General features: G+C 41.0%; 46 protein-coding genes (2 of these 46 only partly in view). 30 read left to right on the forward strand and 16 right to left on the reverse strand.

What is annotated here, in order from left to right; genetic code table 11:
* The 3 genes from ACFSJE_RS02885 to ACFSJE_RS02895 form a co-directional block, all read left to right on the forward strand.
* Nucleotides 1-669 carry the 3' portion of a LytR/AlgR family response regulator transcription factor gene (locus ACFSJE_RS02885; RefSeq protein ID WP_379829474.1) on the forward strand. 147 nt of this gene lie to the left of the window's left edge, so only the last 669 of its 816 coding nucleotides appear in the window; the start codon falls outside the window, past its left edge; it ends in the stop codon at nt 667-669.
* A 101-nt stretch (nt 670-770) separates the two neighbouring features.
* Nucleotides 771-1361 (forward strand): hypothetical protein, encoded by a 591-nt coding sequence (locus tag ACFSJE_RS02890; RefSeq protein ID WP_379829475.1) that lies wholly within the window; start codon nt 771-773, stop codon nt 1359-1361.
* Between the two features lie 18 nt (nt 1362-1379).
* Nucleotides 1380-2513 (forward strand): serine hydrolase domain-containing protein, encoded by a 1134-nt coding sequence (locus ACFSJE_RS02895; protein WP_379829476.1) that lies wholly within the window; start codon nt 1380-1382, stop codon nt 2511-2513.
* Nucleotides 2514-2562: 49 nt separating this feature from the next.
* On the opposite strand, the gene ACFSJE_RS02900 is transcribed toward ACFSJE_RS02895, so the two are convergent.
* Together ACFSJE_RS02900 and ACFSJE_RS02905 are read right to left on the reverse strand one after the other, a co-directional pair.
* Nucleotides 2563-3378: a hypothetical protein gene (locus ACFSJE_RS02900; protein ID WP_379829477.1), complete on the reverse strand. Its 816-nt coding sequence runs from the start codon at nt 3376-3378 to the stop codon at nt 2563-2565.
* 132 nt (nt 3379-3510) lie between these two features.
* Nucleotides 3511-4662, reverse strand: a complete 1152-nt coding sequence (locus ACFSJE_RS02905; protein ID WP_379829478.1) for a Gfo/Idh/MocA family protein — start codon at nt 4660-4662, stop codon at nt 3511-3513.
* Nucleotides 4663-4805: 143 nt separating this feature from the next.
* Here ACFSJE_RS02905 and ACFSJE_RS02910 point away from each other — a divergent pair, with 143 nt between their 5' ends.
* The 13 genes from ACFSJE_RS02910 (at nt 4806) to ACFSJE_RS02970 (ending at nt 17848) form a co-directional block, all read left to right on the forward strand.
* On the forward strand, nt 4806-6293 hold the full coding sequence (locus ACFSJE_RS02910) for a S10 family peptidase (protein WP_379829479.1): 1488 nt from the start codon (nt 4806-4808) through the stop codon (nt 6291-6293).
* 121 nt (nt 6294-6414) lie between these two features.
* Nucleotides 6415-6681: a hypothetical protein gene (locus ACFSJE_RS02915; RefSeq protein ID WP_379829480.1), complete on the forward strand. Its 267-nt coding sequence runs from the start codon at nt 6415-6417 to the stop codon at nt 6679-6681.
* Nucleotides 6682-6716: 35 nt separating this feature from the next.
* Nucleotides 6717-7415, forward strand: a complete 699-nt coding sequence (locus ACFSJE_RS02920) for an SGNH/GDSL hydrolase family protein (protein WP_379829481.1) — start codon at nt 6717-6719, stop codon at nt 7413-7415.
* The gene (locus ACFSJE_RS02925) at nt 7405-8346 is read left to right on the forward strand and encodes a TolB-like translocation protein (protein WP_379829482.1); all 942 of its coding nucleotides are present in this window, start codon (nt 7405-7407) and stop codon (nt 8344-8346) included. Before ACFSJE_RS02920 ends, ACFSJE_RS02925 begins: the two co-directional genes overlap by 11 nt.
* A gap of 89 nt (nt 8347-8435) precedes the next feature.
* On the forward strand, nt 8436-10244 hold the full coding sequence (locus ACFSJE_RS02930) for a tetratricopeptide repeat protein (protein ID WP_379829483.1): 1809 nt from the start codon (nt 8436-8438) through the stop codon (nt 10242-10244).
* A gap of 81 nt (nt 10245-10325) precedes the next feature.
* Complete coding sequence (locus ACFSJE_RS02935; RefSeq protein WP_379829484.1) at nt 10326-11096, forward strand: sterol desaturase family protein; 771 nt, start codon at nt 10326-10328, stop codon at nt 11094-11096.
* Between the two features lie 6 nt (nt 11097-11102).
* Nucleotides 11103-12026 carry a M43 family zinc metalloprotease gene (locus tag ACFSJE_RS02940; protein ID WP_379829485.1) on the forward strand — a complete coding sequence of 308 codons (924 nt, stop codon included), beginning with the start codon at nt 11103-11105 and terminating at the stop codon, nt 12024-12026.
* 17 nt (nt 12027-12043) lie between these two features.
* Nucleotides 12044-12496 (forward strand): hypothetical protein, encoded by a 453-nt coding sequence (locus tag ACFSJE_RS02945; protein WP_379829486.1) that lies wholly within the window; start codon nt 12044-12046, stop codon nt 12494-12496.
* Nucleotides 12497-12534: 38 nt separating this feature from the next.
* Nucleotides 12535-13542 (forward strand): glycosyltransferase family 2 protein, encoded by a 1008-nt coding sequence (locus ACFSJE_RS02950; protein WP_379829487.1) that lies wholly within the window; start codon nt 12535-12537, stop codon nt 13540-13542.
* A gap of 136 nt (nt 13543-13678) precedes the next feature.
* Nucleotides 13679-15601 carry a BatA domain-containing protein gene (locus tag ACFSJE_RS02955; RefSeq protein WP_379829488.1) on the forward strand — a complete coding sequence of 641 codons (1923 nt, stop codon included), beginning with the start codon at nt 13679-13681 and terminating at the stop codon, nt 15599-15601.
* On the forward strand, nt 15598-16851 hold the full coding sequence (locus ACFSJE_RS02960) for a dihydroorotase (protein ID WP_379829489.1): 1254 nt from the start codon (nt 15598-15600) through the stop codon (nt 16849-16851). The genes ACFSJE_RS02955 and ACFSJE_RS02960 overlap by 4 nt, the downstream gene beginning before the upstream one ends.
* A gap of 4 nt (nt 16852-16855) precedes the next feature.
* Complete coding sequence (locus ACFSJE_RS02965) at nt 16856-17179, forward strand: hypothetical protein (RefSeq protein ID WP_379829490.1); 324 nt, start codon at nt 16856-16858, stop codon at nt 17177-17179.
* A gap of 9 nt (nt 17180-17188) precedes the next feature.
* The gene (locus ACFSJE_RS02970) at nt 17189-17848 is read left to right on the forward strand and encodes an alpha/beta hydrolase (protein WP_379829491.1); all 660 of its coding nucleotides are present in this window, start codon (nt 17189-17191) and stop codon (nt 17846-17848) included.
* Between the two features lie 38 nt (nt 17849-17886).
* On the opposite strand, the gene ACFSJE_RS02975 is transcribed toward ACFSJE_RS02970, so the two are convergent.
* The 3 genes from ACFSJE_RS02975 to ACFSJE_RS02985 form a co-directional block, all read right to left on the reverse strand.
* Entirely contained in the window at nt 17887-18381 is a 495-nt protein-coding gene (locus ACFSJE_RS02975; RefSeq protein WP_379829492.1) for a hypothetical protein, read from the reverse strand.
* Nucleotides 18382-18580: 199 nt separating this feature from the next.
* A complete protein-coding gene (locus ACFSJE_RS02980) occupies nt 18581-19075 on the reverse strand; it encodes a hydrolase (protein WP_379829493.1) in 495 nt (164 codons plus the stop codon).
* Between the two features lie 5 nt (nt 19076-19080).
* Nucleotides 19081-19845, reverse strand: coding sequence for an MBL fold metallo-hydrolase (locus ACFSJE_RS02985; RefSeq protein ID WP_379830036.1), 765 nt, complete (start codon nt 19843-19845; stop codon nt 19081-19083).
* 89 nt (nt 19846-19934) lie between these two features.
* On the opposite strand from ACFSJE_RS02985, the gene ACFSJE_RS02990 reads away from it, so the two are divergent.
* The gene (locus ACFSJE_RS02990) at nt 19935-21392 is read left to right on the forward strand and encodes a TonB-dependent receptor (protein ID WP_379829494.1); all 1458 of its coding nucleotides are present in this window, start codon (nt 19935-19937) and stop codon (nt 21390-21392) included.
* A gap of 38 nt (nt 21393-21430) precedes the next feature.
* Here the strand turns inward: ACFSJE_RS02990 and bcp are convergent, their stop codons facing one another.
* Complete coding sequence (gene bcp / locus ACFSJE_RS02995; protein WP_379829495.1) at nt 21431-21883, reverse strand: thioredoxin-dependent thiol peroxidase; 453 nt, start codon at nt 21881-21883, stop codon at nt 21431-21433.
* Nucleotides 21884-21938: 55 nt separating this feature from the next.
* On the opposite strand from bcp, the gene ACFSJE_RS03000 reads away from it, so the two are divergent.
* The gene (locus ACFSJE_RS03000; protein WP_379829496.1) at nt 21939-22601 is read left to right on the forward strand and encodes an endonuclease III domain-containing protein; all 663 of its coding nucleotides are present in this window, start codon (nt 21939-21941) and stop codon (nt 22599-22601) included.
* A 249-nt stretch (nt 22602-22850) separates the two neighbouring features.
* Here the strand turns inward: ACFSJE_RS03000 and ACFSJE_RS03005 are convergent, their stop codons facing one another.
* Nucleotides 22851-23432, reverse strand: a complete 582-nt coding sequence (locus ACFSJE_RS03005) for an RNA polymerase sigma factor (RefSeq protein WP_379829497.1) — start codon at nt 23430-23432, stop codon at nt 22851-22853.
* A gap of 249 nt (nt 23433-23681) precedes the next feature.
* Here ACFSJE_RS03005 and uvrA point away from each other — a divergent pair, with 249 nt between their 5' ends.
* From uvrA to ACFSJE_RS03035, 6 genes are all read left to right on the forward strand, one after another.
* Nucleotides 23682-26459 carry an excinuclease ABC subunit UvrA gene (gene uvrA, locus ACFSJE_RS03010; RefSeq protein WP_379829498.1) on the forward strand — a complete coding sequence of 926 codons (2778 nt, stop codon included), beginning with the start codon at nt 23682-23684 and terminating at the stop codon, nt 26457-26459.
* Nucleotides 26460-26739: 280 nt separating this feature from the next.
* Nucleotides 26740-27834: a T9SS type A sorting domain-containing protein gene (locus tag ACFSJE_RS03015; protein ID WP_379829499.1), complete on the forward strand. Its 1095-nt coding sequence runs from the start codon at nt 26740-26742 to the stop codon at nt 27832-27834.
* Between the two features lie 679 nt (nt 27835-28513).
* Nucleotides 28514-33214: a DUF7507 domain-containing protein gene (locus ACFSJE_RS03020; RefSeq protein WP_379829500.1), complete on the forward strand. Its 4701-nt coding sequence runs from the start codon at nt 28514-28516 to the stop codon at nt 33212-33214.
* Nucleotides 33215-33238: 24 nt separating this feature from the next.
* Nucleotides 33239-34210, forward strand: a complete 972-nt coding sequence (locus ACFSJE_RS03025) for a PorP/SprF family type IX secretion system membrane protein (protein ID WP_379829501.1) — start codon at nt 33239-33241, stop codon at nt 34208-34210.
* Between the two features lie 11 nt (nt 34211-34221).
* Nucleotides 34222-36171: an OmpA family protein gene (locus tag ACFSJE_RS03030; RefSeq protein ID WP_379829502.1), complete on the forward strand. Its 1950-nt coding sequence runs from the start codon at nt 34222-34224 to the stop codon at nt 36169-36171.
* A 113-nt stretch (nt 36172-36284) separates the two neighbouring features.
* Nucleotides 36285-37475 carry a hypothetical protein gene (locus tag ACFSJE_RS03035; RefSeq protein ID WP_379829503.1) on the forward strand — a complete coding sequence of 397 codons (1191 nt, stop codon included), beginning with the start codon at nt 36285-36287 and terminating at the stop codon, nt 37473-37475.
* A gap of 51 nt (nt 37476-37526) precedes the next feature.
* Here ACFSJE_RS03035 and ACFSJE_RS03040 read toward each other — a convergent pair whose 3' ends face one another.
* The 4 genes from ACFSJE_RS03040 to ACFSJE_RS03055 are packed head-to-tail and all read right to left on the reverse strand — an operon-like array spanning nt 37527 to nt 42972.
* Complete coding sequence (locus ACFSJE_RS03040; RefSeq protein WP_379829504.1) at nt 37527-38987, reverse strand: lipopolysaccharide biosynthesis protein; 1461 nt, start codon at nt 38985-38987, stop codon at nt 37527-37529.
* Nucleotides 38987-40255 (reverse strand): glycosyltransferase family protein, encoded by a 1269-nt coding sequence (locus tag ACFSJE_RS03045; RefSeq protein WP_379829505.1) that lies wholly within the window; start codon nt 40253-40255, stop codon nt 38987-38989. Before ACFSJE_RS03045 ends, ACFSJE_RS03040 begins: the two co-directional genes overlap by 1 nt.
* Nucleotides 40255-42687, reverse strand: coding sequence for a YfhO family protein (locus ACFSJE_RS03050; protein WP_379829506.1), 2433 nt, complete (start codon nt 42685-42687; stop codon nt 40255-40257). The genes ACFSJE_RS03045 and ACFSJE_RS03050 overlap by 1 nt, the downstream gene beginning before the upstream one ends.
* A 24-nt stretch (nt 42688-42711) precedes the next feature.
* A complete protein-coding gene (locus ACFSJE_RS03055; protein ID WP_379829507.1) occupies nt 42712-42972 on the reverse strand; it encodes a DUF4834 family protein in 261 nt (86 codons plus the stop codon).
* An 85-nt stretch (nt 42973-43057) separates the two neighbouring features.
* On the opposite strand from ACFSJE_RS03055, the gene ACFSJE_RS03060 reads away from it, so the two are divergent.
* The 4 genes from ACFSJE_RS03060 (at nt 43058) to ACFSJE_RS03075 (ending at nt 47467) form a co-directional block, all read left to right on the forward strand.
* Entirely contained in the window at nt 43058-44041 is a 984-nt protein-coding gene (locus ACFSJE_RS03060) for a transporter (protein ID WP_379829508.1), read from the forward strand.
* 65 nt (nt 44042-44106) lie between these two features.
* The gene (locus ACFSJE_RS03065; protein WP_379829509.1) at nt 44107-45225 is read left to right on the forward strand and encodes a GTP cyclohydrolase; all 1119 of its coding nucleotides are present in this window, start codon (nt 44107-44109) and stop codon (nt 45223-45225) included.
* A gap of 65 nt (nt 45226-45290) precedes the next feature.
* Nucleotides 45291-46022, forward strand: coding sequence for a DUF2490 domain-containing protein (locus tag ACFSJE_RS03070; protein ID WP_379829510.1), 732 nt, complete (start codon nt 45291-45293; stop codon nt 46020-46022).
* A 167-nt stretch (nt 46023-46189) separates the two neighbouring features.
* Nucleotides 46190-47467: an amidohydrolase family protein gene (locus tag ACFSJE_RS03075; protein ID WP_379829511.1), complete on the forward strand. Its 1278-nt coding sequence runs from the start codon at nt 46190-46192 to the stop codon at nt 47465-47467.
* A gap of 5 nt (nt 47468-47472) precedes the next feature.
* On the opposite strand, the gene ACFSJE_RS03080 is transcribed toward ACFSJE_RS03075, so the two are convergent.
* From ACFSJE_RS03080 to ACFSJE_RS03090, 3 genes are all read right to left on the reverse strand, one after another.
* On the reverse strand, nt 47473-48732 hold the full coding sequence (locus tag ACFSJE_RS03080) for an aminotransferase class I/II-fold pyridoxal phosphate-dependent enzyme (protein ID WP_379829512.1): 1260 nt from the start codon (nt 48730-48732) through the stop codon (nt 47473-47475).
* 125 nt (nt 48733-48857) lie between these two features.
* Nucleotides 48858-49898, reverse strand: a complete 1041-nt coding sequence (locus tag ACFSJE_RS03085) for a PLP-dependent cysteine synthase family protein (protein ID WP_379829513.1) — start codon at nt 49896-49898, stop codon at nt 48858-48860.
* A 72-nt stretch (nt 49899-49970) separates the two neighbouring features.
* Nucleotides 49971-52106 carry a S9 family peptidase gene (locus ACFSJE_RS03090; RefSeq protein ID WP_379829514.1) on the reverse strand — a complete coding sequence of 712 codons (2136 nt, stop codon included), beginning with the start codon at nt 52104-52106 and terminating at the stop codon, nt 49971-49973.
* A gap of 61 nt (nt 52107-52167) precedes the next feature.
* Here ACFSJE_RS03090 and ACFSJE_RS03095 point away from each other — a divergent pair, with 61 nt between their 5' ends.
* Nucleotides 52168-52494: a YbaB/EbfC family nucleoid-associated protein gene (locus ACFSJE_RS03095; RefSeq protein WP_379829515.1), complete on the forward strand. Its 327-nt coding sequence runs from the start codon at nt 52168-52170 to the stop codon at nt 52492-52494.
* A 31-nt stretch (nt 52495-52525) separates the two neighbouring features.
* On the opposite strand, the gene ACFSJE_RS03100 is transcribed toward ACFSJE_RS03095, so the two are convergent.
* A complete protein-coding gene (locus ACFSJE_RS03100; protein WP_379829516.1) occupies nt 52526-53551 on the reverse strand; it encodes a threonine aldolase family protein in 1026 nt (341 codons plus the stop codon).
* 71 nt (nt 53552-53622) lie between these two features.
* Nucleotides 53623-56025 carry a zinc-dependent metalloprotease gene (locus ACFSJE_RS03105; protein WP_379829517.1) on the reverse strand — a complete coding sequence of 801 codons (2403 nt, stop codon included), beginning with the start codon at nt 56023-56025 and terminating at the stop codon, nt 53623-53625.
* Nucleotides 56026-56232: 207 nt separating this feature from the next.
* On the opposite strand from ACFSJE_RS03105, the gene ACFSJE_RS03110 reads away from it, so the two are divergent.
* A protein-coding gene (locus ACFSJE_RS03110; RefSeq protein ID WP_379829518.1) for a circularly permuted type 2 ATP-grasp protein crosses the window boundary here: on the forward strand, nt 56233-57671 show its 5' portion. Its footprint extends 16 nt past the window's final position; only the first 1439 of its 1455 coding nucleotides appear in the window; it begins with the start codon at nt 56233-56235; the stop codon falls past the right edge of the window.

Consider the following 57671-nt stretch of genomic DNA (forward strand, 5'->3'; position numbering starts at 1 on the left):
TTGATAGGATTTGCAGCTTGGTTGGCTGTGAGGCGAATCATTTTATGGCTCGACAGAAAAATTTCATATAACCCATTTGCCAAGCGAGTTATTGTTCAATTCCTGATAACAACCTTCGTTGGGCTTTTCATTATCAGTTTTTTGACCGAATTGTCAAGTCTTATTGTAAAAGGAACTTGGGCCCACCCCAGTTTTTACAATTATGATTTGTTCATTATTGCCATTTGGTTCTTTTTTATCAATGCCATTTATGTAATGATTCATTATTACTACCAGTGGCAAGGCACAGAACAAAAAGTGTTGCTGGAAAAACAAAAATTGCAAACCGGTTTTTTGGTGAAGGAAGGGAAAAATGAAACTCAGGTTCCTTTTGAAAACATCATGGGATTTTCTGTGGAAAGTGACTATGTGGTGCTGTACACTTTGCAAGGCAAACAATATTTTTTGGATACTCCACTGGATAAAATAAGTGAGGAACTTCCAGAGAGCTTATTTTTTCGACTTAATCGGCAATTCATCATCAACAGAAACCAAATCACTGGGTTCACCAAACTTGAAAATGGTAAAATCAGTGTTTCCGTGGTTCAGGAAAGTACACTTCCTTCCGAAATCCCCGTAAGCCGCACCAAGGCACCTACATTTAAACGCTGGTTTAGGACAATGGACTGACATTTCAGCCGAAATTTTACGACACTTTAAGGATAAAGCTTGCTTTTTAATTGAACTTTGATGGCCCTCCCTCCTACTTTTGGATCATCAAATCAATCAAAATGAGAACAGCAATCATAACTATTTTTTTATATGCGGCGGTGATGCAACCCACTTGGTCGCAGGGTGGTGATGGAAACCATCGAAATTTTCCATTGATCATCAGTATTGAGTTTCATTCCCTTTCCCTTCCCTTTAAAAACAAAAGGCCACTTTTTAAGAATGTGGGCATAGGATTGGGAACCGAAGTAAGCCACAACGGAAATCGAAATTGGGTGCAACAATTTAAAATGACTTGGTACGGCAACAAAACCGCTGGAGGGGGCATCTTGTTTCACACCCAGACCGTGTGGCGACCCACTATGGTCAACGATGCCTATTCGGAAGTGAAGCTAGGTGTAGGTTATTTATATGCCAAGCGACCCAAGGAAGGTTACAGGCCTATACAAAATGGATGGGAGAATGTAGGCAAAAAAGGAAAAGGGATGCTCGTGGTGCCCATCGGCATCGGATTGGGATATGACACTTACGATGAGGGCACCTATGTTTCACCTTTTGCCAATTATCAATTTTTATTGGCCACCAACTATAATGAAAGTATGCCTTTGGTTCCCTTCACCTTGATGGAATTCGGGAGTCGTGTCCATTTTTAACCTTCAAAAGCGAACATCATGAAACAACTAATCGTATTCTCTTATTTACTATTTGCATGTTATCTGGGTTGGTCTCAGATGGACACTAATCCAAACCATCCTAAGCGAAATGAAGTCTCCACAATCTTAAAATCGCTAGTGGAAAATGGCTGTCCCGGGGCAAGCTTTGCTTTGTTGGACAATGATGGATGGTGGATTGAGAGCGTAGGGCTTTCCAATATTGAGGAACAACGTAACATGGAAAATACCTTTCTTCATTACCTGCAAAGTGTGGCCAAAACCTACATGGCAGTGGCCATATTAAAGTTGTATGAAGATGGCAAATTACGTTTGGAAGACCCCATTACCCAGCATTTGGACCCAAAAGTGTCAAAAATGGTGGATAGAGCAGATGAGATTACCATTAAAATGTTGTTGAACCATACTTCGGGGGTACCAGAATATAACTTTAATCCCGAGTACGCAAGTACATTACTTCAACATCCGGAAACTGCTTTTAAGGCAGTGGACTACATCAAATTTATTGATGGCGAACCCCTCACCTTTGAGCCCGGCAGTCAATATTCCTACCGCAACACGAATTATGTTTTGCTTTCACTTATTGCCGACAAGATTACGGGAAATCATGGAAATTATATTGAGAAGACCATTTTTAAACCGCTAGGCTTGACGCACACCTATTATCAAATCTCCTATGAAAAACTAAAGGATGAAATATTGGTCAGCAGCTATTGGGATCGCTATAGTGATGGAATATTGGAAAACATCTCCCATATCCAAAAACAGAATGTCACCTATATGGTCGGGGATGATGGAATCGTTACCACCACCACGGAGGCCATCCTATTTTTAAAAGGATTGTTGGAAGGTAAATTACTCCAAGACTCCACTATGGAATTAATGATGACCTGGGTGAAAAATCGCGAAGGCAAACCTGCCTACGGTCTGGGATTGGGTCATGGAGAGGTGGATGGGCATCCCTATTATGGGCATTCCGGTGGAGGTATTGGCTCTGGATGTGAGCTCCGTTATTTTCCGGAAACAAACCGCTATATGTTCATTGCCATCAACATTGGCACTGTCACCTACAGCCCGTTGCACATTCCCTTGGAAGAACTTCGGAACAAGCTCTTTTTGGCCATGACCGAATGATTTTAGAATAAAAAGGCTTATCGACAAAATCATCGATAAGCCCTATTTTTTATTTGGTAAATGGGTACACCTTCCCTAAAATGGTAATGGTGGAAGTAGAAAAATTTATTTTGATGTCTTTGATATCGGCGACATCCACATCCAAAATACCAGATTGAATGCTTCTTGGTAGCAATACAAAATGTAATGGTTCATCCGTTGTCAAGGAATAGTCCAAGTCAGTAGAACTTGTTCCATTTTGAGAACCATTCCAGAGATATTCATCGTCCCAAATGTATAATGGGGTTTCACTGCCCGCAATCCAAGTTCTGGTGGAATTTTCTTTGTATTCTATTACAGTACCATTTTGTGCAGTGATTTTTCCATCTGTGATGGCAACGCTGTACTCTAAATTCCCATCGGAATCAGGACCTAGGTTTTCCACCACATGGGTCCCTTCCACTTTATATTCGTTGTGGTAGTAATCGGTAAACGTTGCGGTATGAATGCTACCAGGTTCTCTATACCAATCCGTGGAAACTATGGAAATCTTTCCTTTTCGGGTAATGCCGTCCGGACCAAGAACTCCCGTTTTAAAATCAAGCATGATGGTTTTGGGGAACGTGATTAAGTCAAATGGGGTTATCGTAATGTCGGCTTCAAGTGCGGTCGCCTCAACGGATTTGGCTTGCGAATCAGACGCCGAACTTTCGGCAGATAGAACAGCATCACCGTTATTGTTTCCAATATCCTGAAATACTTTGTTGACAATAACGTACTCCGATAAAGCATTCAAAGCTTCGTCTGAAGAAGTGCCAGTTTTGGTTTCTTCTTTGTCGCAACCAAAGCATAACACGACCAATGTAGGAATTAAAAGTTTTTTCATAATACATAAGATTTGTTGTTACAAAAAAACCTAAAATTCCAATACTAAACGACTTTAGAAGGTTATTTTTTAAAAGTGTAGGCTTTGGTTCTGAGCCTATTAGAATAAAAACCGCATCGGAAACCTACATGTTTAGGAAGTTGGAATTCCTCCAAAACCATACCCAGGTTCCAGATTGAGCATCACTTTTTGTCCTCCTTTTGCAATGGATTCATAAATGGCTGCACAGATAATCATATCACGCTTGCCCATTTCACCTGGCGCTATGTTTGGGGCATCAAAAAGCACGTGTTTTGAAAAATCATCCATTTGCAATTTTTGCTGACTTTCATGTGGAAACTCAATTACATCTCCTTTGGAGGTCTTTCCACTTAATGGACCATAATTATTGGCGGGTTGCAGTTGAAACCACCCCGTTTCAGCGGAAACATACATACTGTTGGCATTGATGTTATGTGAAGTCATGATATTGCCCACCGCTCCGTTGGGAAACTCAAACTGTGCGGTTATAGTCTCATCGGTATCTTTAAAATATTCTGGACGGGTGCTATATTCCTGAGCTGTTACAGAAATAGGGTTCTGCCCTGAGCCATAAATGGTACTTTGAATGGCATAAACGCCCATATTGAGCAACGCCCCACCTCCAGAAAGCTCTTTGTTCAACCTCCATTGGTCTGGGTTTCCTCCGGAATAATAACCTGCATCCGCGGAAACGTATCTTATTTTTCCAAAGGTATTCTCGCGCACAAAGCGTTTTACCTCATTGGTATAGGGCTCCGATTGTAATCGATATCCTATTCCCAATTTCACCCCAGCTTTATTGCAAGCATCGATAATAGCATCACATTCCTCGACACTTACGGCCATTGGTTTTTCACAAATAACATGTTTTCCAGCCTTGGCCGCCCTGATGCAGAATTCGGCATGCATGCTGTTTGGAAGTACTACATAGACCACATCAATGTCGTCGTTCTTGGCGATATCATCAAAGTTTTGATAGTTGTATATATTTTTTTTGGGGATGTTGTATTTATCTGCCCATATTTTTTCCTTTTCGGGAGTGCCGGTAACTATTCCTGCGAGATAACAGTGTTGGGTATCCTGTAAGGCAGGTGCCAGCTGATAGGTGCTGTAGCTTCCCAGTCCCACCAAGGCAATGCCAAGTTTCTTTTTGTCTTGTCCGGTTCCCATGGCACAGGCCATTGGTGTTACAGCCATAATAGCGGCACTTCCCATGCCTTTGGCCATTAATGTATTGAAATTTCTTCTTGTTAAATTTTTCATTGGTAACGTGTTTAGTCCGTGCGTCTTAAAATTAAGAATAATGCGAATATGCTCGGCTTTTTCCTTGGTTTTACCATTCTTTTAACAAAAAAAGAACCTTCAAAATACTTACTTTTAGAGCTCGACTAAATCAACTTTATACTATGAGAAAAATTTATCTTGCTCTGAGCATCGTTTTATGCTCTTCAATTTCCATTGCCCAAAGTAGAAAACTTCCGGTGGACACTACGGTGACCACACACCACTCCGTCACCATCAAAGGTGTAAACATTAATTATACGGCCACTACGGGGACCCAACCGGTTTGGGACGAATTGGGAGAACCCATTGCCGCCCTGCATTATACCTATTACACTAGGGACAATGTGAAAAATCGAGCTGAACGTCCTTTGCTGATTTCTTTCAACGGTGGTCCTGGTTCCGGTTCTGTTTGGATGCACTTGGCTTACACTGGTCCACGAATTCTTAAAATTGATGACGAGGGATATCCGGTTCAACCCTATGGTGTGGACCATAACCCCTATTCTGTATTGGATGTAACGGATATCGTTTATGTAAATCCTGCCAATACTGGATATTCACGTACCATTCCCGAAACTGGGAAAGAGGTAGACCACGAAAAATTCTTTGGCATCAATGCCGATACCAAATATTTGGCTGAATGGCTGAACACCTTTGTGACCCGAAACAATCGCTGGAGATCACCAAAATACATTGTAGGTGAAAGTTATGGAGGAACACGGGTAATGGGACTTTCGTTGGCGCTTCAGGAGCAACAATGGATGTACCTGAATGGCGTTATTATGGTTTCCCCTGCCGATTATAGAGTATTCCGTACTGAAGATCCTGTTTCCAGCGCATTGAACCTTCCCTATTTTGCGGCGGCTGCTTGGCATCATAAGATGTTGCCATCTGCTCTGCAGAGCAAGGATTTGTTGGAGGTTTTGCCCGAGGTTGAAGACTATACCATCAATACCCTATTGCCTGCCATTGCCAAGGGAGGTTTTATTTCCGATGCGGAACGAACCGCGGTTGCCCAGAAGATGGCCTATTATACTGGCTTAAAAGAAAAAGATATCATTGATCATAATTTGGATGTGCCCACCCAGTTCTTTTGGAAAGCCTTGCTCAAGGATAAAGGGGGGTATACCATCGGACGTTTGGATAGTCGTTATTTGGGATTTGACAAGCAGCTTTTCGGGGATAGCCCCGACTATTCTCCAGAATTGACCTCTTGGCTGCACAGCTTCACTCCTGCAATCAACTATTACCTTCAAGAAGAATTAGGGTTTAAGACCGACATTAAATATAATATGTTCGGACCCGTACATCCTTGGAACAATGATAATGACAATGTGCGCGACAACCTTCGTCAGGCCATGGCGGAGAACCCTTATCTGAATGTGTTGGTACAGTCAGGATATTATGATGGTGCTTGTACTTACTTCGCTGCAAAATACACCATGTCCCAAGTGGACCCAAGTGGACGTATGAAAGACCGTTTTGCTTTTAAAGGCTACCGTTCCGGTCACATGATGTACTTGCGAAGGGAAGACCTTCAAAAAGCGAATGATGATATTCGGGACTTTATCATAAGAACCCAAGCCAATGGAAAAAGTGCTAAGTACTAATCCTTGATGGTCAATATTAAAGACAGCGGCATAGAACTATTGTTCATGCCGCTTTTTTTATTTAACACATTGCGATGTAACAATTTATCTTCTTTTTAAACTAATAGACAAACACACAGTCATGGGAGGAGAAGGAAGCATGATGCATGCCATCAAAAGTTTAAAGGAAAATAGAAGTCTACTCAAAAAAAGGAGGCTACAATCCAAAGACGATGTCTATGGCAAAAAGAATGTGACCCGTCTTCAGTTCAAAAAATCCACCCCAAGGGATATTAGTCGTATTAAGAAAATGATGTTCATTCAAAAACAAAAGGAAAATAGACTTATGTTTTGGGCATTTGTGGTCACTATTCTGTTGATTGCCATTTCTTATTTACTTTTACGGTAGTAGCACAATCAATTTTTAACTAAAAACAAATCATCTTGAAAGTACAAACCGTAATTTGGACCATGGCTTCACTATTGGCATTTTTAAATCCAAACAAATCATCTGCCCAAGACTGGCCTAATTTGGAAAAATATAAAAAGGCAAATGCTGAGTTATCTGCTCCTTCAGAAAATGAACATCGGATTGTCTTTATGGGCAATTCCATTACAGAAGGATGGTCCAACGCCAACCCAAATTTCTTTGAGAACAATCCATACATAAATCGAGGTATAGGCGGACAGACCACACCCCAGATGCTGCTTCGGTTTCGGCAGGACGTTATTGATATTGATGCTGATGTTGTCCTAATTTTAGCAGGCACGAACGACATTGCCGGAAATACGGGTCCCATGACCTTGGAACAGATAAGGGATAACATACTTTCTATGGTTGAACTGGCCAAGGCCAATTCCATAACTCCAATAGTATGTTCTGTACTTCCAGCGTATGACTATCCATGGCGCCCCGGACTGGAACCAAACATAAAAATTCCCAAGCTCAACCTTTTGTTGAAGCAAATGGCAGAGGAACAAGGTGTAATGTATCTGGATTACTATTGGGCCATGGCCGATGAGCGAAGCGGACTTCCCAAGGAATTGACAACAGATGAAGTCCATTTAACGAAAGAAGGCTATGCAGTCATGGAAAAATTAGTGCAAGAAGCCATCGCAAAGGTTATTCAAAATGAAAATTAATCTTTCCTGTATTTTTTGCTGTTGTGCTTTTCTGGTTTTCGGCCAAGAGGAAATGACGGTGCTACCCGCTATGGAACTCCTAAAAGAGTTTGATAAAGTCCGGGATTTTACCATGGGTGACAGTGGTACGGAAGCATACTTCACCATTCAATCGCAAACCGAAGAAGTTTCCGTGATTTCCATGTCCACCAAAACTGGAGAAAAATGGGGAGCCCCAATAATTGCTTCTTTCTCGGGAACCTACAAGGACATGGAACCGTTTATGGCACCTGATGGGTTACGATTATACTTCGTATCGAACCGTCCCCTACACGATTCCATTTCCCAAACCAAGGATTTTGATATTTGGTATGTAGAACGGCTCTCCAAAACGGGAGCTTGGTCAGAACCCATTAATATGGGGGCCCCTATTAATTCGGAGCACAATGAGTTCTATCCAGCGGTGGCCGAAAATGGAAATTTCTATTTTACCGGTGACCGTCCAGATTCCAAGGGAGAGGATGATATTTTCTTCAGTGAATTCAAAAATGGAAACTATTTGGAGCCCATTTCTATGGATGAAAACATCAATTCTGAAGGTTTTGAATACAACGCCTATATTTCCAAAGATGACAGCTATTTGATTTTTGGCGGATATAATCGTGAAGATGGACAAGGAAGTGGCGACCTGTACATCAGTTTCAAAAATGATGCTGGAAATTGGTCAAAGGCCAAACCCCTGCCCCAGCCTATCAATTCCAAACAAATGGATTATTGTCCGTTTATGGATGAAGCGAATAGCACCCTGTATTTTACCAGCCGAAGAATCTCAAATCCAAAAGAACCCCTGCACAACATGCAATCTTTGAGGCTATTTCTTGATTCTTATGAAAACGGAAACAGTAGATTGTATATGGCAACCTTGAATATCAGTCAACTAAAAGCAAACTGAACAGCACTTTTATTAGATATCAGGAGCTAATCTTGGAAATATCTCAAAAGAGAATGGATAAACAGCACCATTACTGATCTTTTGTATATTTGAGCATACAATTTTTACTGGTGGAACTGGTTGGTAATAAGGAAACTACGATAGCGGTCTTACCCTTTCAATTTATTGGGGTTGAAAATGCCTTGAGCCCCATCATAAAAGGGTTCACGGAAGACCTTATCATTAATTTCTCAAAGTTTGTCGGTCTCTCTGTTATTTCGCAATACTCCACTTTGGCCATTTCGGATATATCAGATACACAGTCGATTGAAAAACTTGGCGCCGATTATATCATCACAGGAAGTTTTAGACCATTGGGCGATGGGTACAGAATCGGTGTACAGCTCATCCGGACCCGCGACAATAGAGTGGTCTTTGCCGGAAACCATAATGAGAACCTTGAAACCATTTTAAATGCAGAGGATACCATTACCCAACAAATGGTAAGTGTACTTCAACAACAAATAGAGCATGACCTCCTCTCCTATTCTTATAAAAAGGAATCTGTGGAACTTGCTGCCTATGAAAATTGGCTTTTGGGTATAAAAGAACTCAAAAAAGGTACGGTTGAAAGTGACCTTATCGCTCGCGAATACTTTGAGGCAGCGTTAAAAATTGACCCTTTGTTCGCAAGGGCATACACAGGAATTTCCCTTTCCTATTTCAATGAATGGAGTTGTCAATTGTGGGACCGCTGGGAAGTGAGCCATAAAGGTGCACACGACTATGCCCTTAAAGCGATTGAGTTGGATGAGACCGATTATGTTTCCTTGGCCGTTTTGGGAAGAACTTTCTTGTATTTGGGTGATTATGACAAATCCGAGCATCTTTTACGCAGGTCGCTTCGGATGAATCCCAACGATGCCGACAACCTTATTCTTATTTCCAATTGTTTTGTTTGGTTGGGATATTTGGAAGAGGCTGAAGAATTATATCTCAAGGCTCGAAACTTAAACCCTTTACACCCCGAAGCCTATCTGCCCATAGGTATGTTGGTTTATTTTGAAAAAGGAGACTTCGGAAAAGCCATCGAATTAGGGGAAAAAGTGGCCAATCTTTCCATTTGGACCGATTTCACTGCGTTCTTAGCCGCGGCATATTACCATCTTTCCAATAACGACAAGATGAATGTGTATTGGAAAAAATATCTGGAATTATTCAAAAAGAACATTAACGAGGGAAAAGAAGCGACCAACCAAGAAGCTGTGGAATGGCAAAAGGTGGTCAACCCATACAAAGTGAAGAGCAACATGGAACCTTTTTGGGACTATATTCTTGGCGATAATTCCGAAAAGTCAACTCATTCAGTTCCAAAAAATAAAGCAATCAAAACCCTAAAAGGAAATTTTATTCAGAATGGTGAACTGTGGGAGCTCAGTTATCTGAATAAATCTGCTGTGATAAAAGACTCCAAAGGTCTCCATGATATTGCCCAATTGCTGGAACAGCCCGAAGAACAGATTCATTGTGCCGTACTTATGGGCGTGGTATTGGAAACCGGTGGCACTTCCATGATTGATGACCAAGCGATGAAAGAGTACAAATCCAAACTTCGTTCTTTAAAAGTTGATATCTCAGATGCCGAGGAAATGGGCATGTATCAAAAAGCTGATGCGCTACAAGAAGAATACGAGGCGTTGGTGGAGCATTTATCCCAGGTAACAGGTTTGTCCAATAAAATTCGAAAAACGGGTTCTTCCGTCGAAAAAGCAAGGGCCGCGGTAACATGGCGTATTCGGAGTTCCATCAAAAAAATTGAGAAAGTACACCCCAAATTGGCCAAGCATTTGACCAACTCAATAAAAACAGGGACCTGCTGTAGTTATGAGCCAGAGACACCACATGAGTGGACGGTTTAAGAAAACTTACAGCACTTACCTTACAATGTAAGGCAAAAACTTTTGCCTATAGGTTGAACAACAACATAAAAAAATAGACAAATGTTTGAGATTATTAAAAGTTTGCCGAATCCTTGGGAGGTACTGATTGACCCCATCTCCTTGATTGTATTGGGCATGTACGGCGTATTGATGCTTTGGGAGGGGCTTTTTCCTGCACGGGAATTACCCAAAATTAAGAACTGGAAACTAAGAGGACTTGCATCCTTTGGCGTGTTTTTTTACCTATCTACCTATTTCCCTCTCATCTGGGATACCTATTTAGTGGATTATCAAATCTTCGACCTTACTGTGCTTGGAGCAGGATGGGGAGCGTTTGTGGCGGTAATGATCTATGAATTTGGACTTTATGTTTGGCACTATGCGATGCACAAGAATGATACACTGTGGAAAATCTTCCATCAAATGCACCACAGTGCGGAACGCATGGACAGTTACGGTGCCTTCTATTTCAGTCCTATGGATATGATTGGATTTACCTTATTAGGTAGCCTCTGTTTGGTCGTTGTTGCAGGTTTCACTCCTGAAGCTGCCACTTTGTTCATCTTGATCACAACCTTTTTATCCATATTTCAGCACGCCAACATTAAGACTCCTACATGGGTTGGATATATAATTCAACGACCCGAAGCGCACACCATTCATCATGCAAAGGGAATCCATGCTTATAATTATTCAGATATTTCCTTGTATGATATCATTTTTGGGACCTTCAATAATCCAAAAGGATATTCACACGAAACAGGGTTTTACGATGGTGCCTCGAAACGGATATGGGACATGTTGACATTTAAAGACGTTTCGGAAAAATAATCCGTTGTGATTTATAGTAAAAGCGCATTGCTTTTAATTGCTGTGCTTGCGGTCATTCTTTTTTTGACTTCTTGCAGCAAAAATGATGACGATATTGGCCCTTCCCCTATCCCAGAACCCGGGAACGAAGTGGTATATCTTCCAGTTGTGGTCCATGTGATGCACAATGGTGAAGGTATTGGGGAAGGTCCAAATCTTTCCAATGAACGCATAAACCGGCAAATTGAAATCCTCAATGAAGATTACAGACGAAAAGTGGAAACCAAAGGATTTAACGACCATCCAGATGGTGGAGATGCCCAAATTGAATTTGTATTGGCAAAAAAGACACCGACTGGAGCGCAAACCGATGGGATAAATCGAATTGATGCATCGCAGATAAATGTTCCGGAATTGGGATATAATCAAAATCATTTTGCCCAGTATGCCTATTGGAATCCGAATGCATACATTAATATATGGACTAGTGCCTTGCCTGAATCAATGATGTGTTTGGTGTTGGGAAGTGCAACCGCTCCTGAAACGGATTTGCCAGGAACCCAATATTTGCCCGTTCCAGGACCAAACGATGCAGAAGGAATTCTGATAAATTGGATGCACTTTGGGGAATCAGATATTGATTGCCATGCGCGATTCGGCAGGACGCTGACCCATGAAATGGGGCACTATCTCGGCTTATTGCACACATGGGGAAGTGGTGATTGCGAGACCAACGATTTTTGCGATGATACTCCGGCGGTGGATTCACATGTATTTGGTAAGGTTCCTTTTATTGGGTGCGCTGGAGAAGAAATCATGATTGGGAATTACATGAACTATTCCCATGACGAAGTGATGAACATTTTCACCAAAGACCAGATTCAACGGATGCATTATGTGCTCAAAAATCATCCGGGTAGAAACGCTTTATTAACGAGCCCCGCTCTTTAACTTATAACTTAATTATTATGTCCTGTGCCAATCCAAACTTGTGGTATGGTAAAAATCATACCCATCACTCCCAATTCAGTGATTCAGAATTTTTGGAAGCTTTTGAAAATGGAAGTTTAAACCCAAAATTGTTCAATCATGAAGCCCATCTAAGATTAGCGTGGATTAATATTCAAAATCATGGCGAACAAATAGCGGTTGAAAAAACGTGTTCAGGCATTAAGCATTTTGATGTCATTTATGGGAAAGGCGATAAATTTCATACTACAATTACAGTCGCGGCTGTGAAAGTGGTGTATCATTTCATGAAGAAGTCCAAATCAACAGACTTTTTTGACTTTATGGAAGAATTTCCCCGATTGAGAGTGGCGTTCAAGGAATTATTGGAACAACATTATAGCTCGGATATGTTCTGCAATAAGCAGGCAAAAACGGATTATATCCGGCCAGATGTACTCCCTTTTGACTGATTTCAGGTAATTGCCTTGGGATTTAGTTTATTTGTAACATGCTACATCCCAAGGTAAGTATTTGTATTCCCTTTAAGGATACCGCACATTTTCTCCCTGAATGTCTGGATTCCATTCTAAATCAAACCTACCAAAATTGGGAAGTTCTTGCGGTAAACGACCACTCCAGTGATTCCAGTTTTGAACTGCTTAAATCCTACGCCGAAAAGGATAACCGGATAAATGTATGCACTAACAAAGGTGCTGGAATCATCCCCGCATTACAAACGGCGTATTCTAAAAGTAGCGGAGAATTCATTACCCGTATGGATTCTGATGACATCATGAAACCCCATCGGTTGGAGGTTATGGTGAAATCACTGCTGGAATATGGGAAAGGTCATGTTGCTGTGGGGCAGGTCAATTATTTTTCAGACCTAGGTATCAGTGACGGGTACGAACGTTACGAAATCTGGTTGAATGAGTTAACCTCCCAAGGAGCAAACTACACGGAAATTTACAAGGAATGCGTTATTCCCTCCCCCTGTTGGATGGCCTACCGAGATGATTTTGAAGCCTGCAATGGCTTTCAACCCAATCGTTATCCGGAAGATTATGATTTAACGTTCAGATTTTACGAAAAGGGATTGCAAATCATTCCCTGCAAGGAGGTATTACACCTTTGGCGTGATTATGACACCCGAACCTCCCGCACCCATGAGCACTATGCCCAAAACTATTTTTTGGACATTAAACTCCACTACTTTTTAAAATTGGACTTTGACAAGAATCGACCTTTGGTCATCTGGGGAGCAGGTTTCAAGGGCAAAACAATTGCCAAAAAATTGAAGAAACAGAAAATTGACTTCACTTGGCTGTGCAATAATCCCAATAAAATTGGAAAGAAAATCTATGGCAAGAAACTCGTTCATTTTAAAAAATTGATGGAATTGCAGCATCCTCAAAGTATTATTACCGTTGCCAACGAAGCTTCACAGCAGGAAATTCGAGCGTATTTCAAAAAAAATGGACAACGACCCGCAACTGATTATTTTTTCTTCTGCTAAATTCCTTCACCCAACACCTAACACCCAATACCCAACACCCTTTACCCCATCCCAATCACCTTTACCAAATTCTTAACTGGAAAAAATAAAACCCTGCACTATTTTAATGCCTATATTTGTTCAATCAAAGTTGGGAATGCAGTTTAAACATCCGGAAATTCTTTGGGCCCTCGCACTACTTGTCATTCCTGTCCTCATTCATTTATTTCAATTACGTAGGTATAAAAAGACACCGTTCACCAATGTAGCCATGCTGCAAAAGGTGGTTTCTGAGTCCCGAAAAAGTAACTCCTTGAAAAAATGGTTGCTGTTATTGACCCGACTAGCGTTGATGGCTGCCATTATCATCGCTTTTGCCCAACCCTTTTCATCTACGGAAACTGCGCTTCGAGAGAAAGAGACTGTAGTCTATTTGGATAACTCGTTCAGTATGCAGGCAAAAACCAATGGGTTATCCCTCTTGGAAAAAGCAGTTCAGGACCTAATCCGAAATAGTAAGGGGGAAACCGTTTTTAGTTTGTTTACTAATGAAAGCACCTATGATGATGTCAACATCAATGACATTCAAAATATATTGCTGTCCCTTCCATATACCCACAAGCAGTTAAATCTGGAGGAAATCAAGCTGAAGGCTACAACGCTATTTTCAAAATCGACTAGTACTATAAAGAATCTGATTGTTATTTCAGATTTCCAACAACGCATAGCATCCAATACTCCAACTCAAGATTCGCTGATTTCGGTTCACCTAGTTCCAGTTCAACCCAGAGAAGCGCAAAATGTTTCCATAGATTCTGTTTACCTTGAGGATGAATTATCGGAGCAGCCTAAACTTACCGTATTGCTCTCTGGAGGTTCTGAGGAGGAGAATTTGCCCATTTCCTTGTTCAACAATGATACGCTCATTGCAAAATCGGCCGCTAAATTCAATTCCAACGGTACTGCCGAAGTAATTTTCTCCATTCCTGGTAATACTAAAATCAATGGTAGATTGAATATTACCGAGAATGGACTGGGCTACGACAACCGATTCTATTTCAACATTAATGAGCGGGAAAAAATAAAAGTGCTTGCCGTCAGCGCTTCAGAAAATGATTATTTGGAGCGATTGTACCCTGACACTGAATTTGAATTCCAGAAATTCCCTTTAAATAAGTTGGATTACAGTGCGTTGGATGAACAAAATGTTGTGGTCTTGGATAATTTGCAATCCATCCCCAGTAGCCTGCAAAAAATACTACGAACGTTTAAGGATAATGGGGGAACCTTGATTGTAATTCCTTCAAACCAAAGTGATTTTGCCTCCTATAACTCATTTTTGTCCGCTTTTTCTCCGTTACAACTCATCGAAAAGGTGGCCAACAGCACTAAAGTGACCTCAATTTCATTTGACCATCCGTTATATAAAAACGTATTTGAAAAGAGAGTGACCAATTTTCAGTACCCTACTTTAAAGGAGTATTATAAGGTGCAATCCAACTTGCCCAAAATTCTTTCGTTGGAAGGAACCGATGCCTTTTTGTTGGGTGATGATGGATTTTATGTGTTCACCGCATCGCTGGAAAGTAATAATTCCAACTTTAAAAACTCCCCCTTAATTGTGCCCACATTTTATAATATGGCTACATCGAGCCTACAGGTATCGGATATTTACCACACCGTAGGTGAAATCAGTACATTGGATATTTCAACAAATTTGGGAAGCGATGACATCCTGAACGTTTCTAAGGAGGATTACGATTTTATACCGCTGCAGCAGACCTTTCCCAACAGGGTTCGCCTCACTTTTGACCAAAATCCGACCTCAGACGGGATTTATACCATCAACCAAGAAGGTGAATCGCTACAAAATATAAGTTTTGACTATCCGAGGACCGAAAGCAAACTCAATTACTTGGACGTTGAAAGCATACCAAACGCCAGTACGCAAGATTCCATTGCTTCACTTTTTGAATACTTGGAAGCTGAAAGCAATATTACTGCATATTGGAAATGGTTTGTTATTTTAGCGTTGCTTTTGGCGTTGACCGAGGTAATTATCCAAAAATTCATTACATGAACATTCTGCTGAAGTCTGCAAAAATCGTGTGCCCGGAAAATAAGGATCTGCATTTGAAAAAGCGGGACATCCTAATCAAAAATGGGATTATAGAAAAGATTGCCACTTCCATTGAAACGCCTTCAAACACCAAAGAAGTTGATTTTAAAAATCTTCATGTCTCGTTGGGATGGTTTGATAGTGGCGTGAGTTTTGGTGAACCCGGACATGAAGAGCGGGAGACCATTGCTAATGGACTAACTGTGGCCATCAAAAGTGGTTTTACCGATATTGTCCTCTACCCCAACACCTACCCTGTTCCAGATACCAGTTCTGATGTAGTTTTTTTGAAGGAACGCAGCCTTGGAAAATCAACAAATCTCTATCCTTTGGGAACGTTGACCAAAAATGCGGAGGGTGTTGACCTTGCTGAGCTGTTCGACATGAAAAATGCTGGGGCGGTTGGTTTTTACGACTTCAAACAGCAGATTGTGAACCCCAATCTTTTAAAGATTGCACTGCTCTACGCACAAAATTTTGAGGGACTGGTTTTTTCACATCCCCAAGATATCCATATTAAAGGAAAAGGAATTGTACATGAAGGTGTGGTTTCTACCCGTTTGGGACTGAAAGGAATACCAGCTTTGGCGGAAGAGCTTCAAATTGCCAGAGATTTGTTTATCCTGGAATACACTGGCGGAAAATTGCACATCCCCACCATTTCAACTGCGGAATCCGTAAAACTGATTGCCAATGCGAAGAAAAAGGGATTGGATGTGAGTTGCAGTGTGGCCATCCATAACTTGGTCTTTACCGATGAAACCTTGGAGGATTTTGATACCAATTTCAAGGTGTCCCCTCCCTTGCGAACCAGGCAGGATAGCAAAGCCTTGGTAAAAGGACTAAAGGACGGTACCATCGATTTTGTTACTAGTGATCATATCCCGATTGATGTTGAAGGAAAACGGGTGGAGTTTGACAATGCCATGGATGGTTCCATCGGTCTTGAAACCGCTTTTGGAAGCTTGAACAACATCCTTGGTATGGAAGAAACCATATCCTTATTGACCAAAGGTCGTGAACGTTTTGGTCTGGAGACACCAGCTATAAAAGAAGGTGAAAAGGCATGTTTAACACTCTTTGACCCAGATGGAGAGCACATTTTTGGAGTGGAAGATATTTTGTCCACTTCCGAAAACAGTATGTTCTTGGGCGCGCAGCTCAAGGGCAACGTATACGGGGTAATCAATAACAATAAAACTTCAATTTAATATTTTGAGCAAGCCCAATCCAGGAAGAACAACGGCCATTGTGGCCTATATCACCATCGTTGGATGTTTGATTGCCATCACCATGAATATGGAACCTAAGAATGCCTTTGCCCGTTTTCATATCCGGCAAGCCTTCGGAATTCACTTATTATTTCATGCGCTGGCCATCGTCCTAACTTTTATGGGAGTTGTATATTTTGCGCTTCCCTTATATCTTTTTTATCTGGTGCTTTGGGGGTATGGATTTATTCAAGCGTTGAATGAAAAGACCCAACCTTTGCCTGTTCTGGGCCCCTATTTTCAAAAATGGTTTACCTTTATTTCTTAATAGATTATCATGTCCCAACCTTCACTTTCCTTAGAATACCTCCTACGTCCATCATCCTTGTCATCAGGAAAAAAGCCAGCGCTTTTTATGTTTCATGGCTATGGAAGTAATGAAGAGGACTTGTTTTCCTTTGCTTCTGAACTCCCAGAGGAATTGGAGGTGATTTCTGTTCGAGCACCTTATGATTTGGACCCATTTGGACACGCTTGGTATGCCATTAATTTTGATGCGGAATACGGAAAATGGAGTGATGATGAGCAAGCCAAGGAATCCCGAGATAAAATTGTGGCTTTTATGGATGAGGCCGTCGCAGCTTATGATTTGGATGAAAAGAACATCACGCTGTTGGGCTTTAGCCAAGGTACCATTCTAAGCTATGCCGTTGCCCTTTCTTTTCCTGAAAAAGTAAGAAATGTGGTGGCATTGAGCGGGTATATCAACGAACGGATTTTAAGGGAAGACTACGCTGAAAAAGACCATAGCAATCTGCACATTTATGCTTCCCACGGGCAAGTAGACCAAGTGATTCCCGTGGAATGGGCCCAAAAAACACCTGATTTTCTAGAGAAATTGAACATTGATTTTACCTATGAGGAATTTCCCATTGGGCATGGCGTCTCCCAACAAAATTTCTATTCCTTCCGAAAGTGGTTGGTGGAAAGGATTTAAGTTAACGAATTGCAGCGAAAAATTACAGCCCGAGTTAGCTACTGTTTTTTGTAATTAATTTTTTTGTCCGCTAGTATCTTCAATATTCTTTCTTTTGTGTTTAAGATTGTAGTTGCTACCAGTCCCTCAAACGCAAAAAAATATAAAAGTCCAAATAAAGGCATTACAAGAATCTCCCATTGAAAATTGTTAAGATTGCTGAACGTATAAATTACGATAATGATAATAGTAATGAATGTGAATCCAAGGGAGAAGTTGGCATGAATTTTATAAGTCGGACCGTTAATCCTATTCAATTCCATTTTGCAGAGTTTTCCATCAGAACTAATATTGACCACAGTTAAATTAACCTTTGAAATATGCCCACCTTGCGGGTCAAGTATACCTAACGGTAAATTTGGTGTTATGTCAAGTCCTCCATCAAGGCCAATTGCTCCAGAAAGTCGGTTCTTTTTATTCTTTATTGAAGAAAGAATCAATTCATAGACTTCATTCATGTCCTCATTTACAATATAAACGTCTGATTGGGTCATTAAAAATTCGATTCTGGGATTTGATATAATATTGTGGCAAATGATTAAGGTATGAATCCTTATTTGCTATTTACTACTTCGACTTTGCTTACAAAGTTAGCTGTCATCCTGAAAGTACGCAGTACTCGAAGAATCTATTTCCCTTTCAATAGCAAAATGATATTCTTCACTTCGTTCAGAATGACAAAAAACAAAATTGTTAGTTGCTTCGGGCGTAAAGCAAGTGGTCCAATAACGTAAAATCTATACTCAAGTTGTCCTTAAGCTCGTACTTGATGATCAAGTCTCCCCAGTATTTTCCATCCGAAAAATCGGCAAGAATCCATTTGTGGTTCAACACCTTAATTTTGTTGATTTTGAAATCACTCTCCATCCCTTCGTAGGGAATTAAAGGATTATCCCCTGTTGGTTCATTGGTTTCCAATAGTTTATCTTGAATATATCGGGATGGGTCTTCCAAATTCAAATGGTCAAAATACGCCAAGGCATCATCATTGTTTTCCAAGGTGAAATATTGCATGTCCAATATTTTCAATTGCGATTTTTTCAACGAATCTTGAAGCTGTTGTACTTCGGTTTCCAAACGTTGCACATCTGAGGACATGACTTTTTGCATAGTACTGGTGCTCACAAACTGGTACAGCACAACTAACGCCGCAAATACAAATAGGTAAAGAAAAATTTTACTTTTCATGGTGTTTATATCTTCAATTGTAGGTTATCGTAGGCCAAATGTATGTTTTTGGGCAATTCTTTTTCCACTTCTTCGTGAAATCCCATAATATGGCTAATGTGCGTAAAATATGTTTTTTCCGCACCAACTTCCTGCGCAAATTCAATGGCCTCCTCTAAATTAAAATGGGAATGGTGGGGTTCCTTCCGAAGTGCATTGACCACCAATATTTTGACTCCTCTAATTTTTTTGAGTTGGTCCTCTTCCACCCGTTTTACATCGGTCAGATACACAAAATCCTTGAATCGATAGCCAAATACCTGCAAGCGATTGTGATACGCTTCAATAGGAACCACAAGAAGATCCCCCAATTCAAAAGGCCTGTCCTTTTCCACAGGAATTACTTGCACTGCCGGAGCACCAGGATATCTATTTTCATCCGCAAAAATGTAATCGAATCGTCTTTTTAGGGAAGAAATCACACGTTCATGGGCATAAACGGGAATGTCGCCTTGCCGGAAAAAGAAAGGTCGAATGTCATCAATTCCTGCCGTATGGTCCGCGTGTTCGTGCGTGAACAAAATTCCATCCAGTTTTGGGATGGGATTGGTCAACATTTGTTGCCTAAAATCGGGCCCGCAGTCAATTACATAATTAAAATCCTGCCACGAAATCAAGACGGAAACCCGTAATCTTTTGTCCTTGGCGTCCTTGCTCAGACAAACTGGATGATTGCTTCCGATAACAGGTATTCCCTGGGAGGTTCCCGTGCCTAAAAAGGTAATGGTCATCTTATCATCCATTAAATCCAAAATTATAACTTATTTATTTAATAGATTGAATGAAGAGTGTAACTTTGTTTCTCACAAAACTCTCGGATATGCCTACTGTACCAAGCAAAGAGAATGCTTTTGAAAACATCCCTTCCATTAAGGCAAAGACCCTTAGAATTAACCTGAACCCGAATATTTATGGAACTTTTGCAGAAATTGGTGCAGGGCAGGAAACGGCCAGACATTTTTTTAGGGCTGGTGGGGCTTCGGGAACCATTGCGAAGGCGATGAGTGCTTATGACAAATCCTTTAGTGACGCCATTTATGGGATTGAGGAGGATGGACGATATGTGACCCAGTCGCGCTTAAAGAAAATGCTAAACCACGAGATGAAGTTGGTGGAAGAACGTATCAGTCGGGAAAGCAACCCAGATTATTTGTTCTTTACCTATGCCAACACGGTAGCTACCATCGATTTTTCAAAGCGATACAAAGGCCATGGTTGGGTGGGAATTCGTTTTCAGTTGGACCCGGACCAAAAGGAATATGATGAAATTGTCCTGCATCTTCGTTTTAAACAAAATGAAGCTCGTCTACAGCAGGAAACTCTTGGGATTCTTGGCGTAAACCTTATTTATGGTGCCTTTTTTAAATTCCATAAACCAAAAAAACTTCTTAAATACCTTTATGATCATATCGACAAGGATACTTTGGAAATTGATATGGTCAACTTTACTGGACCCAATTTCAAAGATGTTGACAACCGCTTGGTGAGCCTGCAGTTGATCAAAAACGACATGACTGATGCGGTGATGTTCGGACCTGATGGAAACAACCTCTTACCTGCTGCGGTACTCTACAAGAAAAATATTTTGGCTTTGCGGGGAAGCTTTAGACCTGTGACCAAAGTGAACATGGATATGTTCAAGAAATCGTACGATATTTTTGTACGGGAACAGACCGTGGAATATGAAAATACCATTGTGGTCTTTGAGATTACCCTGTCCAACCTTAAGGTTTCTGGGGAAATTGATGAGCAGGATTTCATGGACCGAGCTGAATTGCTCTGCTCTTTGGGACATACGGTGCTCATTTCCAAATTCCAGGAGTATTATAAGTTGGTGGAATATTTCAACAACTACACCAAGGCCAAGATTGGATTGACCATGGGGGTAAACAACCTTATTGATGTATTTGATGAGAAATACTATCGTCATTTAAGCGGTGGTATTTTGGAAGCTTTTGGAAAGCTGTTCTTCAAAGACTTGAAGGTCTATTTATACCCGATGAAAGACCCAGAAACGGGCCAAATCATGACCAGCAACAACGTAAAGGTGCACCCACGGATGAAGGAGCTGTACAAATTCTTCAAATATAATGGTAAGGTGATGGACATTATTGATTACGACCCAGATGTGATGCACATTTTCTCTAGGGATGTCCTGAAGAAAATTGTAAACAATGAAGAAGGCTGGGAAGAAGAGCTACCGGAAGGTATCGCGGAAATGATCAAAACCAAACACTTGTTTACACGAAAAGTACTTCCTGAAAAAGAGGAAGCTTAAGATAAAATAAAAGGCGCTTTTAAAAGCGCCTTTTTTATTTAATCCAATATTTGGGCAGCGTGGTCCTTGGTTTTGACCTTTTCAATCACCCGTTCTACCATTCCGTCGCCATTGATCAGAAACGTGGTTCGGTGGATGCCATCGAATTCCCTTCCCATGAATTTTTTTGGACCCCAAACACCAAAGGTTTCCAAAACAGTATGGTTCTCATCCGCCAATAAAGGAAATGGAAAACTGAATTTTTTCTTGAAGTTCGCCTGCTTCTTTTGGGAATCGGCACTCACCCCTAAAAGCTCATAACCGGCATCTTGTAATGCTTTATAATTGTCCCGTAAATTACAGGCTTCCACAGTGCAACCTGGGGTGTTGGCCTTGGGATAAAAGAAGACAACAAGCTTCTTTCCTTTATAATCACTGAGATTAATTGTGTTGCCATCTTGGTCTTTTGCTGAAAATTCAGGTACTTTATCCCCTACTTTTAACATGTTCATATGTGTACAGTCTCTATTTTATTGTTTAATTATTTTTTATCAAAATTAAACAAAAATGACTAAACAAGAAAAGGTTGACTTTGTTATTCAGACATTGGATGAAATCTATCCAACCATTCCCATACCATTAGATCATAAAGACCCCTATACTTTGTTGATTGCGGTTTTGTTATCGGCACAGAGTACGGATGTTCGGGTAAATCAAATTACACCATTGCTATTTGAAAAGGCCGACAATCCTTACGATATGGTAAAACTTTCAGTGGATGAGATACGGGAAATAATTAAGCCGGTTGGCCTTTCCCCTATGAAATCGAAAGGAATTCATGGGCTGTCACAGATTCTCATTGAAAAATACAATGGAAAAGTTCCTCGCAGCATTGAATTATTGGAAGAATTACCCAGTGTTGGGCATAAAACGGCCAGTGTTGTGGTTTCCCAGGCGTTCGGAATCCCAGCTTTTCCAGTGGATACTCATATTCACAGGCTCATGTACCGCTGGGGATTCAGTAATGGAAAAAATGTTGTGCAAACGGAAAGAGACGCCAAACGATTATTTCCTGAAGAAATTTGGAACCGACTTCACCTCCAGATTATTTGGTATGGCAGGGAATACTGCCCGGCTAGGGGTTGGAACTTGGAAAAAGACATTATCACCAGAACCATTGGCCGAAAATCGGTCATCAACGAACAGCTTAAAAACAAAAAGAGCCGCTAATTGCGGCTCTTTTCGTCAGTTTGATCCTTAAATTAATTTAATGTTACCTCAAACTGGTGTTTTTTGTAGTCAACTACATGAATCGATTTTGAATAGCTAAGCAAAAAATCAATTGTTCTTTGACTAGCTTTTACCGCTTTAACGGCTTTTTGTTCTTCAGAGTAAATATTTTCCATATTCTAGCATTAATGTTTCAAATAGATAACGCCGCTAGAATTGAAATATTGTTGGTTTCGACAAAGTGTTAAATTAATTCGTCAAAACGATATTTTTACGGTCAACGATTTTTCTTAGGTTAATCAGCGCATAACGCATCCTTCCCAAAGCAGTATTGATGCTAACCCCAGTGTTTTCGGAGATTTCCTTGAAACTCATATCCTTATAGATACGCATGATCAAGACTTCTCGCTGATCTTCGGGCAATTCATCAATCAATAAGGTAAGATCGTTATCAATCTGATCTTTGATGATTTGTTTTTCAGCATTAAGCTTTTCATCCTTGATCACAGAGAAAATGTTGAAGTCATCGCTTCCCTCAAACTTGGGCATACGCTTGTTCTTTCTGAAGTGATCTATGATTAGGTTGTGGGCGATACGCATTACCCAAGGCAAAAACTTACCTTCTTCACTGTAATTTCCTTTTTTCAAGGTTTTGATGACCTTAATAAAGGTGTCCTGGAAGATGTCTTCTGCAACATCCCTATCCATTACCTTGGAATAAATAAAGCTGGAAATTCGTTGGTTGTGCCTGTTGATTAGGATTTCAAGAGCCTTTTCATCACCGGCAATGTAGTTTTTAACTAGAATCGAGTCATTAATCTGTAGTTCCATACAAATTACTTTTTTTGGTTAATATCACGGTCCTTCCTTTCCAAGAAAGACTTTAGGTATTTAGTTGAATGTTTAAAAAAGTAATTATTTCTGTATAGGCCTATCAGTGTTTTAATTACAACTCAAATATAGAAATTTAGGTAGGCGACCTAAAAACTATGTTGTGATTTGCTATTTTTTATATGTTAACTGGTGCAATATACGTATTAAGTGTCCTGTATCGTATCTTTGAGGCCCTAATTTTAACAAATGGCAGCGATTACCAGCGTAGATCCCAAGCAGAATATCATCATAAAAGGTGCCAAACTCCACAACCTTAAAAATATAGATGTTGTTATTCCAAGAAACAAATTGGTGGTCATCACTGGATTGTCCGGTTCCGGGAAATCCAGTTTGGCGTTTGATACCCTTTATGCCGAAGGTCAGCGTAGATATGTGGAGAGCCTTTCGTCTTATGCCCGTCAGTTTTTGGGTAAATTGGACAAACCTAAAGTGGATTATATAAAAGGTATAGCTCCTGCTATTGCCATTGAGCAAAAAGTGAATTCCACCAATCCGCGTTCCACGGTTGGGACCACCACGGAAATCTACGACTATCTAAAATTACTATATGCCCGTATTGGCAAGACCATCTCCCCTATTTCAGGCAAAGAGGTGAAAAAGCATACGGTAACCGATGTCATTACTTATATAAAGCCCCTTTCTGAAGGCACAAAACTCCTATTATTGGCCCCTATTATAATTAAGGAAGACCGTGACCCTATAAAATCGTTGCAGCTTTTTTCAAAGCAAGGATATGCCCGTTTTAAATATAAAGGAGAAGTGCTTCGTATAGATCAAGCACCAGAGGATGTTGGAAGGGAATTTGATTTGGTCGTGGACCGGGTCATTGTAAAGGATGATGAGGATTTCTACAACCGACTGGCCAATGCAGTGGACAATGCCTTTTTTGAAGGTAAGGGTCAATGTGCTATTGAAAACTTGGAAAGTGGAGAAATTAAGGTGTTCAGTAATCAGTTTGAATTGGACGGGATGAAATTCCTAGAACCCAATGTGCACCTCTTCAGTTTTAACAATCCCTACGGCGCTTGTCCCAAATGTGAGGGCTATGGTGATGTCATCGGTATTGATGAGGATTTGGTGATTCCCAACACCGCCCTATCCGTTTATGAAAATGCCGTTTTTCCATGGCGCGGTGAAAGCATGGGATGGTATCGAGATCAATTGGTGAACTCAGCATACAAGTTTGATTTTCCAATCCACAAGCCTTGGTTTGAATTGTCCGAAGAACAAAAACAACTGGTTTGGGATGGCAACGAACATTTTATAGGTATCCATAAATTTTTCGAGCAGCTCGAAGAAAAGAGTTACAAAATTCAAAATAGAGTGATGCTCTCCCGCTATCGAGGTAAAACCAAGTGTACCGTTTGTAAGGGAAAGCGACTTCGCAAAGAAGCGAATTATGTAAAGGTGGGTGACAAATCAATTTCAGATTTGATAGAACTTCCCATTAAAAAGCTGATTCCTTTTTTTGAGACCCTCCAACTTTCGGAACATGATTACACCATTGCCAAACGATTGATTACGGAAATTACGACCCGTTTGGACTTTTTGGCTAAAGTGGGATTGAGTTATCTCACCCTCAACCGAAAATCGAATACCCTTTCTGGTGGGGAAAGCCAGCGTATCAACTTGGCCACTTCGTTGGGAAGCAGTTTGGTAGGTTCCATGTATATTTTGGATGAGCCAAGTATCGGTCTTCACCCCAGAGACACCGAAAACTTGATTGAGGTGCTTAAATCCCTTCGGGATTTGGGCAATACCGTTATTGTGGTGGAACACGATGAAGATATTATGAAAGCGGCTGACGAGGTCATCGATATTGGTCCCGAAGCAGGAACCTTGGGCGGTGAAGTGGTTGCCACGGGAACTTTGAGTGCTATTTTAAAGGCAAATTCCTTGACGGCAGATTACCTCAATGGTTCAAAAGAAATCCAAGTTCCTGCAGAGCGAAGGAATTCCAAACATTATATTCAAATCAAAGGGGCTCGGGAAAACAACCTTAAAAATATCGATGTCACCTTTCCATTGAACATGCTGACCGTCGTTACGGGTGTATCCGGAAGCGGAAAAAGTACCTTGGTGAAGAAAATCCTTTATCCTACCATATTGAAGGAAGTGGGTGGTTATGGTGAAAAAGCAGGGCAATTCAGTGAAATGGAGGGCAAGTATGCCCACATTAAGCATGTGGAATTTGTGGACCAGAACCCGATTGGTCGTTCTTCCCGCTCCAATCCGGTAACCTATATCAAAGCATACGATGATATCCGAAGTCTGTTTGCTTCCCAGAAGCTGAGCAAGTTGAGAGGGTATCAGGCCAAACATTTTTCGTTTAATGTGGATGGAGGCCGCTGTGAGAAATGCAAAGGCGAAGGTGAAATCACTGTGGAAATGCAATTCATGGCAGATGTACATTTAGAATGTGATGTCTGCAGTGGCAAACGTTTCAAAAAGGATATTTTGGAAGTACAGTTTGAAGGCAAAAACATTGACGACATTCTTAACATGACAATTGATGATGCCATTGAACACTTTAAGGCCCATAAGCAAGATAAGGTTGTAAGCAAATTACAGCCTTTGCAAGATGTGGGATTGGGATATGTCACCCTGGGGCAATCCTCTTCTACCCTTTCCGGTGGTGAGGCACAGCGGATAAAACTTGCATCCTTCTTGGTCAAGGGGAATACGAAAGAAAAAGCACTCTTCATCTTTGATGAACCCACTACAGGACTTCATTTCCATGACATTAAAAAATTGCTTAAATCCTTTGATGAATTGATTGCCAAGGGTCACTCAGTCATAGTCATTGAGCATAATATTGAGCTTATTAAATGTGCGGACTATATCATCGATTTAGGCCCAGAAGGTGGTGAAAACGGAGGGTATTTAATTGTAGAAGGTACACCAGAGAAAATTATTAAAAATCAAGATTCATATACGGCTAAATACCTTAGTAGGGTAATCTAAAATTTGGTCTGACCGAAATTTGATATTTCTAAACTTGTTGGCATGACGTATTTTATGTAGCGTCAAAATCCGCCCTGTTCCATTCTAAAGGAGAAATTGTTTTCAAAGCCCTCTACGATGTGGTAACCATATAGCTCTATAGCTCTCATAGTGCATATCAAGGGAAAATTCTCCATTTCGTCAAGTTAAAGTACGTATCCGTCAATTGCTATTAACAAGAAAGCGGTCATTATAATAGTATTGCTAGTACAAAATTTATTTTCAATCTAAAATAGACAGTATGAAAAAAATTACGCTAACACTTACTTTTATTGTGTGTAATCTTGCCTTAGGTGGGTTAAAACCGACCACAAAAACTGACAATTATTTAGTTGATGTAATTATAGCAGAGGATGCCCTTGATTTGGGAATGTTTCAGGATACTGACTATCAAGTACCGACTAGGCTAATTTTTCCCAATCTGGTTTCAGTGGAAGGATCACTGGATATAAGAGGGAATTCAAACCTTATGGTCATAGAAGCTCCCCTTTTAAAATATGTTGGAGATAATTTTGTGATTGAGGAAAACCCCGATTTATTGGAAATTATTTTACCCAAGCTTAATAATGTAGGTGCAAATTTGGTTTTTGTTGAAAATCCTCAATTGGAACGTATTGACATATCCAAATTTGAGCAATCTTTTGGGGATGTTCACATCTATGCAAACCCCAATATGACATCGATGGACCTTTCGAGACTGGAAAAAGTTTGTGGTGGAATCGCTTTTCATTTAAATCACGCCTTAACAGCAATTGATTTGCCAGAATTGAAAAGTATTGGGCATTATTGTGGTCCACACATAGGAAGTTTTTTTCATGTGTTCAACAATGATCATTTGCAATCTGTAACTGCGCCAAAATTGGCAAAAGTAGATTTTGCCATAATTACAAATAATTCCCAGCTAAAGAAATTGAATCTATGCAATATTGTAGTTGATGAGGAATTTGATGTTCAGAATAATCACGTAAACATTAACGTAGGCCCCCCGTACTGTCCTGAAAACCTAGAAGATGGGGACAACAATGAAGAGATAGAAGAAGATCTAGCTGCCGAAGAAGAAAATCTGCCTGACGATGAAGTAGTGATTGAAGATGGTAGAAATGAAGAAAACGAAGCCGAAATATATCCTATACCAAGTGATGATACCATCCGAATAGCAGTGGAAAGCCCAGTTGAGTTGATTTCTATTTATGACATGTCAGGAAACTTAGTCAAAACGTTCAGGTCAGAAGAAGAACAATATGACATAAGCGGAATTGCCCCTGGAATTTACGTGGTAACCATCTTTTATTCAAATGGATCAATATCCCCGTCAAGAAAAATTATTATTCGGTAACATCTTTGATAGAATGGAGCATTTCGATGAAATTCTCTTTCATATTCGTTGCTTAAGCACTCCAGAAGATCTGGTGAAAACCGAGCACGCCCATGAGGCTAAAAATCTCAAAGAAAGGATTTAGGTTCTTCGGGTGATGTACTAAATTATGACTTGCTACGAATTGCAACATAACAGAAAATCCAGGTTTTTCTGCGGCAATAGTGTAAACTCTTTGCGTGAAATTGTGCTAGGGCTTCGCCAAAAATAATCAGCATAGAACTTGAATACTGAAAGAACCCAATAAAAATCAGTCAATTTAAAAGGCGTTTTCGTCAAATCATAACCCCCATTCATAAAGTTGTAGGTTCCATAGCGACCGGAATTTGGAAGATTTGCACCAAGCATACTTATATAAGGTGCTGAAATGAAAAAAACGTAATCCAGATTTGCCTTGGGAATACTATTACACTACACATTTAATTTTAGTAATGACTCAAAATATATAAGCGTGGTAATGAACTGGGCTTTTTGTAAGGTACTATGGTCTAAGGCAAAATCGCGGAGTTTAACCCAAACCTTGTAAAACTTAAGAACACCTAACTCCCCTACTATGCTCCTTGACTTACGCTCTCTTAAAAAAGCCAGAATCGTTGTATTCCTTGTTTGCCCAGCAATAATAGGCTTAGCAACTCAGCTCATGGTCCAAGATTTGGAACCAAATCCTACTAACCTATCAGAACTGTTGGATGCAACCTATTCCGATAATACCGATGGTCTGGATAATACAGCGGGCTCCCCAATGTATGTTCCTGGGATTTCCATAGTAAAATCTGTTCCAGTATTCAATTTCCAACTCTGTAATTCCGTCACATTTACTTATACCATCACCAATCAAGGTACACCCGGTGAAGACGAACTACAAAATATAACAGTTACAGACCCAGATTTTGGAGGAATTATTGCCGGGCCTCCCCCGGGAGATTTTAGTGGTGATGATGGTAACGGTATTTTGGATGGAGGTGAAACGTGGACCGTTCAAGTGGTCCATAACCACTCCCAAAGTGATATTGAATATGGCCAGATTGGAGAACTACCAGCCCAAGTTACTGCTGAATTGGTATCTAACCCAAGTATTACGGTCAATGATGATTCACATCCTTCGGATCATTTTAATGACGGCCCTACAATTGTAGATTTGTCCGCATGTCAGAACCCGGGCATTGGGTTAATTAAGTATTGGGATTATTTGGACCTGGACCTTAGCGGTTGTTCTGAGAACTTTTTATACTCCTTTAGGGTAAGAAATATAGGGAACATTAGTTTGCACAATGTTGTTTTGGTAGATCAAAAGTTTGGAGGAGAGGTCCCTGGCCCCATACCGGGATTTGATACTGGGGACGATGGTATTCTGAGCCCTGGTGAAGAGTGGCAATACCAAGGCTTATACTCTGCAGAATTTGAAGTAATTGGAAATATTCTTAACCAAGCCGAGGTCACGGCAGAAACCGTGGTTCAAAACATAGAGGTATCCGATCTTTCTGACAATGGTCTTCAAAGTGGTACTGGAGGTACATTTGGGAGTGGAGCCGGCAATGACGACATTACGGATCTCATTTTTGATGATGATACATGTCTTGATGATGCCGCCCGTATAGGACTCATCAAAGAAGCCACTCCTACAGATAATGATGCGGATAACTGCTACGAAACCATTCTGTACACTTTTTATGTACAAAATCTTGGTCCCGCTCCTATTGAATATGTTAAATTATCGGATGTTAAGTTGGGTGGTGAAATCACAAATCGTACTGCTAATGGTAACATGGATGAAATTCTTGACCCCGGAGAAACTTGGACCTATGAAGCAAACTATGATTTGGTCCAAGCCGATTATGATGCTGGATTTGTATCTAATCGAGCGCTTGTTCAGGGTGCATTAGTAGATGCGGGCATATCCTTATTTGATTATTCTGACGATACCAGTTATGACGAACATGACCCTACCATTGTACAGGCCTGTCTTACTTCAAGTATGTCATTGGTGAAGTCTGTTGCAGAATTTCTGGACCAGGACAACAATGGCTGTGATGAGACCATTCGTTATAACTTTGAAGTGTCCAATACCGGAGGTATAGACCTTGATGATGTAGTCCTTAACGATAATATTTTGGGGGGACCTATAAACGGCCCCATTTCAGATGCCAATAACGATGGTGTACTCTCTGTAGGGGAAACATGGAACTACCAGGCACTCCACTCCATAACCGAACAGAATATGACGGATACAGAGATTATCAACCAGGCCGAGGTTACTGCCAATGAAAAAGATACCAATAACCAAGTTTTTGCCATGGATGAGATCACCACACCATTGGGGCTTGGTTTCTGCGCGGCAGTATCTGGCATACAGCTCACCAAGAGCATAGGAGGATCGGGCTTTCAGGACACCAACAATGATGGATGTGTTGAGACCCTGGTCTATACCTTAGTGGTAGAAAACACGGGGGCCATACCACTGGACAATATTGTCCTAACAGATGCTAAGTTGGGCGGACAGATCAACGAGGTGCCCCAGAGCAATCTTTTAGGTGACAATGACCAAATCCTAGCCGTGGGAGAAACATGGACCTACCAAATACCCTATCTCCTTACCCCAGATGACATCGATACCGGGTCGGTGGACAACACCGCCGAGGTCACTGCCAATGAAGAAGGTACTGCCAACGAGGTCACAGATAACGATACGGTGAACACGCCATTGGGAGTGGGTTTCTGCTCGGCGATTGCCATACAGCTCACCAAGAGCATTGGGGGATCAGGTTTTCAGGATACCAACAATGATGGTTGTATTGAAACCCTTGTCTATACCTTTGTATTGGAAAATACTGGTATTGTACCACTAGATAACATTCTCCTTACAGATATTAAATTGGGCGGGCAAATCACCGAGGTGCCCCAAAGCAGTAATTTTGGTGACAATGATCAAGTACTCGAAGTAGGTGAAACATGGACTTACCAGGTACCCTACCTGCTTACCCCAGATGACATCGATACCGGGTCGGTGGACAACACCGCCGATGTAGCGGCCTATGAAGAAGGTACTGCCAACGAGGTCACCGACAACGATACCGTCAACACGCCATTGGGAGTGGGTTTCTGCTCGGCGATTGCCGTACAGCTCACCAAGTCCGTGGACAGCTTCCAGGACCTCAACGGGTCGGGCTGCAACGAGATCATCCGCTACAGCTTCACCGTGGAGAACACCGGCACGGTCAACCTGGACAACATCGTGCTGACCGACGACAAGATCGGCGGGCAGGTCAACAACCCGCAGGGGGATGTGGGCAACGACCAGGTACTGTCACCGGGCGAGGTATGGGCCTATACGGCAGACTATCCCCTTGTGCAGAACGACATCGACACCGGTTCGGTCACCAACACCGCCGATGTGGCGGCCACCGAGCAGGGCACCAACAACAACGTATCCGACCAGGTGCAGATAAACACCGACCTGAACGGGAACAATGCCTGTGCGCCCGCGGCCTCCGTACAGCTTATAAAGACCTTCATGGGCCAAAGCTGGCTAGATACGAATAATGATGGCTGCTTTGAAATGTTGATCTATACTTTTATCGTGGAAAACACAGGTACCATACCTTTAGAAAATGTAGTCCTAAATGACCCTGATCTTGGAGGAGAAATAACAGTACAGCCACAAGGCGATACGGACAATGACGAGGTTCTCTCTGTTGGAGAGATATGGACCTATGAAGTACCTTATCTGATTACACAAGCTGATATGGATTTTGGCTCGGTTTCCAATCAAGCCAACGTCACTGCTGAAGTTGAGAACACAAACAACTCGGTAACCGACACGGATGAGATTAGCCTACAATTGGACAATAATTTCTGTGCTGCTGCAGGAATTGAATTGGCGAAAGAAGGTGTGCTGGAGGATTTGGACGGAAATAACTGTCCTGAAAGCATTCATTATACCTTCACAGTAACAAATACTGGAATTGTTGATCTCTCACAAGTAGTTCTTTCTGATGCAGACTTGACGGTTCCCATTAGTGGTCCCTTGGACGATACAGGAAGTGACCAAACGCTTTCCAGTGGTGAATCATGGACCTATGAGGCCATCCATCCAATCACCCAAGCAGATATCGACGGTATAACAGTAACCAACCAAGCCTCGATATCTGCAATCGAATCGGTTACAAATACAACGGTAAGTGACAGTTCCGAGGTGGTGAACACGGATGTTTCAGGAGCATGTATTGCGGAGGCGGCCATTGGACTCATAAAAATCGCAGGGTCTGAACTAGTGGACGTGGACAGGAATGGTTGCCCTGAAAGTATCAGCTATACGTTTACAGTAAAAAACACAGGAGCAATTACTCTTGAACAAGTGGTTCTAAATGATATAAAGTTGGGCCCAGGAACTATTCAAGGACCGTTACCAGGAAATGACATAAATGGAGATACCTTCCTTTCTGTTGGCGAAACATGGACCTACCAAGCACTTTACCCTATTTCGGAACAGGACAGCATCGCTGGAGAAGTCCGAAATCAAGCACAGGTAAGTGCAATTGAGCAAAATACTATGAATAGTATAACAGACGATTCTGATGATAACTCTTTTGAAGAAGATGAGGAAACCATTACTTCTGTACAAGGTGCCTGTGTAGCAAGAGGAGCAATAGAGCTTGTAAAATCGGGAGTTGTTGTAGATCGGGATGGAGATAATTGTGGAGATTCTATTCTATACACCTTTACCGTAGAAAATACGGGGGCCATCAACTTATACCAAATAATGCTTGAAGATGACCTTCTGGATCAAGCGAATATTACTGGACCTTTAAGTGGTACTGATGTCAATAATGATGGAATATTATCCATAAATGAAGCTTGGACATATGAAGCCTATTATTCTATCAATCAGCAAGATATTGATAATGGGGAAGTAACCAATTCGGCAATAGTGTCGGCCTTGGAGGTTATAAGTAACAATTCTGTTTCTAATGATTCAGGGGAAATTATTCTGCAATTGGTTGATGTCTGCGCTAATCCAGCAAATCCGATAGATACAGATTTTGAAATTTTCAATGGAATTACCCCTAATGGAGATGGTGTCAATGATTACTTCCAAATCGATGGATTAGAAAATTACCCTAACAATATACTAAGGATTTTCAACCGATGGGGGGTGCTGGTTTATGAAATGGAAGGTTACGGTACAGGTAGTTCTTTTTTTAGAGGGCAATCTGATGGAAGAGCCACCGTTGCCAAGGAACGTGAATTGCCAAGTGGCACCTATTTCTATATGCTAACATTTATGGGAGATAATCCTGGAGAAGAAAGCTATTCTGGCTATCTATATATAAATAGGGATTGATTTTTCACCTAATCAACTTCAATAATGAGAAAACAAAAACAATTCTACATACATTTCAATAAATGGGTATACACCATCGTCTTGACTGTAATAATGTTCACAGCATCAGCACAACAAGACCCACAGTATACCCAATATATGTACAACACTCAAATTGTAAACCCCGCTTATGCAGGATCTCGGGAGGTATTGAGTTTTGGGGTCTTGGGAAGAACGCAATGGATAAATTTGGATGGCTCACCACAAACCGGAACCTTTACCGTTAACTTTCCCACTGGTCTTTATAGAAATATGGGACTGGGACTATCCATTGTGCATGACCAAATAGGACCATCTTTGGAGTCTAACGCAGTGGTGGACTACTCCTATTCTATAAATTTGGCACGTTGGACCTTGAGCAAATTGTCATTTGGCTTAAAAGCAGGGGCGGATATCTTAGATGTAGATTATACCCGACTCAATATAAACGACCCTAACGACCCTCTATTCTTAACTAAGCCCACCCAGAAAATAGCCCCACAGGTTGGAGCAGGCATCTATTTTAGAACGGAGAAATTTTATACAGGTGTCTCAGTTCCGAATTTCCTGAACACCAAACATTTTGACAAGAACTCTTTGGAAAACCCAAATGTGGAAGGCATTGCGGTGGAGCGTTTGCATTACTTCTTTATTATGGGCTATGTATTTGATTTAGGACCCAATTTAAAATTTAAACCTGCAACATTGGTTAAGGGTGTGAGCGGTGCTCCACTTCAATGGGACGCATCGGCCAACTTTCTTATTCATGAAAAATTGGCCCTTGGAGCTTCATATCGCTGGAATGCCTCTGTAAGCGGCATGGTTGGGTTTCAAGTATCCAATTCCATTTTCCTTGGAGTGGCCTATGACCATGAAACTACGACAATTTCAGATTATAGTAGCGGTTCCTATGAGGCCTTTATTCGCTTTGATGTGTTCAACCGATTGGATAGGGTACTTACCCCAAGATTTTTCTAAATATAATGATGATGCCTACAAAATTGCTGACCGGAATATTATGTACTGTTTTTTTAATAACAAGTGCCTTCTCACAAAGTAGTCAAGTAAAAAAAGCAGATGAAGAGTTTGAGGCATACGCCTACATCGATGCTCGGGAAATTTATCTAAAAGTGGTCGAAAATGGGTATGAATCCGCACAGATATGTAAAAAGCTAGGTGACACCTATTATTTTAATGGCGAATATGTTGATGCCGCAAAATGGTACAAAAAATTAGTAGATAACTATGCACAGCAACTTGAACCGGAATATTACTATAGAGCTGCACAGACCTTTAAGAGTATTGGAGAGTACCATCAATCCAAAATGATGATGGGTGAATTCGCATCAAGGTCATCCACTACCAATTTGGCACAAAATTTCATGAATGGATATCCTGCACTGGACAGTCTTGTTGACAATGAGTCAAAAAAAATAGAAGTGGTCAATATAACTCAAGGAATGTCAGGTTCGGATTTTGGACCAGCGTTTTATCAAGATAAATTGGTTTATGCCTCTTCTTCCAAAAACACTGAGGGAAGCAAAATACACAACTGGTCCGGATTGAAGTATTTGGATTTGTATGAGGCAGAACTGGATGAAAATTACAATTTACGAAACCCTACCCCACTCAAAGGAGATATTAATACGCCCTACCACGAATCTACCGCAGCATTTACAAAAGATGGCAATACGGTATACTTTACACGAAACAATTACATCAACGGCCGAAAAAAGATAAATGAACAGCGAGAATTGACCCTTAAGATATACAAAGCCGAGAAAAACAAGAAAGGAGTTTGGACAAGCATAAGAGAGCTTCCTTTTAACAATAATGCCTATTCCGTTGCCCATCCAGCTTTGAGTCCTGATGAAAAACGGTTGTACTTTTCCTCCAACATGAAGGGAACCCTAGGGGAATCCGATCTTTGGTATGTTGAAATAGGCGAAAATGGTTCCTTCGGAAAACCTATTAATCTTGGCCCAGAAATCAACACCGAAGCGAGGGAAACCTTTCCTTACATCAGTGAAAACAACAATCTATACTTTGCCAGTGATGGGCATTTAGGATTGGGAGGGTTGGATATTTTTGTCGTTTCACTAGATGAAAATGGCGCCTTTAAAAAAGTGGCCAACTTAAAAAAGCCGATTAATTCCAGTAAAGACGATTTCGGATTTATTATAAATGAAGAAAAACAAATTGGGTTCCTATCCTCCAATCGAAGTGGGAATGAAGGTAGCGCTTCGGATGATATTTACAGATTTAAAAAGGCATGCAGTGTAGAGAAGATTCAAGGTGTAATTACTAATGCAAAAACCAATGATCCATTACCAGAGGCCCAAGTCACTTTATTGGACGAAGACAACAACATTGTGGCCCAGACCACTTCAAATTCTGAGGGAACCTATGAATTTGAAAACATCACTGACTGCTTTAAACGCTATGGAATCCGTGGCGAACTATCCGATCATAATTATGAGCCAACCGAAACATCCATATTGATTGCCGGTGATGATCCAGAAATGAAAGTAGACCTGAAACTCACTCCCCCTGACTGTGCTCCCAATGATTTGGGCTGTAAGTTGAATCTTGAACCCATTTATTTTGACTATGGGAAATACAGTATTAGAAGTGATGCGGAAGTGGAGCTGGCCAAAATCCTTCAAGCCATGAAAGAATACCCAGAGCTCCATATCCATATTGAATCGCATACTGATTCAAGGTCTAGCTCCTCCTTCAATTTAAGACTCTCTGAACGAAGGGCTCAAGCTACATTAGAATGGCTGGTAAACAACGGTATTTCTCGAAATAGACTCTCAGCCAAAGGGTATGGCGAATCTCAATTATTGAACCATTGTACTAACGGAATCCGCTGTTCGGAGGAAGAACATCAACTTAACCGTAGGTCTATGTTTATCATCACTGGAGTAAAAAAATAAATTTATATAACTGATTATAAGATAGTTATATGCTTTTTTAAATTTTTGGCACGCTGATTGATACTAATTAGGTGGATGTAAATAAGTACATCTAGAACCTTAAACCTAGTAGTATGAAAAAGTTAGTACTCTTTATAGCAGCGGTCGCTTTCGGTACCATAGGTGCCCAAGCCGCCAAATTGGATGAAAATGTGGCCATGACCACAAGATATGGATATGAAAACTCATTCATCTTCGTAGAAGATGGGATAACTTTTTCAGTATACCCAGATGGAGAGTTCGATTTCTATATGGACAATAGAGCCAATTTTGGAGTTGGTGCTCAAATTGGAAACGTTGGTATCACCTTCAACTCAGGTTATAATTATAACCCATATGTACAGTATGATGACTATGGTGCTGTAATCCAAGTTGAAAACACTCCAATTTTTTACGATTACTATGGTCGTGTATCACAAATTGGGAACATAAACGTATGGTACAACAATGGTAGAGTACGTAGAATCGGTGGATTGCATGTTTACTATAATGGTGGTGTATTTAGTCACTTTACAGGATATATAAATATCTATAACAGAAATTATGTGTACCGTCCTTATCATAGGTATTTTATAAGACCTGCTGTTGGATTCTGTAACGTATACGCCAGACCTTATAGAAGATATTACGCCCCTGTTCGATATACGTATTATGCTCCTTATCGATATAATGAAAGAAGATCTTATGCTAGAATTGGTAAGGAATACCGAAACGATAATAGGTATAGAAGAGAAAATATCTATAGAAACGACAATAGGGTAAGTGTACGCGACAACAATAGTATTAGACGTGCGAACCAAGATTACGGTCGAAGCAATAGATCGGTTGCTCAGAACAATAATAGAAAAGGAAGTCCAAATGTGTATCGTTCCAATAGTTCAGCCAATAGACAGGCTACACCTCAAAGGAGCGTTAGACAGAGTGATAACAATAGAAAATCTGAGCGTGTTTCAAGAAGTAATGGCAATAGAACGGTGACCCAAAAGCAAGTAACCCGTACTCCAGATAGGAGGACTGTTACGCAAAGACAGGTGACCACAACGCCAAATCGTAAAACGGTTTCCCGCACTACGACTACGTATAAAAGACCTGAAACCAGAAGTAATTCAAGTTCAAGTAGGTCTAATGTAAATAAAAGTAATGCGCCAAAAAGAACCACTGTTAACCGCAGCAGTTCTGGAAATAACGTAAAGCGAAGCACCCGAGCTTCTTCTAGCAGAGGAAACAGCAACGCTAGATATAGCAGAAGTTCCCGAAAGAATTAAACGAGAGTTTTTAGGTTGGTTAGTTGTTTACCCCGTGGTTGGATTTATCCACTACGGGGTTTTCTTTTTCAACCATTTGGACAGTATCCCTGAAACATCCTCAGAGATTTCAAATCGATATAGAATACCCACATACATTACCACCACCAAGGCAGATTTCAAAAGAATATTCAAAATAGGGTGAAATGGAAATTGCAGTATATCAAACAATACGGCCAACAAGACCAAAACCGCCAATACTTTAAAAGTGGCTTTGGTAAAAGGTTGAATGCCAAACTTTTGTTTTACAAATAACAACTTCGTCAAATTGAAAATAAAAATGGAAGCAAAACTGGCCAATGCCGCTCCCTCCAATCCAAGAACGGGAATCAAAAGATAGTTCAACAAAATGGTCAATCCGGCTAAACAGACTCCAAAAACCAAAACTGTCCTATAATATTTCGAGTTGAACAAAATAGAATTGTTATTTCCCAAAAGTGAGTCGAACACTTTGGCAAGTCCAACCAAGAAGACAATGGTATAGCCACTTCTATAAGCTTCGGGCAGCAACAAATACAAATCGTTCAAATTCAAAATAATCAGCACAAACAAAATCCCAGAAGCGATAAAAAGCGTCAATGAAGTTTTTTGGTACAACTTTTCTAAACCTGAATGGTCACCAGAGTTCAATTGCTCTGCGGTCAATGGATATGTGATTTGATGCATGGCTCGTGACGGTACAATAATTACCGTGGCAATATAAACCGCAACCCCGTAGTAAGCCACATTTTCAATATCAACAAACTGGTTGAGCATCACCTTGTCAATTTCCAAAAGTATCAACGCGGCAGAACCACCTAAAATAATCAAAAAGGAATAGCCCAAAATTTCTTTGAAATTGGCCGGTAAGCGAAAATCAAACTTTGGAAACCGCAATGTGTATGCATAAATCTTGATGATGATGGTCCGTAAAAGATATAACCCCACCAAAAGTTGAAAGAACAAATCCAATGATATGACGTCGAAATAGAAAAGAATCAACAAGATGGAAACGCCTATTCTTCCGAACACCTCCTTCATGAAATTGCCGAAAACTGACTTTAAATGAACCTTGCACCAAGCAAAATACACCTCAAAATAGGCCATGGCCAATCCCACAAAAAAGATATACCAGAGGTAGTTTTTTACAATGGGGTTGACTTGGGATACCAGATTTCCTAAGGGTTCATAAAAAAACAATCCAACCAAGGCTATGGGAATGATTCCCAGAAGCGGCACCCACAGCATAAAGGTCAAAAAAGCATCCTTCTCCCCTTCCCCATAATTGCTATAATATTTTACCAACGTATTGTGAACCCCAAAGGCCATCACCGGCATTAAAATAGCGCCCGATGCCAAAATAAAGGTTACCAGCCCATAGTATTCATCCTCCAAAATCTTGGTGTAGAGAAACAGTGTGTTCACCGCTCCGAACAGGAAGCCCAGATAGGTTACCACTACATTCTGAATGGATTGTTTTAAGACGACTCCCATTAGATGAATTTTGCCAAGCTTTCGGTCAATGCTTTTCTATGAAACTGTTCCACTCCCATCGAATTACAGTTGAGTTGTCCGTTCTGATAGCTTTCGAACCAATCCAAAAGTACAGTTTTTAAACATGTAGAATCATTTTGCACGCAAACACTACCCGATTGGGTCTGAGCCACTAATTCCCCTGCTTCCCAGCCATCCGGGCCAATAGCTAAAATAGGTCGTCTGGCATTTAAATATTCGAACAGTTTTCCTGGAATGATGCCTTTGGTCTCTTCAGAATCTATTTCCAACAACAATAATATCTGGGATTTTTGTTGTACTTGCAGAACTTCGTCGTGGGACAAATAGCCCAAGGGTTTTACATACGATTCCAACCCACATTCAGCAATAGTTTGCAAAACCTCTTCCCCTACTACCCCAGCCAGTTGAACCTGAACCGCATTTTTGAATGCCTCATTTTCTTGCACCAGTTCTTGAATGACCTTCCAAAATTCGACGGGATTACGGCCGGTCAACAACGAACCCATATGCGAAATGGTAAAACCAGAATCCAAAGGCATCGGTTTCAACGCATCGTCATACCCGTTTGTAATGACCTTAATAGGTTTGTCCGTAATAAATTCAAACTCTTGTTTGGTAAGGGTACTGGTGACCACAATCTTATCTGCCGACGTCAACACCTCTGCTTCCAATTGTCTGTGCTTTTTTTGGGATGATTTTGACAATCGCAGGTTTTTATGATATCCAATCGAAGTCCATGGGTCCCTAAAATCCGCAATCCATTGAAGGGAATATTTTTTCTTCAACCCCAACCCTATCAAATGCAAACTGTGTGGTGGTCCCGTAGTGATAATCGTTTGAATTCCTTCATCCGCTATCACCTTGGCCAAATAGTGAATGGAAGGTTTTACCCAACTTTTTCGAGCATCTGGAATGAAAAAATTCCCTCGAATCCAAAGCAATACCTTTTCCAAAAAGGAAGGGTTCTTTTCTTGGATTATCCCAGAACTGATGTTCTTAGTTTTCCGTTTTGATAACAAACTGGCCCAGCCATAGGGCTCCCTAATGGGTTGCTTTAAAATCTGAATGCCTTCTGGAACTTCTCCCGCAAGATTCGCATCAACAATAGGGTAACTTGGATTTTCCGGAACGTAAACTATGGGTTGAAATCCAAATTCAGGCAAATATTTGGTGAATTTTAGCCATCGCTGTACTCCTGGTCCTCCAGCCGGAGGCCAATAGTATGTTATGACCAGCACTTTTTGCATCAGGATTCTTTGGATTTTTTCGGAACAAAGGAATAGCCCACACCGCCAACAATAATCAAGCCCAGTAAAATACAAGCAGCCAATGTAATCTGACTACCGGCTTCAATAATCTGAGGCTCAAATTTAAATTCGATGGTATGGTCACCTGAAGGGATTTTCATCCCACGCAAGGCATAATCAACTTTATAATGCTCCTCGGGCTTCCCATCAATAAAGGCATCCCAACCTGAAGGATAATATATTTCGGAAAAGACCGCAAAACCATCATTAGTATTACTTGATTCGTACTTCAAATAGTTAGGACGATAGTCAACCAAATTTATTTGGGCCAAGGAATCCGTTTCATAACGCAGTTTGGTCAAACGGGGATATGTTTTCGTGTTGACGACCGCCTGAGACTTGGAATCAAAATCCTTGAGGGATTCTATTTCTTCATTGGCTGAAGCTACAGGTAACAACTGCTCCACAAACCAAGCATTTCCATTGGCTTCATCATTCACAGCTGGAAAACTGTTTCCTTCTTCATCCTGTTGAAGCACATATTTTACGTTCAACATGTTCAACACCTGAAGATTGTTCTGATATAGATGGTATTCGAATAGATTTTGCAGTGCCCTTGGTTTTGCGGCATGGTAACCTCCGATGGATTTATGGAAATAGGAAGTCCGGGCTCCATTCAATCCTTCTTGAGGATCAAAAACTCGGTACACAGCATCATCCTCTTGGAGCGCTTGGTCTAATTGACTCGCCTGAAACGGGGTGTTAATATCTCGCTGACGCACAAAATCATCTTCATTGACATACCGCAAGTCAACCCCTACCAAATCAAATAACAGTAATCCACACATGATGAGAACCATGGTGTTCTTCCCAATTTTTTCTTTTACAAAAAACCAAAGGGTCACGGCGGCCAAGGTCACATAAATCAAAGAGCGTATCGTGTCATTGACATATACGGCCTCGCGGTCCCGCTGAATCATGGTCATTAATTCATCACCAAAATAACCACGATACATCTCATCCCGCATGCCGTCAAAATCAAAGAAAGCCTTTAAAATAAAAATGAAGACCCCTAATCCCAAGGTGATAAAAAAGCTCAACTTTAGTGCTTTTAGCTTTTCACCAGAATCACCTGATTTTTTAAACAGTTGCCATAATGCCAAAATACCCAAAACAGGAAGACACAATTCCAACACCACTTGAATGGAGGACACTGCCCTGAATTTGTTGTATAGCGGAAAGTAATCAATCATAAAGTTGGTGAGTGCCGGGAAATTCTTTCCCCAGGAAAGTAAGAGAGATAACACAGCACCACCCAACAGCCACCATTTGTGTTTTCCTTTTACCAAAAAGAGCCCCAATACGAATAAGAAAAATACGATAGCTCCCACATACGCTGGCCCGGCTACAATGGGTTGTTGTCCCCAATACAATGGCAATCCGCTGGAAAGTTCCAATGCTTTTGAAGGGGTAAGGCCCTGTCCTACTAAATAATCATAGGCTTTGGAACCTTTGCCCAAATCCTCATTTCCGGAACCTCCAAAAAGGCGGGGAGCAAATAAATTCAAGGATTCTGCAATTCCGTAGCTGTATTGCGTAATGTACTCCTTATCCAATCCATTCGATGGCTGTTTTGGTGTGCCATCTGGGTTTATCGTCAATTCGGATTTTCCACGGGTACTCCAATCCGCATATTCTTTGGTGGCCATCAATCCTGTGGCATTTGCCGCTATGGAAAGGGCAACGGCACCGATTAAAATTCCAACGGATAGAAAGAAATGCTTTAGTTTTTTATCCTTGATGGCATAAATCAACTGTACCAATCCCAAAATAAGCACCAACAACATGAAATAATACGTCATCTGGTAATGATTGGCACTGATTTCCAATGCCATCGCCAAAGCAGTCAAAATAAAGCCTAGTAAATATTTCCTTCGGAAAACCAAAACGATACCTCCCAAAACCATGGGAATATAACCCAAAGCGTGGGCTTTTGCATTGTGTCCAACCCCTAAAATGATTATTAGATAGGTTGAAAAACCAAAAGCAATCGCACCCAAAGCTGCCAGTCGGAAATCAACCTTTAAACAGAGCAGCAGAATATAAAATCCAATGAAATACAGAAAAAGATAGTCTGCTGGTCGTGGTAAAAACCGAATCAATCGGTCCAGTTTTTTAATATAATCATGGGGGTAATTGGCTCCCAACTGATAGGTGGGCATGCCACCAAAAGCACTGTTGGTCCAATAGGATTCTTCCCCAGTCGACTCTTTGAAATCATCCCGCTCCTTGGCCATTCCTTTGTACTGAGCAATGTCAGACTGAAAAATGGCCTTGCCCTGCAAAACCGGATAGAAATACACCAGCGAAGCAAGCAGAAATAAACCAATGACACAAATGTGGGTGATAATGGCTTTTGGAGAAAAATTCATGGATAGATTTTGAAAAGACAAATATTAGTCAATTTCCTCAAAATCTATGTATTCTCCAACTTTTTTTGAGGGTTTGGATTTTCGGGTAGGTTTCTTATAAATTGTGGTATCCCCTTCTTCATTCTCACGCTGCCCAAAATCCTGATAATTGGCGAACTGTTGCCCAAAGCGTTCCTCCGTTTTTTTCATGGCGTAGCTCAGCAATCGCGGAGCCAACCATTTCAGCAGTAATTTCGCCGCGTAGTATACTAATATGAGGAGTAATATCGTTTGTAGTACAACCATATAACCTTAACTATTGTTTCAAAATTACACTGTAAGTAGCACAAAACGCCCAAACGTATCTTAAAATACTATTAAAATCAGTTATATGGATTTTTCCTTTTTCAAAAAGAGTCTTATTCTTTTCTTGCTTACGCCCGTTTTTTTGAGCGCCCAATATACCGATGTCATCAATTCCAACAGACCTGGCAGGGCCGTTAGTGCGTATGCGGTTGGTAAAAATGTGGTACAGGCTGAAGCGGGATTCTTTTACGAACAGCAGGACAATGTGGACTTGAATTCTGATTCCAACATTTTTGGAACGGACATTGCCTTGAGATATGGACTCTTTTTTGAAGAACTGGAAATCAATTGGGAGGGTTCCTTCCAAAAGCAGAACATTAACTATCCAGATTTTGGTATTGAAGGAAAACTAGCTGATTTTTCACGAAATAGACTTGGGGCAAAATATCTGATTTACGATCCCTACAAAAACCCAGAACGCAACAAACCCAATTTATACAGCTGGCGCGCCAATAATTTGTTCCAATGGAAAAACTTGATTCCTGCGGTTTCACTTTATGGAGGTGTCAATTTTGTGCTGGGTGATAATCCGTTTTACCCTGGGGAGCCTACAACTTCTTACAGAGGGGCCGTGGCCACGCAAAGTAGACTTTCTCCACGATTTGTATTGATTTCAAATGTGGCCTATGACCGTATTGGGACCGATTTTCCTGAATGGCGCTATGCACTTTCACTTTCGCATGCGCTTAGAGACCCCAGATGGAGTATCTTTTTTGAAGGGCAAGGAATTTCAGGAGACCGATATTCAGATGTTATCCTTCGTACCGGGGTGGCTCGTTTGATCAATCCTGATTTTCAGGTTGATTTGCATTTTGGTTCCGGGTTCAACAACTCCCCTTCCCGCCTTTTTGTGGTGCTGGGTGCTTCCTATCGTTTGGATTTTCATAAAGACAGCTTCAAAACCATTGATACCCAAAGTGGTAGTTCAAATGGGAAAATAAAGCGGAACTCCAACAAGAAAAAATCGAAAAAGCGCAAGAAAAAAGACAATAATGCCATTGATTTCTAAGTTTTGCGCTTAACATTTTTATGCTGTAGGTAATATTGCTAATATTGGCCTGTAAATAATGATGTATGATCACCATCAAACAGGTCCAGTCCAAGGCTGACTTAAAACAGTTTGTAAAATTTCCTTTTTCCCTCTATAAAGACTCGCAATACTGGGTGCCCCCTATCATCAAGGATGAGATAGCTTCTTTTGATGCAACCAAGAATCCTGTTTTTAAAAATGCTGAGGCCCAATTTTTTCTCGCTTATAAAGGCAATGAGATTGTAGGGCGCGTCGCAGCCATCATCAATTGGCTCGAAGTGAATGAACAAAACGTAAAAAAAATGCGCTTTGGTTGGTTCGATTTTGTGGATGACATGGAAGTTTCAAGAGCTTTGTTGGATAAAGTGGAGGAAATTGGGAAAGAACATGGGTTGGACTATATGGAAGGTCCTGTTGGTTTCTCCAATTTGGATAAAGTGGGCGTGCTGATTGAAGGTTTTGACCATATCGGAACCATGATCACCTGGTACAATCATTCGTACTATCAATCCCATTATGAAAAGCATGGATTTGTAAAGGAAAAGGAATACTTGGAAAACAAGTTCTTGGCCGCTGCCGCAGACCCACAATTGTTTTATAAGGCCAACCTGTTGGTGAAAAAGCGTTACGGGCTTCGAGAGATGAACTTCGAAAAAAGTGCCGATATCATGCCTTGGGTGGATAAAATGTTCGACCTGTTCAACGAAACCTATTCCAAACTTTCCTCTTTTGTAAAGATCACTGACATTCAAAAGGAATACTTTAAAAAGAAATACATCAGCTTTATTAATCCAGAATACATCAAATTTGTGGTGGATTCTGAAAATAAATTGGTGGCCTTTGCCATTGTAATGCCTTCATTTTCAAAAGCGTTGCAGAAAGCAAATGGGCGACTTTTCCCAACGGGAATATTCCACCTGTTGAAGGCCAAAAAGGAGAGCAAGGATGTTATTTTTTATTTGATTGGCATCCATCCTGATTATCAGAATAAAGGTGTTACTGCCATTATTTTCAATGAATATTACAACACCTTTCAACAAAAGGGCATTGTGAACTGTATTCGAACCCCGGAACTGGAGGACAATGTGGCCATTAGGCAGATGTGGAAGCATTTTAACCCTGTGACACACAAACGGCGAAGAACCTATCGAAAAAGCCTATGATCAAACACCTTCAACCTCTTCTTTTAGCAATTCTGTGTTCGGGTTTTCTGTTTTGCCAAGATAAGATGGTCACCCATAAAGAAGAGCAATGGCTTCAGTATAACAATTTAACCCATTTGAATGAGAATTGGACGTTGTTTGCCAATACCGGAGCCCGTTGGAAGGATGGTTTTGAGGAGTTCGCGATATTATTTGGAAGGGCTGGGGCGGCATACTCCGTTAGCGAAAAAATTGGAGTGGCCGCTGGATTTACCTATGTGGAATTTTATGCGGATAAAGAACAATATTTGGTGGAACTTAGACCATATGAAGAAGTATTGATTCGTGATACGGGTGCGCACACACTCAAACTCAATCAGCGGTTTCGGTTTGAGCAACGCTTCTACAATCCAGTGGTGGATGGCAAAATACAATCGGACAATACCTTTGCCCTCAGGTTTCGTTATGCCTTAATGACAGGAATAACACTCTTTCGACTTTCCAAGGACAATCCAGACGCCAAATTTCGGCTAAACATAAGTGATGAGATAATGTTCAATGCCGGGAAGAACATTATCTACAATGTGTTCGATAAGAATAGGTTTATTATCAGTCCGGCGGTACAACTAAATAAATGGATTACCATTGCTGTGGCATGGAACAACCAGTTTGCCGCAAGTTCGTCTGAAGCGGGTCATTATATTTACACCAATGCCCTTTGGGTGAACCTCACGCACACCATTAATCTATCCAAAAAGAAACTGGGGGATATTAATGGCAAGTTTCCTGTAATCCCAGCAACCAACTCAAATCTTTGACCATTTAAAGCGGGACTTTGCTTTGTTTATTGATGTATTTTGTTGAATTTAGAGCAATCCCCCTCAAATTTAGCACCGTAAACATCATGAAATGCATCACTATCTGTATTGCAATTGCTCTTTTTTGGGGTTGCAAGTCGAGTACTGAAACTTCTATTACATATGATATGGTAATATCCAACATCAATCTAATAGATGGTACTGGAGGTCCCATGCAAGAGGGAGTTTCTTTAGGCATAAAGAATGGGGAAATCGTTGCGATAGATAGCATTTTACCTGGAAAAGGTTCCACTCAAATTGACGGAACGGGAAAATATCTCATTCCTGGCTTATTTGATTGTCATACCCATACTACAGATTACAACCGCGATTTTCCAAGATTTATGCATTATGGCGTCACCTCCATATTTATAACCGGTGGAAGTCTGTGCACGGATGCCTATTATACCGAAATGCGCGAGCACGGAGAACAGGATTCTATTCCCGCACCACGAGTTTTTCATACGAGCCAGCATTTTTCCATGGAAGGAAGGCATCCTTCCAAGACCTACGTTAGTAATAATTGGCAGGACGGTAAGACCATCTTTTTTCTGAAGGACACCGCCCAAATTGAAAGATTGGTTCATCGGGTTTCCAAAAACCCCATTGTTGGCATAAAATTAACCATTGAAGATGGCCCGGCGCCACCCTTTGTGGAACGAATACCGCAGGAATTCATCAATAAAATCGTTGAAGAAGGAGAAAAACATGGATTGGAGGTTTTCGGCCATGTCAGTGATAACATTGAATTGGAAATGGCCATCAATGGCGGTGTGCAGAACCTGATTCATTATACAGGTGTAAATATTGACCCTTCCAATGAACATCACCTAGAGCTTCTAAAAAAATTTAGGGAACGTGACCCCTCTTGGGTCACCACATTGATGATAGATAAGTCCTTCTTGTACCCATTACATCCAGAATGGTTTGAAAATACAGCAATGCTTCCGGAATATCGAGAGTCAATCAACTACATAAATCCAGGAATGATAATGCGGTCAAACATGCACGCCAAGGGTTTAAAGGAAGAATTTGGCATGGAAGACGCCAATTTACCTGAAGGAATTATTCCTCAGGTACAAGATATTCAATATCTAAATGGAAAAGGTTTCAACATGGTATTGGGAACGGATACTGGAAATGATTTTAATTTTCCAGGCTATAGTTTTCATGAAGAAATGCAGCTCATGGAACTTGGAGATATTTCCAGATTGGACATCATTAAAATGGGCACACTCAATGCTGCCAAAATGTTGGGTGTTGAGGACCAATTAGGTTCCATAGAAATTGGTAAACTAGCTGATATGGTAATTCTGAATGAAAATCCACTGGAATCCATCAGTAATACACTTTCCATCAACAGCGTACTAAAAAACGGCGTGATCCAAGAACGGATAAAAAACTAAGGAAATTATTCTCCCATTGCGGCAGCTACGGCAGCCGAAAGTCGCTTGTATGTACCATTTTCAAGTCTTTCCCGGATAGAGGAAAACGCATCCAAAGTCTCGGCTATATCTTCCATGGTATGGGTAGCAGTTGGAATCAAACGTAAGAGAATCAATCCCTTTGGAATTACTGGATACACAACGATTGAACAGAAAATACCATGATTTTCACGTAAATCCTTCACCAAAGCCATAGCCTCAGGAATACTGCCATTCAAATATACAGGAGTAACACAACTCGATGTGGTTCCAAGGTCGAAACCACGCTCACGAAGTCCGTTTTGCAATGCGTTCACATTTTCCCACAACTTATTTTTTAGCTCTGGCATGGTACGCAACATATCCAATCGCTTCAAGGCCCCTTTTACATAGACCATTGGAAGTGATTTGGCAAACATTTGCGAACGCAGGTTATATTTTAAATACTCAATAATTTCTTTATCAGCGGCTACAAAAGCTCCTATACCGGCCATGGATTTGGCAAAGGTGGCCAAATACACATCAATTTCATCTTGAACACCTTGTTCCTCTCCTGCTCCAGCGCCAGTTTTACCAAGGGTTCCAAAGCCGTGGGCATCATCCACCAACAACCTGAACTTGAATTTCTTTTTAAGTGCAACAATCTCTTTAAGGATTCCTTGCTCACCACGCATACCAAACACACCTTCAGAAATCACAAGGATTCCACCACCATGCTCATTGGCCATTTTAGTGGCACGCTCCAAGTTTTTCTCTAAGCTTTCTGGGTCATTATGCTTAAAGGTGAACCGTTTTCCCATATGGAGACGAACGCCGTCAATGATGCAAGCATGGCAATCCACATCGTAAACAATAATATCATCTTTGGAAACCAAAGCGTCTATTACTGACATAAATCCTTGGTAACCAAAGTTCAAAAGATAGGAAGCTTCTTTGTGAACGAACTCGGCGAGTTCTTTTTCCAATTGCTCATGGAAGTCGGTATGACCACTCATCATACGGGCACCCATAGGAAAAGCAGCACCGTGCTCATAGGCTGCATCGCCGTCCACTTTTTTGATTTCAGGTAGATTCGCGAGTCCCAAATAATCATTGATACTCCATGTAATCACATCCTTTCCTTGAAATTTCATTCTGTTGGAGATAGGCCCTTCCAGTTTCGGGAATACAAAATAACCTTCTGCTTGTGACGCCCATTTTCCCAACGGACCCTTGTTCTCAATGATCCTATCAAATAAATCTCTCATCTACCTTAAAATTGTTTCAAATGCAAAAGTATAGATTTTTATGAACCTCGCATAACGATTTTTTCACATAAAAAAACGACAATGGTTTTCATTGTCGTTTCATATTTGTAAAGAGTTATCTTCTCTTATTTGATATACTCAATCTTTTCGGGCACTTCAGCATTTTTAATATCGAAAAATCCTTGATTTTCCATCCATTCATTGCTGTATACCTTACTCATATATCTTGATCCGTGATCAGGGAAAATAACCACCACGTTGCTATCTTCTGTAAACTCACCTTCTGTATTCAATTGATATAGAGCCTGCATGGCTGCTCCACTGGTATATCCCACAAACATACCTTCGGTATGGGCAATTTTGCGGGCCATATGGGCACTCTCGCCATCTGTAACCTTAATATATCGGTCAATGCTATTGAAATCTGTTGCAGCAGGTATCAGGTTTTTACCCAAACCTTCTATGCGGTACGGATAAACTTCATTATGGTCAAATTCGCCGGTCTCATGATATTTTTTAAGTACGGACCCGTAAGCATCAACACCCAAAACTTTAACTTCTGGATTCTGCTCCTTTAAATAACGAGCAATCCCTGAGATAGTTCCTCCGGTTCCACTGCAAGCCACCAAATGGGTGATATTTCCATTGGTCTGCTCCCATATTTCGCGACCTGTGGTCTGGTAATGGGCCTCAATATTGAGTTCGTTAAAATATTGGTTGATATAAATGGAATTCTTGGTCTCCTTATGTAAACGTTTGGCCACCTCATAGTACGACCTTGGGTCATCTGCACTCACGTGGGCCGGGCAAACATATACCTTGGCTCCCATGGAACGTAGCATGTCAATCTTATCTGGTGATGATTTTGAGCTAACGGCCAAAATGCACTTGTATCCTTTCACGATGCTTACCATGGCCAGACTAAATCCAGTGTTGCCAGAAGTGGTCTCGATGATAGTGCTTCCCGGTTTTAAAATGCCTTTTCGCTCAGCTTCTTCAATAATATAGACTGCGATTCGGTCTTTCGAAGAATGGCCTGGATTAAAGCATTCCAATTTGGCATAAAAGTTTCCGGTAAGGGGGGCGGCTATTGTGTTAAGCTTAACTAAGGGGGTATTTCCAATTAAGTCAAGGATATTGCTGCACGCATTTATCTGTTTTTTCATAACTGGTATTAGGTAAGGAACGAATTTTTGAAATTACAGAAATCCGTTCGGTGCAAAAATAGCATTTTATTTTTAATGGGTTTTCCCTTCTAGGTCTAAAATAAAGGTATACTCCTTTGCGGTTTCCTTTAAAGCTTCAAATCTTCCCGAGGCACCCCCATGTCCAGCATCCATATTCGTATCCAAAAACAAGAGGTGTCCATCTGTCTTGTATTCTCGTAATTTGGCGACCCATTTAGCTGGTTCCCAGTACTGTACCTGCGAATCATGCAGCCCTGTGGATACATATAAATTGGGATATTCCTTCGCCTCAACATTGTCATATGGGGAATAGGATTTGATATAGTCATAATAATCCTTGTCATTCGGATTTCCCCATTCATCATATTCTCCTGTAGTCAATGGGATGGAATCATCCAACATCGTTGTGACGACATCCACAAAAGGAACTTCTGCAATGACGCCATTGTAGAGCTCTGGTGCCATATTTATGATAGCTCCCATTAAAAGTCCTCCTGCGGAACCACCACTGGCGTATAAATGCTCTGGACTGGTGTATTTCTGTTCAATGAGAAATTTAGAGCAGTCAATAAAGTCGGTAAATGTGTTCTTTTTATTGAACAACTTGCCGTCTTCGTACCAAGGTCTTCCCAAATATTCCCCTCCTCTAACATGTGCAATGGCATAAATGAAGCCTCTATCCAACAAACTCAATCGGACCGAGGAAAAATAAGGGTCAATGGTACTTCCGTACGAACCATACGCATATTGAAAAAGCGGACTGGTCCCATCCAAAGGTGTGTCTTTGCGGTACACCAATGAAATAGGCACTTTTTTTCCATCCTGTGCCGTGGCCCACAAACGCTCGGTTGTATAATCGTCCTTATTAAATTTTCCACCCAGAACCTCCTGTTCTTTCAATATTTTCTTGGTTCGGGTCTTCATATTGAAGTCGATAATGGCATAGGGCGCACCCATCTCATTATAATAATAGCGAAGTTCATCTGTGTCAAAATCCAGATTCACCGAAGCTCCCGCCACATAGGTTTCGCTATTGAAGGGCAAATAGTAACTTTCGGACCCATCCCAACGTGATATTTTCATTTGATTTAATCCATTCTCCCGCTCTGAAAGCACATAATAATCCCTAAAAATTTCCACATCTTCCAGCAAAACGTCACGTCTATGGGGAATGAATTCTTGCCAATGCTCTGATGATGTGTTGTTTTCATCAGCTCGCATCAACTTAAAATTCGTGGCTTTATCTCGATTCGTGAGAATGTAAAAATTACCATCATAGTGAGCGATGGAGTATTCCATACCCAAATCCCTTAGGGAGAACACCTTAAATTCACCATTAGGGTCATCAGCATTCAATGTTCGATATTCCGATGTCAATGTGCTCACAGAGCCAATGACAATAAATTTTCGGGATTTTGTCTTATACACAAAAGTGTTGTAGGTGGAATCCTTTTCATGAAATACCAACGCATCATCACTGGAAGAAGTTCCCAACACATGCTTGTAAATTTTATCGGAACGCAAGGTCACCGGGTCCTTTTTTGCATAGAACAAAGTCTTGCCATCATTGGCCCAAACGGAACTTCCTGTGGTATTTTCAATGATATCGGGGTAAATTTCCCCTGTCCTCAGGTTTTTTATTTGGATGTTGTACTGTCGCCGGGATATAGTATCCGTCCCAAAAGAGGCCAAGGTATTGTCTGGGCTTATTGAAATTCCTTTCAAGTTGAAGAATTCATGGCCTTCGGCCATTTCGTTGCAATCGAACATAATTTCTTCAGCGGCATCCAAACTGTCTTTCTTTCGGGAATAGATAGGGTATTCCCTTCCCTCTTCATACCGATTTATGTACCAATAGCCATCCAACTTATAGGGCACGGATGAGTCGACTTCCTTAATCCTCGACTTCATTTCCAAAAAAAGGTTTTCTTGGAACTTTTTGGTATGCGCCGTCATTTTTTGGTAATAGTCGTTTTCGGCATTGAGATAATCGATTACGGCTTGGTCTTCCCTATCGTTCATCCAATAATAGTCGTCAATCCGTACATCGCCATGTTTTTCCAGTTGGGTTGGAATCTTTTTGGCTACTGGGGGTTGTATTTGCTTCAATTCTTTACTGTTTTGGCAAGAGCCTGCAAAAATAAGGCATATTCCGAGAATACAAGGGGTAGGATTGATTCGTTTCATCCATTTCGATTTGTGCCAATTTAGTATTTTTGAAGTCAATTAGATACAAAAAATAACAGCTATGTTTGGAGATATCATGGGAATGATGGGTAAACTCAAGGAAACCCAGAAAAAAGTGCAGGAAACCAAGGAACGATTGAATACGGTTTTGATTGACGAACAATCTTCTGATGGATTGCTAAAAGTGACTTTGACGGCAAACCGAGAAATAAAATCAATCCATATTGACGATTCTCTTTTGCAGGATAAAGAGCAACTGGAAGATTATTTGGTGCTTACCCTAAACAAAGCAATTGAAAAAGCCACCAATGTGAATGAAACGGAATTGGCCGCTGTGGCAAAAGAAGGCATGCCCAATATCCCTGGGATGGATGCTTTTATGAAATAAAACACCCCTAAAGTCCCCTCAAGGGGACATTTTACCCAATTGTTTTTAGGATTTTAAGGAAATGTTGGTGCATCGCATTTGTATAATCCAAATGGGTGACGATGCGCAGTTTTCCCTGACCCATACCTATTATTGAAATCTGATTTTCGGTGAGTTTGGCCAAGAAGTCAGCTGATGTGAACTTCGATTCATCTAATTCAAAAATGATGATATTGGTCTCAATGGGCTCCACTTTTTTGATAAAATCCAAAGTCGATAACACCTCCCCTATTTCGGCTGCTTTTTTATGGTCTTCCGCCAAACGTTCCACATGATGGTCCATGGCATAAATTCCTGCTGCGGCCAAAAATCCAGATTGACGCATTCCGCCACCCAGCACCTTCCGGACTCGTAAGGCTTTGTCAATCATATCTTTGCTTCCGACTAACACAGAGCCCACAGGGCATCCCATGCCTTTGCTCAAACAAACACTTATCGTATCAAAAAGAGAACCATACGCTTTAGGGTCTTCACCCTTAGCCACAAGTGCATTCCACAGTCGTGCGCCATCCAAATGATACTTTAAGCCATGGTCATCGCATACTTTTCTTATTTTTTGAAGCTCCTCAAAATCCCAACACGCCCCGCCACCTTTATTGGTAGTGTTTTCAATACAAACTAACGAGGTCAATGGGCTATGGTAAAAATCCGGCGGGTTTATGGATTCCTCAACCTGTTTTGCCGTCATCATACCTCGATGACCATCCACCAATTTACAGGAAACCCCACTGTTGAAACTTACACCTCCACCTTCATAATTGTAGACGTGGGCGTATTTATCACAAATCAATTGGTCTCCGGGTTGCGTATGCAATTTAATTGCTGTTTGGTTGGTCATGGTGCCACTGGGAAAAAACAGTGCGGCTTCCATTCCAAAATAATCGGCCACTTTTTCTTCAAGGGCATTTACGGTAGGGTCGTTTTTAAAAACATCGTCCCCCACCTTCGCGGTCATCATGGCCTCCAACATTCCCGCAGTGGGTTTGGTGACCGTATCACTGATCAAATTAATTGTCATAAAAGTTCAATTTCAAGCTCAAGTTCAGATTCAATTTTAAACATTGAGTTTGAACTTGTATCTGTAATTATTTAGTCCATGCAGTCCATTCCAATAGGCGAGCCATCAGGAATTTTTGGGACAGGTATCACATTAAAACTGGATGGTTTTTCCATAAACATATCGATTCGTTTTACCATCTCCACAGCAATTGCTGTCTTTCCATTGCCCAGTAATGCAGCCTTAAGTTCCTTTAATGTCTCATTGGCTATGGCATTCACTTGAGGATGTACTTCTTTATGGGCCGCCAAATTCATAATGTGGTAGAGCACCCTGAAATTGATGGTCTGTTGTACTTCTTCCAAATAGGGGTCTTTTTTGGAATCTTCAATGGTGCTATTGACCAATTTGGTCAAAACTTCGTCCAAGCCCAATTGCCCTTTATCCAAACTTTTCTGCTGGATCAATCGCGATGCACGTTCTGGATGCAGCAACAAACCAAGCGTCATATCGGCAGCTGTTTCGGCAGCGGAAAGGGCATCAAAACTCACACCAGTTCTTCCCATCAACGATTCTCGGGTACGAGGATATCCAATGGCCCTCGGTGGAAAAAGGTCTAGCTTTTCCTTGGGAATGGCAACAACCTCCGCATCCAAGGTTTTTAGAATAGACTCCAACGCTTTTTCTTGTACTGCTTGATTTACTGGCTCCACTACACGCTGTCCATCTCCTTTCACCGCATAATTGTAATCCAATCCGCCAATAACCTTGGAAACGGCCTCCGTCTGATACCGATGGAAAAAATACAGTGGCGCGAACACATCTTCCAAAACAGAATTGGGGTCGCCTGTGCGGATGTTGTCTATTGAAAAATTAGTGATGGCGGTTTTCCGAATTTCCAACATACTTTCCAGCTCTTGGCTGGCACTTTTACCGTTGTCCCACAAGTGGGCTAAGGCATGGGCTCCTCCAGTGGGTCTTGCATCTTGATCGGAAATATAGCGCAACCCATCATCTTGGGCTTTCTTCAAAATACCATTCAAGCCATCTTTTTCTGAAGTGCCACTTGGAAAATCGGCATACGAATAGGCCACGGTAACTTTATCCCATTCTCCGATTCCCGTGTCGTATGCATTTGAAAAATCGATAGTATTTCCCTTCAATTCAAATTGTGGATGCGGATAATCCATAACCGAAGCCCTATTGTTGGTACTCGCCGCAAAATTGTGGGCAAAACCAAGGGTGTGACCAATTTCATGGGCAGACAATTGACGGATTCTTGCCAAGGCCATATCCAACATGGGTTGGTAGTTGTCATCACGCTCGGCAAAAGGTTTGTTCATCAAGGCTTGGGCAATCAAAAAATCCTGACGGATACGCAAGCTTCCCAAACTCACATGACCTTTCATAATCTCTCCTGTTCGTGGGTCGGTGATACTGCTTCCATAACTCCAACCTCTGGTTGAACGGTGCACCCACTGAATCACATTATAGCGCACATCCAACGGGTCGGCATCATCGGGAAGAATTTTAAGTTGAAAGGCGTCTTTGTAGCCAATCGACTCAAAGGCTTGGTTCCACCACTTGCCCCCTTCCAACAGCGCAGAACGAACAGGCTCGGGAGTTCCATTATCCAGATAATAAATGATTGGTTCAACAGCTTCACTTACCTCGGCACCAGGATTCTTTTTCTCCAAGCGATGGCGTGTGATAAAACGTTTTAAAATGGGTTCTTGAACCGGCGTGGCATAATCATAATAGGTTAAAGGGTACGAACCACATCGAGGGTCAAACACTCTTTTCTTGTATTTATCATCCGGTAATTCAATTAAAGAATGATGCTGGGCCACGGTTACCAAACTTGGGTTTGGGGTCACAGACTGAATCCAAGCCCCTTCGGGATTACCTTTAAAGGTAAGCGTTACATCAAACTCTACATTCTTTGGGAATGCCTTGGTACGATCAAACGCCAAAGCACTTTTTGATGCGTCCAAACTATAGGTGCCTTGTTTCGCAGCTTTTAGCGTATTGGATACTCCGTGTGCATCCCGCATTAAAAATTCAGTGAAATCGATTAAGTAATTTCCCTTGGATTCTTCCTCAATTATAAAACCTTGCAGAATAGACTTGGCAAAAGCCTGCTCCACTGATTTTCGCTCCAATTCATTGTCAGTAATGGCACGATAGGTTAGATTAGGCTGTACCAATAACAACTTGTTTCCTGCCTTTTTGAAGTAAACGACTTGCTCATTGCCCAATTGGCCCCGGTCCAAACCGATATCATTGCTTCCTATCCCACTGCTCAGCGAATAGACATACAAAAACTCCTTGTCCAGTTCATCAACTTCCAAATAAATCTTGTCGGATGAATCATCATAGTAAAAATTAAAATAGCCGCTGAATTTTTGAAAATCCTTGGCCTTTTCAAAAGTCTGTCCGTAAAGTGTTGCATAAAAGCAACCAAATAATGCTAAGAGGGAGAAAGTGTTCTTCATAGTTGATTGGAAATTGGATTTAAAAATATGTAATTCATTTTAAAAAACCCCGTGTAACTACCTTTTCAATCTCAAAACTCATTTTCATAAAATTTCCATGCAATTTTTATTTCATCCATTTTTTTAGGGTGGGATTTTTAACTATTGTTTATTTCATAAGAGATTGAAAATCCATATTTTACTTAAAAAACAAATATGGGGTCAGCAATGGGGAAAACCATCTTTTCGAGTTATGTACGCAAAGAGGGTTTATTTGATGAAGTCTTTGAAGGTAATGGAGATGTTAAATCGGTATATCAGAAGCTTTTAGACCTTTATGGATCTCGGTCCATTGAGGATTATGTTACCTTGAACAACAAGGCAAAATCTTCATTTTTTAACCAGGGTATCACCTTTCAAGTTTATGGCGACAAGCAAAGTCAGGAGAAAATTTTTCCTTTTGACTTGTTCCCGAGGATTATTGACCCCAAAGAATGGGAAATTATTGAAAAGGGTGCTATCCAAAGAAGTTTGGCCTTGAACCATTTTTTATGGGATGTCTACCACGATAAAAAAATTGTAAAGGATGGTATTGTACCGATTGAGTTGTTGAGCTCTTCTCCCAACTACCTACATCAAATGATGAATGTAGACCCACCCAGCAAAATATATAATCATATTTCAGGAACGGACATCATTAAACATTCAGATGGCAATTATTATGTATTGGAAGACAATATCCGTTGTCCTTCGGGCGTGAGTTATGTCATCTGTAACCGGACGGCATTAAAGCGAGCGCTTTTTGGGGTTTTTAACCATTACAAGACCTATACAGTGACTGATTATGCTGAGAATCTCTTGAATCTTTTGGAAAGTGTAAAACCCCCAGGTGTGGATTCCCCGGTTTGTGTGGTGATAACCCCCGGCATGTTCAACTCTGCCTATTATGAACACTCCTATTTGGCCAAAGCCATGGGGGTTGAATTGGTGGAAGGACGAGACCTGTTTGTAGAAAATGACTTTGTGTACATGAAGACCACGCAAGGTCCCGTTCGGGTAGATGTGGTCTACCGAAGGGTTGATGATCTCTTTATTGACCCTATGGAGTTCAATCCTGATTCCAGCTTAGGCGTACCCGGTTTATTTGCCGCTTACAGAAAAGGAAATGTAACCATTGCCAACGCTCCGGGAACGGGAGTTGCTGATGACAAGGCCATCTACACCTATGTTCCAGATATCATTAAATATTATTTGGATGAAGAACCCATCCTTAAAAATGTACATACGTATCATTGTAGCCGGCCCGATGAATTAAAATATGTATTGGACCATATCAAGGAGTTGGTCATAAAACCAGTTGATGAAGCTGGAGGGTATGGTATTTCCATTGGAAACCGTTTGACCAAGGATGAGATTGAAAAAGTGAAATCCGAGGTAAAGGCCAATCCGAGAAAATATGTAGCGCAGCCTATTATGTCCCTATCGGTACACCCCACCTATATTGACCAAAAAGAATCTTTTGAACAGCGTCATGTAGACCTTAGGACCTTCACCGTTCTAGGGCATGACAAACAATTTGTATTAAAAGGCGGACTTACCCGCGTGGCGCTAAAAGAAGGAAATTTGATCGTAAACTCATCCCAAGGTGGTGGATCTAAAGATACTTG

The sequence above is a fragment of the Flagellimonas iocasae genome, from assembly GCF_042682725.1.
GTDB classification, from domain to species: Bacteria; Bacteroidota; Bacteroidia; order Flavobacteriales; family Flavobacteriaceae; genus Flagellimonas; species Flagellimonas iocasae.

Coding starts and splice junctions, on each gene's coding strand:
- ACFSJE_RS02890 (WP_379829475.1), top strand. CDS start 771: ATGAGAACAGCAATCATAACTATTTTTTTATATGCGGCGGTGATGCAA.
- ACFSJE_RS02895 (WP_379829476.1), top strand. CDS start 1,380: ATGAAACAACTAATCGTATTCTCTTATTTACTATTTGCATGTTATCTG.
- ACFSJE_RS02900 (WP_379829477.1), bottom strand. CDS start 3,378: ATGAAAAAACTTTTAATTCCTACATTGGTCGTGTTATGCTTTGGTTGC.
- ACFSJE_RS02905 (WP_379829478.1), bottom strand. CDS start 4,662: ATGAAAAATTTAACAAGAAGAAATTTCAATACATTAATGGCCAAAGGC.
- ACFSJE_RS02910 (WP_379829479.1), top strand. CDS start 4,806: ATGAGAAAAATTTATCTTGCTCTGAGCATCGTTTTATGCTCTTCAATT.
- ACFSJE_RS02915 (WP_379829480.1), top strand. CDS start 6,415: ATGGGAGGAGAAGGAAGCATGATGCATGCCATCAAAAGTTTAAAGGAA.
- ACFSJE_RS02925 (WP_379829482.1), top strand. CDS start 7,405: ATGAAAATTAATCTTTCCTGTATTTTTTGCTGTTGTGCTTTTCTGGTT.
- ACFSJE_RS02935 (WP_379829484.1), top strand. CDS start 10,326: ATGTTTGAGATTATTAAAAGTTTGCCGAATCCTTGGGAGGTACTGATT.
- ACFSJE_RS02945 (WP_379829486.1), top strand. CDS start 12,044: ATGTCCTGTGCCAATCCAAACTTGTGGTATGGTAAAAATCATACCCAT.
- ACFSJE_RS02950 (WP_379829487.1), top strand. CDS start 12,535: ATGCTACATCCCAAGGTAAGTATTTGTATTCCCTTTAAGGATACCGCA.
- ACFSJE_RS02955 (WP_379829488.1), top strand. CDS start 13,679: ATGCAGTTTAAACATCCGGAAATTCTTTGGGCCCTCGCACTACTTGTC.
- ACFSJE_RS02960 (WP_379829489.1), top strand. CDS start 15,598: ATGAACATTCTGCTGAAGTCTGCAAAAATCGTGTGCCCGGAAAATAAG.
- ACFSJE_RS02970 (WP_379829491.1), top strand. CDS start 17,189: ATGTCCCAACCTTCACTTTCCTTAGAATACCTCCTACGTCCATCATCC.
- ACFSJE_RS02975 (WP_379829492.1), bottom strand. CDS start 18,381: ATGACCCAATCAGACGTTTATATTGTAAATGAGGACATGAATGAAGTC.
- ACFSJE_RS02980 (WP_379829493.1), bottom strand. CDS start 19,075: ATGAAAAGTAAAATTTTTCTTTACCTATTTGTATTTGCGGCGTTAGTT.
- ACFSJE_RS02985 (WP_379830036.1), bottom strand. CDS start 19,845: ATGACCATTACCTTTTTAGGCACGGGAACCTCCCAGGGAATACCTGTT.
- ACFSJE_RS02990 (WP_379829494.1), top strand. CDS start 19,935: ATGCCTACTGTACCAAGCAAAGAGAATGCTTTTGAAAACATCCCTTCC.
- bcp (WP_379829495.1), bottom strand. CDS start 21,883: ATGAACATGTTAAAAGTAGGGGATAAAGTACCTGAATTTTCAGCAAAA.
- ACFSJE_RS03000 (WP_379829496.1), top strand. CDS start 21,939: ATGACTAAACAAGAAAAGGTTGACTTTGTTATTCAGACATTGGATGAA.
- ACFSJE_RS03005 (WP_379829497.1), bottom strand. CDS start 23,432: ATGGAACTACAGATTAATGACTCGATTCTAGTTAAAAACTACATTGCC.
- uvrA (WP_379829498.1), top strand. CDS start 23,682: ATGGCAGCGATTACCAGCGTAGATCCCAAGCAGAATATCATCATAAAA.
- ACFSJE_RS03015 (WP_379829499.1), top strand. CDS start 26,740: ATGAAAAAAATTACGCTAACACTTACTTTTATTGTGTGTAATCTTGCC.
- ACFSJE_RS03020 (WP_379829500.1), top strand. CDS start 28,514: ATGGTCCAAGATTTGGAACCAAATCCTACTAACCTATCAGAACTGTTG.
- ACFSJE_RS03025 (WP_379829501.1), top strand. CDS start 33,239: ATGAGAAAACAAAAACAATTCTACATACATTTCAATAAATGGGTATAC.
- ACFSJE_RS03030 (WP_379829502.1), top strand. CDS start 34,222: ATGCCTACAAAATTGCTGACCGGAATATTATGTACTGTTTTTTTAATA.
- ACFSJE_RS03035 (WP_379829503.1), top strand. CDS start 36,285: ATGAAAAAGTTAGTACTCTTTATAGCAGCGGTCGCTTTCGGTACCATA.
- ACFSJE_RS03040 (WP_379829504.1), bottom strand. CDS start 38,987: ATGGGAGTCGTCTTAAAACAATCCATTCAGAATGTAGTGGTAACCTAT.
- ACFSJE_RS03045 (WP_379829505.1), bottom strand. CDS start 40,255: ATGCAAAAAGTGCTGGTCATAACATACTATTGGCCTCCGGCTGGAGGA.
- ACFSJE_RS03050 (WP_379829506.1), bottom strand. CDS start 42,687: ATGAATTTTTCTCCAAAAGCCATTATCACCCACATTTGTGTCATTGGT.
- ACFSJE_RS03055 (WP_379829507.1), bottom strand. CDS start 42,972: ATGGTTGTACTACAAACGATATTACTCCTCATATTAGTATACTACGCG.
- ACFSJE_RS03060 (WP_379829508.1), top strand. CDS start 43,058: ATGGATTTTTCCTTTTTCAAAAAGAGTCTTATTCTTTTCTTGCTTACG.
- ACFSJE_RS03065 (WP_379829509.1), top strand. CDS start 44,107: ATGATCACCATCAAACAGGTCCAGTCCAAGGCTGACTTAAAACAGTTT.
- ACFSJE_RS03070 (WP_379829510.1), top strand. CDS start 45,291: ATGGTCACCCATAAAGAAGAGCAATGGCTTCAGTATAACAATTTAACC.
- ACFSJE_RS03075 (WP_379829511.1), top strand. CDS start 46,190: ATGGTAATATCCAACATCAATCTAATAGATGGTACTGGAGGTCCCATG.
- ACFSJE_RS03080 (WP_379829512.1), bottom strand. CDS start 48,732: ATGAGAGATTTATTTGATAGGATCATTGAGAACAAGGGTCCGTTGGGA.
- ACFSJE_RS03085 (WP_379829513.1), bottom strand. CDS start 49,898: ATGAAAAAACAGATAAATGCGTGCAGCAATATCCTTGACTTAATTGGA.
- ACFSJE_RS03090 (WP_379829514.1), bottom strand. CDS start 52,106: ATGAAACGAATCAATCCTACCCCTTGTATTCTCGGAATATGCCTTATT.
- ACFSJE_RS03095 (WP_379829515.1), top strand. CDS start 52,168: ATGTTTGGAGATATCATGGGAATGATGGGTAAACTCAAGGAAACCCAG.
- ACFSJE_RS03100 (WP_379829516.1), bottom strand. CDS start 53,551: ATGACAATTAATTTGATCAGTGATACGGTCACCAAACCCACTGCGGGA.
- ACFSJE_RS03105 (WP_379829517.1), bottom strand. CDS start 56,025: ATGAAGAACACTTTCTCCCTCTTAGCATTATTTGGTTGCTTTTATGCA.